The following is a 52,193-nucleotide window of genomic DNA, read 5'->3' as shown; positions in this document are numbered from 1 at the left end:
CGGGCGGCCGCACCGGCGCCCGGCGCCGTCCCGGCCGCGGTTCCCGCACCTGCCGAGGGCACCGCTCCGGCGCCTGCCGAGGCCGGCAGCCAGGGCACCCCGCTCCCGGCCGGCGCCGCGCCGACCACGACCCCGGTGATGGCACCTCCCGCCTGATAGGCACGTCCTGCAACGCCGGCGCCCCGGGTCCGAAAGGACCCGGGGCGCCGGTGCTTCTGTCGCAGAACAGAACTCAGGAGTGGGTGCTCCACCAGGCATAGAGGTTGTCCAGGGTCGGGCCCGCCGGGCGACCCTGCACCACCGCGAACATCTGGTCGTCGAAATTGGTCCACGCCAGCATCGGGTTGTCGTTCTGGATACCGCACATCAGTGTGCCGCTGACCTCGTGCAGCGACGCATTGTGTCGCCATGGCCCCGGCGACTGGATCCGGCCCGGGCAGTCGACCACGGTCGAGGTGGTTTCCAGGTTGTCGATCGCAGCCTTGAGCGCCGCACTATCCACCAGCAGCGAGTACGTGGCGGACATGGGCCCGCCGGGATCCTTGTTGACGGTGCAGGCGATGGTCGCCAGGGCGCCGTCGAGACGGGCCACCGGCTTGCACGCCCCGTCTGGATAACCGCGCGGCAGCACCTTCATCAGACGGTCGTTGTCGCCCTCGTCCTGCTCGGTCGTCGCACCCTCCGACGCCCCGGACTGCGCCGACACCGAAGTCTGTTGCCCGACAGGCTCATCCGGATCGGACGGGCTGAGCACGAAATAGGCGACACCGCCTCCGATGGCCAGCACCGCCGCGGCGACACCGGCGATCAGCGCCACGTTCGGACCACCGCGCGACGGCGGACGCGGGACGATCGGCGGCGGCCCTCCGCCCGAATTCCACGTGCTCACGCCTCTCCCTCCTTCAGCCTCACCGGTACACGCTAGGCGATGGACAGCGCAATACCGTCCAGGATGTCGTGCTCGCTGACCACCAGTTTGTCGATACCGGCTCGGTCAGCCATCACCCGGGCCAGCTCCTGCACCACGATCGCACCGCCGGCGATCACATCGGCGCGGCCCTCGTGCATGGGGCCCAGCGCAAGCCGCTCCTGCGCGGTCATCGCCAGCAGGTCGGCGCACACGGTCGACAGATCACCGAAACCGGTCCGGGACAGATGGATCGCGGCCGGATCGTAGACGGGTAAGCGGTGCGCCAGCGCCGCAAGGGTCGTGAACGTGCCGGCCACCCCCACCCAGGTGCGCGCGCGTTCCACCGGGACGGCCCGCAGCGCCTCGTCAAGGGCGGCGCGCACCACGGTCCGGGCGGCCTCGATCTCCTCGGCCGGCGGCGGGTCCGAGGGCAGGCAACGCTCCTTGATCCGCACACAGCCGATGTTGGCCGAGAACGACGCGCTCACCCCGGCACCGTCGCCGAGGACCAGTTCGGTGGAACCGCCACCGAGATCGACGACGATGAACGGTGCCCCGGTCGAATCGAGCTCGCCGACCGCGCCGCGGAAGGACAGCTCGGCCTCTTCCGTCCCGCTGATCACCTCGGCGACCGCCCCGTCGCTGACGGTCCCGAGCAATCGGGCTGTCATGGCGAAGAATTCGTCACGGTTACCGGCGTCGCGGGCGGCCGATGTCGCGACCATCCGGACCCGGGCCACATCGTGCTCGCGCATGAGCGCGACATAATCGGCCAGCGCGGTCTCGGTGCGCGCCAGCGCTTCCGGCGCGAACTCTCCGGTGGCGTCGACCCCCTGGCCCAGCCGGACGATGCGCATCTCGCGGTGCACGTCGACCAGCCCGGGGGAACCGCCCTCGGCGATCAGCAGTCGGATGGAGTTGGTACCGCAGTCGATCGCGCCGACCTTCACGCCCACACCTTCCGGTCCAGGATGCCTGCCATCCCCGGCTCGACGGCCAGCACCGCCAGTGCCTCGTCCCCGAACGGGTTGAGCCCAGGGCCTTTCGCCAACGAGTGTGCGATGACCACGTGCAGACACTTCACCCGGTCCGGCATGCCACCACCGGTGAAGTCGGTGCCCAGCGACTCGATGGCGTCGCGCTCGGCCAGATAGGACTCGTGTGCGCGCCGGTAGGCCGCCGCCACCTCCGGATCCTCGGCGAGCCGTTCGGTCATCTCGCGCATCAGACCCGAGGACTCCAACCTGCTCGCCGCGGCGGTCAGTGCCGGGTGGGTCAGGTAATACAGCGTGGGGAACGGGGTGCCGTCGGGCAGCTTCGGCGCGGTCTTGACCACCGCGGGTTCGCCGTTGGGACAACGGTATGCGATCTCCAGGACACCGCGCGGTTCGCGTCCGAGCTGGCGGGCGACGGCGTCCAGGTCGGCCTGTTCAACCACCGGCGGGCACCGGGGTGGGAGTGCCGCCGGGCGCGGGTGGCGCCGGTGGCACGGCCGGGGTGATGCCGTGCGGCTGATCGGCGATGGTGTGCCACAGCGAGGTGTACCAGGGATCGGTGTTGATCGCCGTCGGCGCCTCGGGACCGGTATCGGGTTCCACCGCGGCGGTTGGTGGCAACTGCACCTGATAGGGAATGTCGCCGGGCATCACGAAGCCCAGCCGTTCGCGTGCCTGCGCGGCGATGAACACCGGGTCGGCCAGCTTGATCTTTTGTTGTTCGAGATCGGCGATCTGTGAACGCAATTGTGCCTCAACCATTTTCAGTTGGTTCATCTCGGTGCGCTGAGCGAAGTAGGTGCGGACCGGTCCGGCGATCGTCAGCGTCAACACGCAGACGACAGCGGCCAGGATGGCCGCTCGCCGGGCCGCCGACCCGAAGCGCTGCTCCGAGTGGGTGTCGGCGGTCTCGGCGACGGAGCGCCTGATGGCCTCCGCCACCGTGTCGGGACCCCCGGTGTCATCGGCGAAGCCGGCGGCACCATCGGCCTGGCGGGACTTGCTGCTCTCGATCGCCTTGGGCTCGCGGGCCTTGGGGTCGCGCCGCACCGACGACGCACGCGGACGGCCCGCCCCGCCCGCCTTGCCCGGCCTGGGGGCAGGGCCGCGGCGGCGCGGATCGGGCCGTTTCGCGTCGGGCATGAACCGAAGTTACTGGCTCGCGGGCGCGAACCGAGGGAAGGCCAGGTCACCGGCATAGCGGGCGGCATCCCCGAGCGCCTCTTCGATGCGCAGCAGCTGGTTGTACTTGGCCACCCGCTCGCTGCGGGCCGGGGCACCGGTCTTGATCTGGCCGCTGCCCACGGCGACGGCGAGGTCGGCGATGGTGGTGTCCTCGGTCTCCCCGGACCGGTGGCTCATCATGGTGCGGTATCCGCTGTTGTGCGCCAGCGCGACGGCATCGAGGGTCTCGGTGAGCGTCCCGATCTGGTTGACCTTCACCAGCAGTGCGTTGGCCGCACCCTTGTCGATGCCCTCCTCCAACCGTTCGGGGTTGGTGACGAACAGGTCGTCGCCGACGAGCTGCACCCGGTCACCGATGGCGGTGGTCAGCTCCACCCACCCATCCCAGTCGTCCTCGGACAGCGGGTCTTCGATCGAGACCAGCGGGTAGGTGTCCAGCAGTCCGGCGTAGAACTCGGCCATCTGCGCCGCCGTGCGGGTCTCCTTCTCGAAGGCGTAACCCTTGCCCTCGGTGTGGAATTCGGTGGCGGCGACGTCCAGCGCCAACGCGACATCGGTGCCGAGCTTGAACCCGGCGCCCTCGATGGCGGTGCCGATCAGGTCCAGCGCGGCCTTGGTACCGGGCAGATCGGGGGCGAAACCACCCTCGTCACCCAGCCCGGTGGACAGGCCCTGCTTCTTGAGCACCGACTTCAACGAGTGGTACACCTCGGCACCCCAGCGCAGGGATTCCTTGAAGGTCGGGGCGCCGATCGGGGCGATCATGAACTCCTGCACGTCCACCCCGGTATCGGCATGCGCGCCACCGTTGATGATGTTCATCATCGGTACCGGCAGGATGTGGGCGTTCGGGCCGCCGACATAGCGGAACAGCGGCAGCCCGGCCGACTCGGCGGCCGCGCGGGCGACCGCCAGCGACAGACCGAGGATCGCGTTGGCGCCGAGGCGGGACTTGTCCGGGGTGCCGTCGAGGTCCAGCAGCGCCTGATCCACCAGCCGCTGGTCGTCGGCCGACAGGCCGATCACGGCGGGGGCGATCTCGTCGAGGACGGCCTCCACGGCCTTTTCGACACCCTTGCCGAGGTAGCGCGGGCCACCGTCGCGCAGCTCGACCGCCTCGTGCTCACCGGTGGATGCGCCGGAGGGCACCGCCGCACGGGCGACGGTTCCGTCGATCAGGGCCACCTCGACCTCAACGGTCGGGTTTCCGCGCGAATCGAGGATCTCGCGGGCTCCGACCTGTTCGATGATGGGCACGGGTTCCTCCTGGAAATCGGTCATGGGCTGGCATGCGAACGCCTAAGAGCCTAGAGGTTGCACCGCGCTGGTGTGTTCCAGGTCGCCGCAGTTGGCGAAGTCGGTTGCCTGTCGGGACGACATCTAGGAGATCGACGCGTCGGCGTAGGTGGTCGCCCAGTCCCGCACATTGCGCGCGTACTGGTTGGACAGGTTGTAGGCCCGCAGCGCCTCCATCCAGCCCCGCGGCGTGGACAGGTCCTTACCCCGCCAGCACAGGTAGCCGGCCGCCGACAGGGCCGCATCGTCGAAGTTGTCGGGGCTGATCACCCCGTCGTTGTTCGCGTCGACTCCGTAGAGCCGCCAGGTCTCGGGGATGAACTGCATGGGGCCCATCGCCCTGTCCATCGTCGGGTCACCGTCGAGCAGGCCCTGATCGGTGTCCAGGATCTCCATGTTGCCCATGGTGCCGTCGAGCTGGACACCCCGAATGGGCGGCCGCACATCACCGTTGGGTGCGATATCCGCGCCCTTGTAGGTGCCGTGATGGCTTTCGACCATGCCGATGCCTGCCAGGGTGGGCCAGGCCAGGTTGCATTTGGGATTGACCACCTCGGCCACCCTGGCCGCGTAGGCGTAGGCCTGCAGGGCCTGCTCCGGGATGCCGGTCTTGGGTGCCAGCTCGGCGGCCCAGTCCCGCAGCTGATCCGCGGGGCGGCCTGCGGCGTTGGTGTCGATGGCGGGAACGGCGGCACCGCGCGGCGGCGGCACCCCGTCGGGAATGTGTTCCCCGCGATGCCAGGAACAACTGGAGGCGAGCAACAGCAGTGCCGCCACGAGGACCAACGCGGCCCGCACCCAACGGGCGCGCCAGAATGCCGTGATCGAGTGGCCGGGGGCCGGGGGCTCCGGGTCGAGGGTCGGTGCCGGGGAGGACACTCTCCCAGCCCCACTCCGCACGTCCGACAAAGCACTCCCTCAAAACCACCCGCTGTGACAACGCAACGGAGTCTCACGCCCCCTGGTCAAGAGTAGCGGTGAGAACGCCAGGGGCTGTCCCGTGATGATCTCGACTCAGGTATGCCTACCCAATACTTCTCGAACATGTACTGTGCTCGATGTCCCACAAGGAGGCTCGATGAAACGGCATTTCGCCTGGCAGCTACCGATCGCCGCGATCGCACTCGTGCTCAGCGCATGTTCGAACGGTGATTCGAACAGCGCAACCGACACGTCGAGCGGCGGTGCGACCTCGGGCGCGTCGACCAGTAGTTCGGCGGCGGCTGCCCCGAATCCGCTGACCGAGAAGGCCGCCGTCGAGTACAAGGCCTACGCCACCGCACAGATCGACGAGCTCGTCGGCGCGGTCAAGGTGTTCACCGACGCGGTCCGCGCCGGTGACCTCAAGGCAGCCCAGGAGGCCTACGCCCCCTCGCGCGCGCCGTGGGAGCGCATCGAACCCATCGCCGGACTGGTCGAGAAGATCGACGGCAAGATCGACGCCCGCGTCGACGACTTCGCCGGTGTCGACGATCCCGGGTTCACCGGCTGGCACCGGCTGGAGTACCTGCTGTTCGAGAAGAACACCACCGAGGGCGGCGCGCCCTTCGCCGACCAACTCGACGCCGATATCGCCGAGCTCAAGGCCCAGTTCCCAGCGGTCGAGGTGAAGCCGGTCGATGTCGCCACCGGGGCGGCCGAACTGATCGAAGAGGTGTCCGAGGGCAAGATCACCGGCGAAGAGGATCGGTACGCCAAGACCGACCTGTGGGACTTCGACGCCAACGTGCAGGGTGCCCGCGATGCCATCGGCAAGCTCAATCCCGCTCTCGTGCAGGCCGACCCGGCGCTGCTCGGCAAGATCGAGGCCGGTATCAACTCGGTGTTCGACACCCTCGGCCCGCTGCGCCGCGGGGACGGCTGGGTGCTGTTCTGCACCGAGAACGACCCCTATCCCTCGGCGCGCTGCCCGGAGGTCACGGTGACCCCCGACGTCATCGACACGCTCAAATCTGAACTCGCGGGCCTCTCGGAGAACCTCTCCCAGGTCTCGGGAGTGCTCAAACTGCAGTGAACCGCCCCCGAGGCATCTCTCGGCGCGGGTTCGTGGCCGGCGCGCTCGGCGCCGGGGCGGCTGTCGGCGCGGCCGGCCTGGCAGGTTGTGGCCAGGAACCGGCGGCACCGCCCGACGCGGCCCGGTTCGTCGAGTTCGAAGGTGCGCACCAGGCCGGTATCACCGCGCTGCCGATTCCCGAGCAGGGGCTGATCGCGTCGTTCAACGTGCACGCCAAGAATCGTGCGCAGCTGAAATCGACGCTGCAGGAACTGACCGACGAGATCCGCGGTCTGATGGCCGGCCGCCCGCCCGAGCAGCGCGACCCGGCCTACCCGCCGGTGGATTCCGGGATTCTCGGTGAACACCCGCCCCCGGACAACCTGTCGATCGTGGTCGGCGTGGGCGCCTCGCTGTTCGACGGCCGGTTCGGCCTCGCCGACCGCAAGCCGCGCGAGCTGGAGACCATGCCGTTCCTGGCCAACGATCGGCTGGATCCCAAGCTGTCACACGGGGACATCTCGATCATCTTCGAGTCCGGCCACAACGACACCATGCAGTTCGCGTTGCGGCAGTTGATGCGGCGTACCCGTAGCGATCTGGTGCTCAAGTGGATGATCGACGGATACGCCCGCGGTATCGGCGCGGGCAAGGCCGCCACCCAGGACGGCATCCAGGCCACCACCCCGCGCAATCTGCTGGGCTTCAAGGACGGCACCGCCAACCTCGATGTCAGCGATGCCGCCGTGATGGACCGCCACGTGTGGGTGGGTCCCGATGACGTCGGCCCCGGCCGCGAGCCGGAGTGGACGGTCGGGGGCAGCTATCAGGCGGTCCGCATCATCCGTAACTTCGTCGAGTTCTGGGACCGTACCCAACTCGTCGAGCAGGAGGCGCTGATCGGGCGGTCCAAGGTCAGCGGGGCGCCGCTGGGCATGGCCGGCGAATTCGACGACCCGGACTATGCCGACGACCCCGACGGTCTGCGCATCAAGCTCAACGCCCACATCCGGCTGGCCAACCCGCGCACACCGCAGACCGACGAGAACCTGATCCTGCGCCGCGGGTTCAACTACTCGCGCGGGTTCGACGGTGCCGGGCGCCTGGACCAGGGATTGGCCTTCGTGGCCTACCAGCGCAGTCTGCAGAAGGGCTTCCTGACGGTGCAGGAGCGCCTCAAGGGCGAACCGCTGGAGGAATACATCATGCCGGTCGGCGGCGGCTTCTTCTTCGTCCTTCCCGGCGTGACCGGCGGTGACCGGTTCCTCGGCGACACGCTCGTCGACTGAGCACCTACTAGGCGTCGTAGTAGAGTCCCGCTGGTGAGCACGCCGACCACACACGCGCACGGGGTGCGCGCCGTGCTGGTCGGGATCAGTGCCGCCGCCACCACCGTCGGTGCGCACGCTGCGGCTGCGGGCACCGTCCCGCACGGTGCGGCCCTGATCGCCGCCCTGCTGGTGTGCGCCACCTCCGGTGCGGCCGCGGGCAGCCTCACCGTCTCCGGTCGATACGCCGGGGTGATCGTGCCGGCGCTGGCGCTGGGTGCCGCCCAGCTGCTGAGCCACCTGGTGTTGACCGTCGCCGGCGGGCATCACGGCGACATGGGTCTGACACCGTCGATGATCGCCGCACACGCGGTCGCCGCGGTGCTACTGGGCTTCGCGATCGCCGCCGTCGAACATCTGTACCGGGTGTGCGCCTCGGTGCTGTGCTGGCTGCGGCTGTTCGCCACCGCGCACGCGCCCGCGCCCGCACACCGGGCGCGCCGACGCACCGACAACGTTGTCGCGCAGTCTGTTCTGCTAGCTCCTGGCCTCGGCATGCGGGCCCCGCCGAGGGGTGCTGTCGCGACCGTCTGACGGTCGACGACTCCACGACGAATCGAAACGCCCGTGACCGGTCCCCCGGTCACGGCGCGCTGCGTGCGTCTGCACACCCCTCTGTCGTTTCCAGCCGAAGGCATGTCATGACCATTCCCGACGACACCGTCGATATCGACCCGACCGACACCACACCTCCGTCCACCCTCGCCCACCGAAGAAGTTGGCGCCCCTTCGTGGTTCGCCTGCACTTCTACGCAGGCATCCTGATCGCGCCGTTCATCCTGATCGCCGCGACGACCGGCGGCCTCTACGCCATGGCGCCGACGATCGAACGCATCATCTACGCCGACATCCTGACCGTCACCCCGGCCGGGCAGGCACTGCCGCTGGCCGAACAGGTCGCCGCCGCACAGCAGGCATTCCCGGCGTTGACCGTGACCGGCATGCGGCCACCGGCCGCCGCGGACGCATCCACCCGGGTGGAGTTCGCCGACCCCGCACTGGACCCCGAGTTGCTGCGGTCGGTGTTCGTGGACCCCTACACCGGTCGTGTCCTCGGCGACGAGGCCACCTGGCTGGGCTACCTGCCGGTGAGCACCTGGCTCGACGGTTTCCACCGGCACCTCCAGCTCGGCGAACCCGGCCGCGTGTACAGCGAGCTGGCCGCCTCCTGGCTGTGGGTGGTGGCCCTCGGTGGGCTCGCGCTGTGGCTGACCAAGGCCGCCGCGCAGCGACGCCGGGGACGGCCGGGCCGCATCCTGCGAGTGGACCGCAGCAGCAGCGGCCGCGCCCGCACCATGAATTGGCATGGTGCCACCGGTGTCTGGTTGCTGGCCGGACTGCTGTTCCTGTCCGCCACCGGCATCACCTGGTCCACCTACGCCGGAGAGCATGTCACCGAGCTGCGCTCGGCCATGGACTGGAAACGACCGGTACTGGACACCACGCTGCATCCCGCCGCGGCGGTCGCCGATGGGCACGGCGACCACGGGGGCCACGGTGAACACCAGGGCCACGGTCAGCACGGGGCCGATGCCCCCGGTGCCCCGGCCGGTGCGATCGACTACGAGGCCGTGCTGCAGGCGGCAGCCACCGCCGGTGTCCACCAGCCCGTCGAACTGGCCCTGCCCACCGAGGCGGGCAACGGGGTGCGGGTCGCCGAGCTCGACAAGCCCTACCGGCTCACCACCAACGTGGCCGCGGTCGATCCGGCCACCAACACGGTCAGCAGCGAGATCGACTACTGGCGCGACTATTCGGTGGTCGCCATGTTGGCCGACTGGGGTATCCGCGGCCATATGGGTCTGCTGTTCGGGCTGGCCAACCAGCTGATCCTGCTCGGTGTCGCGGTCGCCCTCGTCGCCGTGATCATCGGCGGCTACCGGATGTGGTGGCAGCGCCGACCGACCCGCGGATCCGGTTGGGCAGTGGGCAGACCACCATTGCGTGGGACGTGGAAACGACTGCCGCCGTGGGCAATCGGCACCATCGTCGTCACCGCGGTGGCCATCGGATGGTTCCTGCCGCTGCTCGGGCTCTCGCTGGCCGGCTTCGTTTTGGTCGACGCACTCGTGGGAGCGGCCAAGGCCCGGAAGGAGAACGCCGATGCCTAAGGTGCTCATCCTCGCCGTGACCCTGCTGCTGGCGGCGTGCGGCTCCCCCGCCGCACAGGAATCTCCGATGGCCGAGCGCGTGACGGTCACCGACCAGTGGGCCGCCGGGACCGACGGCGGGATGGCCGCGCTGTTCGGGACGTTGTCCAATACCGGCAGCAACGAGGTGCGGATCACCTCGGGCAGCTCGCCTGCGGCAGGCATGGTGGAGCTGCACGAGGTCACCGGCGCGGCGGGCAGTAAGACCATGCGCCCCAAGGCCGGTGGATTCGTGATCGCCCCGGGTGGCAGCCATGAGCTGGCACCCGGTGGCGACCACGTGATGCTGATGGATCTGACCGGGCCGTTGTCACCGGGCAGCGATGTCACCGTCACCCTCGAGTTCGAGGACGGCTCGACTCTGCCGGTCACCGCTCAGGTGCGTGATTTCGCCGGCGCCAACGAGCAATACCAACCCGGCCACGGCAGCCATGGTTGACGTCAACCGGCGGCGCCTCCTCACCGGAGGCGCCGCCGCCCTGGCCGCCGGAGCCGCCCTGACCCAGTGCAGTGCCGCACATTCGGCGACGGTCGACGGTTTCGGCGGCACGGTCGAGCCCTTCCACGGTGCGCATCAGGCCGGGATCGACACACCGCCGCAGGCACACGCCCTGTTCGTCGCGCTGGATCTGCGTGACGACCCGCACCGCAATCCGCGCGACACGCTGACCGCCATCCTGCGATTGTGGACCGCCGACGCCGCACGGTTGACCCAGGGCAGGCCGGCGTTGGCCGACACCGAACCCGAACTTGCCCTTCGTCCGGCCCGCCTCACCGTCAGCGTGGGACTCGGCCCGGCGGTGTTCGACCGAATCGGTATGGCGCACAAGCGGCCCCCGACCGCGGTCGACATGCCCCCGTTCCGGACCGACCGGCTGGAGCCACGGTTCGTCGGCGGCGACATCGTGTTGCAGATCTGCGCCGACGACCCGATGGTGGTCGCGCACACCAGCCGGGTGCTGCTCAAGAACGTCCGCGCCATGACGGTGCAGCGCTGGCGGCAGCGCGGCTTCCGCAACGCCCATGGCGCCGACGTGTCCGGGGCCACGATGCGCAATGTCATGGGGCAGGTCGACGGTACCGCGAACCTGCGGACCCCGGCCGAGTTCGACCGCTACGTATGGGACGACGGAGCGGCCCGACCATGGTTCGCCGGCGGCACCATCCTGGTGCTGCGCAGGGTGCGGGCCGAAATGGACACCTGGGACGAACTCGACCGCGCCAGCAAGGAATTCGCGGTGGGCCGCCGGCTGGACACCGGGGCGCCGCTGACCGGCACCCGGGAGAGCGATGTGCCCGACCTGGATGCCCGGGTCAACGGGATTCCGGTGATCCCACCGAATTCGCATATTGCGCTGGCACATCACCGCACCGATGATGAGCGGTTCCTGCGCAGGCCGTACAACTACGACGATCCGCCACCGGTGGGGGCGACCACCGACAGCGGGCTGGTGTTCGCCACCTACCTCGCCGATCCGGTGCGCCAGTTCATTCCCGTGCAGGCGCGGTTGGCCGAGTCCGACGCGATGAACCAGTGGATCACCACGGTGGGCTCGGCGACCTTCGCCATGCTCCCCGGGGTGGCCGAGGGCGACTGGCTGGGCTCGGGATTGCTGGCCTGACCCGATCGCCGAGAAGTGAGCGGGATCGGTCGATGCGTGCGTTCACCGAAGGTCATCGGCGGTGAAACCGCGCTCCAGCCGGCGCTTGACGGCCGTCAGATAGCGGGCGGCGTCGGCACCGTCGACGGTGCGGTGGTCATAGGACAGTGACAGGTAGGCCATGGAGCGGACACCGATCTCGAGTGCGGGGACCGCACGCCGAATCGGCACCACCCGATCGACCACTGCGCCCACGCCGAGGATGGCCGACTGGGGTTGGTTGATGATCGGGGTGTCGAACAGTGCCCCTCGACTGCCGGTGTTGGTGATGGTGAAGGTGCCGCCGGCCAGGTCATCGGGTCGTATCGTGCCGAGCCGGACTCGCTCCGCGACCGCGGCAATGCCCTGTGCCAGTTGCACGAGGCTCAAGCCCGCGGCATCGCGGAGCACCGGAACCATCAGTCCTTTGTCGCTGTCGACTGCCATCCCCAGGTGCACGTCGGCGTGGTAGGTGATCTCGGTGCAGTCGGCGTCCAGCGAGGAGTTGAGCACGGGATGCTCGGCGAGCGTTTCCACCGCGGCGGCGACGAAGAACGGCAGAAAGGACAGTTTCACTCCGGTGCGCCGGTGGAAGTCTTCCTTCTCCTGCGCGCGCAACCCTGCGATGCTGGTGACATCGACCTCGACCACCGTCGTCAACTGTGCCGACGTCTGCAGTGATTCGAGCATTCGCCGCGCGATCGTCTGACGAACCCGGGACAGCCTCTGCACCGTGGGGGTTGTGGCCGGTTCCACCGCGACCGACGGCGGTGGATCGGCCATCACCGGTGCCGCAGCGGGCATCGCCCGGGTCTGCGCGGGAACGGGATCCGCGACCTCGGAGCCGCTCAGAACCGCCAGCGCCGCCCCGATCGGGACAACCTCGTTCTCGGGCGTCAGGATCTCCAGGAGCGTTCCGGCACCCGTCGCGGGGATCTCGGTCTCGACTTTGTCCGTGGACACTTCGAGCAATGGCTCGTCGTGCTCGAAGCGCTCACCGGCGTTCTTGAGCCACCGGGTGATGGTGACCTCGTCGACATGATCGCCGAGTGCCGGCAACACCAGCGTCGTGGTGGTTTCTGGATTGGGCATGCCTGTGATCCCTTGTTGGTCAGTCGACGAGGTCGAGAGCGGCGCGAACGATGCTGTCGGTGTCGATACCGTGATAGCGGTAGACGTCGTCGAGGGATCCGACCTGCCCAAACCGTGTGACGCCGAGTGCGGCGGCCGGGACCCGATTGATCCCCGCCAAGAACGCCAGGGTGTGCGGGTGCCCGTCCAGTACCGTCACCATGGGTGCTGCCCGGTCGGCCGGGAACACCTGATCCAGGATCCACGACGGCCCGTCCCCCAGACCGCGGCGCGCCTGCACCGCCTCGAACAACAACCCGGCGCTGGTCACACACACGACGTCGGCATCGAGCCCCAACTCTGCCAACCGATCGGCGGCAGTGAGAGTCTCGGTGATCACTGCTCCCACCCCGACCAACATGACCGCGGGCCGCTCGGCCCGGCGCAGCGGGTAGGCGCCGGCGACAACCTGGCGTCGTCGCCGTTCTCGCGCCGCAGGATCGGTCGGGACGCCGGCCAACGTCTGGTCGACGGGGCGGGTCGACAGGCGCAGATACGACGAAGATCCGTCCGGACGGCCCAACCGGGAAATGCTGTCGAGCAGCGTCCATTCGACATCGACCGCGAAGGCCGGCTCATAGCTGACACAGCCGGGCTGCTCGATTCCGATCGAGGGGGTCTTGATCGATTGGTGCGCACCGCCCTCGGCAGCGAGGGTGACCCCCGACGGCGTCCCGACCAGAATCGACTGCCCGCCCGCGTAGATGCCGTAGGACCACGGTTCGAGGGCACGCTCGACGAAAGGGTCGTACATCACGCCGATCGGGAACAGCGGCTGCCCCCACCGGCTCCAGGTGGCCCCGAGTTCGCCCATCAATCCGACCAGATTCGTCTCGGCGATACCGAGTTCCATGTGTTGTCCGGTGGGCTTCTCCCGCCAGTGCATGATCGTTTCGGCATCATCGTCGAACCAGTTTCGCCGTTCGTTCGGCGACCACACGCCCACCTTGTTCAGCCAACCCGCCAGGTTGGTGGTGGAAGACACGTCCGGACTGACGGTGACCACACGTTTCGCCGCTTCCGGAGCCAGCCGGGACAGGTCGAGCAGTGCTCGCCCCAGAGCGGCCTGCGTGGTCGACACCCCGGACGGGGTGCGGCCGATGTCCGCGGGAATGACCGGCGCGGTGACCAACTCGACGGACTCTCGGCGCAACCGCTGCGCAGCGGCAGCACAGACCCGACCCGGGATGCTGTCCGGATCGAAGCGCACCCACGGGTGTGCAGGATCCATGCCCAGTTCGGCCGCCAACTGTTCATACTGCTCGATCGTCAACAATGACGAATGGTTCTGCGGGTGGCCCTGGGTGGGCAGCCGGTGTCCCTTGATGGTGTAGGCGATGATCACGGTGGGTCGGGTGTCGTCGATCTGTTCGTACGCGCCACGCAGCGTGTCGAGATCATGGCCACCGAGATTCCGGATCGCCCGCAGAAGCGTGTCGTCATCGAGGTCATCCAACAGCGACGCGATCTCGGCCGCATCAGAACCATTGCCGGGCAGACGAACCCGCAGTGCAGCGGCATCACAGCGCAACAGACGCTGGTATTCCGGGTTGGGCATGGTGAGAATTCGGGAGCGCAACGCCTGGCCACCGGCCCGCGTGAACAGATCCTCCAGGAGCCTGCCGAACATCACGGTGATCACCTGCCACCCGGCGGCGGAGAACATCGCCTCCAGACGGCCTGCCGCGATGTTCGGCACCACCCGGTCCAGAGACTGTCGGTTCAGATCGACGATCCAGACGATCTCGCCGAGTTCGGCCACCGACGTGTCGAGGATCGCCTCCCACACCGCACCCTCATCGAGCTCGGCGTCGCCGACCAGCGAGTACTGCCGACCTGTGCCGGCATCACCGAACACGGTGTCCACATAGCGTCGCGCGATGGCACCCCAGATCGGCGCCGTCGCGCCGATACCGACCGATCCTGTCGAATAGTCGACCGGATCAGGGTCTTTCGCCCTGCTCGGATACGACTGCAAGCCGCCGAACTCCCGGAGCGTCGTGAGGTATTTCTCCGCCAACTCACCGAGCAGATAGTTGATGCCGTGCAACACGGGCGACGCGTGGGGCTTCACCGAGACCCGGTCGCCCGGCCGGAGCTGTTCGAACCACAACGAGGTCATGATCGACACCATCGAGGCACACGATGCCTGGTGACCGCCGACCTTCAGTCCCGTGGGATTGGGACGGACGCGGTTGGCATGATGGACCATCGCCGTCGACAACCAGAGGACGCGTTTCTCGATCTCCACCAGAGCTTCTCGATCCACAGCGCCCGACGCCTGCAGCGACGCGGGTGGGTCGATCGTGCGAACACCGTTCATCATTGTGGTCCTTGCCTGTGTGTATTGAGATCAGACCCACCCCAGACATCGTGGTGAGCGGGACCGATCGGACGTGACAGGTACGCGGTCCCCCCCGGCGGGCCACGTCGCAGTGGCTGTTCTCCATTGCGGACAATCTCGAGATCCGTTGCGAGAAATCGATGTTCAGTTGACCACGGGATCGCACTCCGGGCAATACCGACTGCGTACTTTGAGCATTCTGCGCACCATCCGGGCCCGCCACCCGGACAGCGTTGTCACAATGCCAAGGCAGTCCGCCATCGACCCACCTGGTCGAGCGTCGGGTAACGGGCCGACACACGGCAGCCACCCCGATCGAAAGTTAACGCGTATTAACATCAAGGGAACGCGCCCGACGCGATACGCATGTTCCATATACAGACGTGGCAACCAGCCCATGGGGGCGAAACAAGCTGTTCAATAGCGCATTTCCGTCGAGAGATACCGCCTTTCGATGCCGGGATCGACCTCAGTGTTGACAACATCACACTACGACCCTAGGTTAGCGATACATCACATTCGAGGGATGCCCTTTCAGCCAGCATTGCCGGCCGCGCCGGTACGGCGAGAAGCGTTCCCGGACAAGCCGTCCCGATGCTCTCGTCGGACTTCGGCAGATCGTTGTGGTCGGTGACCGCCAGAACATCACGACGGTGGACGCGTCACTGCCGGTTGACGGCGCAGCACGCCGCGGCGCAACGATTCCGGCGTCGACCGCCCGACACATTCGCCCCGAAACTCAATGACCATGACTGACGAGGACAAGCTTCATGCATCTACGTGAACTGCGCACTGCGGACCACAAGAACGGAGCACGGGCAAGCGCAATCATCGCGACGGCGGTTTCGTGCGTCGCGGCGTTCAAGGGCCTCAACGAATCGGTGACGCCACCGGCACTGCCCATCTTGCAGAACGAATTCCACGTGCCCAGTTCGACGATCTCCTGGGTCCTCACCGGCGTGCTGTTGACCGGCACCATCGCGACACCGATCGTGAGCCGGCTCGGCGAAGTATGGGACAAACGCAGAGCACTGCTGGGCGTACTGGCGATCGTCGCCGCGGGAACGCTGATATCGGCGCTTTCGATATCCATCGAGATGTTGATCGCGGGCCAGCTTCTACAGGGCATCGGGCTGAGCACTGCCCCACTGGCCATCGGCATCATCCGTGACACGCAAGGTGAAGCCAGAACCAAACATGCCAACGGGTTGATGGTCGGCGCCATTTTCGGCAGCACCGCGGCCGGAACCATGATTGCCGGTCCGATCGCCGACCATCTCTCCTATCGCTGGTTGTTCTGGGTGCCGTTCCTTGCCTTGTTGGGGTGTATGACCGCCGTCTGGCTCCTCGTCCCCCCGACGCCAAGGACCAGCGACGGGCGGGCGCGCGTGGACCTGGCCGGTGGCGCGCTGCTGGCCCTGGGCCTTGCGGCGGTCTTGCTCGCGCTGACGTTCGCGCCCGCGTGGGGCTGGTCGTCACCCGGCTTCTTCCTCTTGCTCGGCGCCGGGGTCGGCACCCTCCTTCTCTTTGTCCTTGTCGAACTGGCGGTTGACGAGCCCCTCGTCGATATCCGGCTGATGCGCAGTTTCACCGTGGTGGCCGCATCCGGGCTGATGTTCTTGGCCGGCTACTGCATCAACGCAATTCTCTTCTGCGTCCCCATGCAGATGCAGTTGCCCGCGTCGACCGGCTACGGCCTTGGCGCCTCGGCGACGGTGACCGCCCTGCTGCTGGTGTCGGCGATGCTGATAGGCCTCACCGCCCCGTTGATTTCCGCCCTGGACAGAGCCATCGGTTCCCGAATCCCGTCGTCGATCGGTCCGATCGCGATCATCGCGGGCGCGCTGGTGATGCTGACCATGGGACAACGCGGCAGCATCGCCGTCATCTTCGTCGCCACCTTGGCCGTGAACTTCGGCCTGAGCGTCGCGATGACCCAATCCCTGAACCTTGTCATCAATGGCGTCCCAGCCGACAAGGTCACGCAATTCAACGGATTGAACTTCGCCATTCAAGCCGTTGCGGGAACCGTCGGCGCCCAGGTATCCGGCGCTGTGCTCACCGTGGACCCGGATGCGGTGCCCAGCTGGAATGCATTCGCCATATCGTGGGCCGCCTCAGGCACACTGGCGATCGCGACCCTTGTCCTTGTCCTGGCGGTCCGCGCGCCCAAGACTTTCGACCGCCTTCCCGACCTGCAATAGCGCCGTTCTACGGAATCGCGGTGAGCGCCTGGATCGCCGCGTAGGACATCGTCGACACGATGGCCCCGTGGTCGAGACCCTTGTTCAGGGTGGACACCGCATTGAGCATGGAGAACACGGACTGGGTGAGCAGGCGAACCTGCGGTTCGGACAGGTCCGGCCGCAGTGGCGACACCGTCGAGATCCACTCTTCGGCATACAAATTCATTTCACGGCGGATCCGTCGACGATCCGCCTCGGGAAACGCGTGTTCGTTCTTGTGGAAGATCAACGGGGTCGGCGGCGCGTCGATGACGGACAAGATGTGGTGCTCTACCATGATCGCCAGGGCTGTCGCCGGATCCGGCTGGGACTCCACCGTCTCGCGCGCAAACCGATGAAGCGATTTCAGGTCTTTCTCCACCACCGCGATGAGCAGCGCCTGCTTGTTCTGAAAATGCCGGTAGAGCGCTGGGCCGGAAATACCGGCCTTCGCGCAGATCATGTCCACGGTGACCGAGTCGTAACCGTTGTGCAGAAACAATTCTGCGGCAACCGCGAGCAGCTTCTCCCGCCGCGGCGAATCGGTCGCGGTGGCCTCGGCTGCCCCCTTCTCAGATCTCATAGCTCCACACGGTAACCCCGGGAACACCGATGCTCCGCATCGTGGCCGACCCGAAACCCGCTCGGCTCCCTCGCTGCGTGGTGGACGCGTTCTTCGGCGATCTGAACATGACCCGTAAGTTAACACACATTAACATTGCTCGATGCCGACTGCGGCGCGAAGGGACACCCCTCACGCACGCTCAGGGAAGTGCGAACTACGCCGATAAAGTGGCTTCGAACTGGTTAAATACGGCTCATCGGCACGTGACACCACCCGGTTTCGGACTTCGGCGTTGACAGCGCCGATTTCTGGCCTTAGGTTAATGGTCACTCACACGCGGAAGGATCTAACGATGCGGTTCATCTTCATGAGCGAAGCCGAGACGGCGCCGGGTCACACCCACGAGCATCGGTACCGGGAATTGATAGACGAGGTACTACTGGCCGAGGAAGTAGGTTTCGATGCGTTCGGCACATCGGAGCAGCACGTGGCGATCGGCACTGCCACCACGTCCGCACCCGAGGTCATCTACCCCTATCTGATGGCGCTGACCAGCAGGATCAGATTCGTCCACCTGGTCACACTGTTGCCGACGCGCATCAACCACGCCCTCCGGGTCGCTGAGCGACTGGCAACCGAGGACATCCTGTCCAACGGCAGGGTCGAGCTCGGTGTCGGTCGGGGCAACACCACCCTTGCCCTGCGCGCGTTCGAAGTGTCGCCGGCCGAGAACAAGGCGCAGCAGCTCGAAGGCCTCGAGGTGATCCGTCGCGCGTTACACAACGACATCTTCTCCTTCGTGGGCGAGCACTACAAGATTCCGCCGCGCGGGCTGGTCCCCAGGGGAATCCAAACGCCCTATCCGCCGATTCACATGGCGACCGGCAGCCCCGAATCTGTCAGAGCTGCCGCGGAACTCGGCGTCGGCGCCATCGTCGGTGGCTTCTACCTGGGATTCGATTTCCTGGAGAACATGCTCGGCATCTACGACGAGGCCCTTTCCTCCGCCACCCACACCTATCCCCTCCAGGCCGAAAAGCTGGTGGCCGTTGCCGGCGGCATGCACTGCGCACAGACGCGCGAGGAGGCCCAGCAATGGGCGCGCCACCTGACCGAGACGGTCGCACTCTCGACAGACGCCTATGAGCGCTTGTCGAAGCTCTCGGCCGACTACCAGTACATGGGCGCGGTCAAGAACATCGATTTCAGCGATGAGCGCTACATGTTCGAGGACTCGGCCGGTTTCATCGTCGGGGACCCCGACGACTGCATCGCGCAGGTCCAGCGGTATGTGGATCTGGGTGCCGATGCACTGGTCATGCGTATCGACGGCCTGCCGCACGCCGAATTGATGAAGTCGATCGAGCTTTTCGGCAAGTACGTCATCCCGAGGTTCAAGAACCCGCGCGCCGTGGTTCGTCCCGCCGAGGAGATTCTGGACGACATCCGCGGCCTGCGGCCCGCTCACTACGCCGAACTCGAAGCGTTCACATCTGCACATGCCATGAACGGCAACACCATCCAGGTTGGAGAAAGCCGATGACCACGACAGCAGCCGATGACATCTACCGTCGCTACCCCGATGAGATCCTGATCGAGCGAAAGCCCAACGGGGTGTTGCTGATCACCCTGAATCGCCCAGACCAGTTGAACTCCCTGACGATGCCCATGTTCGAATACATGGCCGATATCTGGGTCGATATCGACCGTGACCCCCTGACCAAGGTGGCCGTCATCACCGGTGCCGGCCGCGGATTCTGCACGGGGATGGACGTTTCGCAGCCGGACCCGAGTCTGGACGACGCCATCGCACTGATGGAGGTGGAACGGCGCCGCCTTTCCGCGCTGCTCAACATGGACAAGCCGCTCATCTCCGCGATCAACGGTCCCGCCGTGGGCTGGGGCCTGTCCATGGGGCTGCTTGCCGATATCAGCGTCGCGGCCGAAGATGCCATCCTGATGGACGGCCATACTCGGGTCGGCGTCGTCGCCGGTGACCACTCCTCGCTGATCTGGCCGCTCTTGGTCGGGATGGCCAAAGCGAAGTTCTACCAGCTGACCTCGGCACGCCTCACCGGGCGAGAAGCCGAGCGCATCGGGCTGGTCAGCATCACCGAACGCCCCGAGGCCGTGCTGGATCGCGCGCTGGCGATCGCCGACGACCTGGCACGCGGATCCCAACAGGCCATCCGCTGGACAAAGCGCTCATTGAACACCGGCTGGCTCACCAATGCGCTTCCCCAACAGGAGCTTTCAGCTGCCCTGGAGACCCTCGGGTTCGCCGGAGCCGATTACCTCGAAGCTCGGCAAGCCTTCCGCGAGGGGCGCACGCCGGTGTTTCCCTCCGCCGGTGGCCACGACGCGCAACCCACCGCAGCCGACCACGCAACCGTCGGCTGAGCACACGATGACCAGTCCCGAGGACATGCCGCCGACCGGGCTCACACTCGCCGATCACGACGGGGTGCTCGTGGTCACGCTGAACCGCCCGCCGGCCAATGCACTGAACCGCTCCGTCATCGGTGAACTGACGCACCTTTTCGCCGGGCTCACCGCGTCTGCCGACGCCCCCGCGGTGGTCCTCACCGGCCACGGTGATCGGTTCTTCAGCGCCGGCGGTGACATCAAAGAACTCGACGGGGTCGCTGCCGATCAGATCGACGGAAGAATGCGGGATTTCCACTCGTTGCTGGTGGTGCTGGACCGGTATCCTCGTCCGGTGATCGGTGCCATCAACGGGTACTGCGTCGGTGGCGGCATGGAGATCGCACTCTTCAGCGACACCGTGTTGGCGGTCGAGCATGCACAGTTCGGCTTTCCGGAGATCAAGCACGGGCTCCTCCCCGCCGACAAGGGCATCCAGCGTGCCATCCGGATTCTCGGGGCCCGCGCCACCCGCGCGATGCTGTTGTCCGGAGAGCTCTTCGGTGTGCAGCGCGCCGCGGCACTCGGTCTGGTCGACACGATCGTCGAACCCGCCCAACTGCTGGCGTCCGCCATCGCCGTCGCCGAGCACGCATCAGCCGAGGCGCCCGTGCTCTACCGCGCGCTCAAGCGCAGCGTGAACGGCCCGGACGACGCTGCGGACGAGAAATCACTGCGCAATACCTTGGCCGACGCCGCCGCCTACTTCGACGATCCCGTCGCCCGCGCGCTGCGCGGGGGCTGGAGCGTCCAGCGCAATCGAGCACGTACGCACGCAGCCACACCACAGCCGCATCATGAGCGGCCCGCAGAGGAATCACGTTGATGGCACCAGATACGCCCGCTTCATCGGACCCGGCCGAGGGCAACGGCACCCACTCGGTACCGGTACTCCAAGACGCGTCGCGGTTCCAGGCGGTGCCACGAACCTTTGCCCAGCTGCTGCACGACCGAGCCCGACACGAGCCCGACAAGGTCGCCTTCTACACCTGGGACTCGGGTGCCCAACACCCCACCACCTGGGGCGAGTACGCCGAATCCGTACGTCGGGCCGCGCTCGAACTGGACAACCTCGGTGTCGGCGCGGGTGACCGGGTAGCCATCATGTCGTCGGCCCGCGCGGAGTGGGTGGTGGCAGCGTTGGCCATCCTCAGCGTGAACGCCGTGCTGGTCGGGGTGTACCCGACAAGCTCGCAACAGGAGCTCGCGCAGGTGCTCGAAACGTGCGGTGTATCCGCGGTTTTCGCCGACAGTCAACCGGCGCTCGAGAAGGTGGCCGCGATAGCGCCCCGGCTGGACACCCTGCGCGCGGTGATCGGGTTCGATGCACAGCCCGCAGGCATGCCCGACAACGTCTCGGTCAGCGGGTGGCATTCGCTCCTTGCTGCCGGCGGGGCGCTGGCAGCCGCCGACCCGACCCGGTTCGCCGATCTCGTGGCGGAAGGCGATATCGACCAACCGGCCGCCCTGTTCTCCACGTCGGGCTCCACCGGAATCCCCAAGGGAGTCGTGCACACCCATCGCACACTGCAGTTCTCGGTGCTGGGTGTGGCGATGACCTACCCCGATATCGGTCGTACCCGCCATGACCTCGTCGGGTTTCTCGGTCTGTCGCACGTGGCCCCCGCCCTCATCGGGGTTTTCGCGCCGATCATGACCAAGCTCGTGATCACCTACTGCACGATGGAACAGCGTCTGCCGGCCCTCATCGGGGTGCGGCCGACCGCCGTGGTCTGGCCGCCGCGCATGCACGAGAAGCTGGCCAGCGAGGTTCTGCAGACGGTCACACAGTCTGGACGGCTCTTCGGCATCAAGTATGCGGCAGCAATGCGGATCGCGCGACGCATCGGTGCAGACAGATGGGCGGATCGCCGGCCGCCCAGATACCTCGATGTGCTCTACGGCATCTGCTTGAAGACCGTGTTCCTGCCGCTGCGCGCGCGGGTCGGCATGGACAGGATCAACGTCAGCTGGACCGCTTCGGGCAGCATGCCCCCCGATGTGGCCGCGCTGTGGCACATGTGGGGCCTCGATCTGCGCGAGCTCTACGGCACGACGGAGACCTGCGGCGCGGTTCTGGCCCAGTGGGACCGGCCCTTTCCCCGGCCCGGCACCATCGGCAAGAGCATGCCGGATCCGCGCTGGGCGGCGCGGGTATCCGCCGACGGTGAGCTGCAGGTGCGCACGCCGAGTCTGTTCACCGGTTACTGGAATGACCCACAGGCGACATCGGAAGCGGTGCACGACGGGTGGTACAGCACAGGGGATCTGGTTGAACTGGGCGCAGATGCCGAGGTGAAGATCATCGGCCGGTCCAAGGACCTGATCAAGACCAGCGGCGGAAAATCGGTCAGCCCACAACCGATCGAGGTGAAGCTGAAATCCAGCCCGCTGCTGGAAGAAGCCATCGTGGTGGGTGAGGGACGGAAGTACCTCACTGCGCTGTTGGCCGTCAGCGCGAAAACACAGTCGATGAGCACCGACGAGCGCGATATCCTGCTGCGCCGATGGATCGAGGGAGTCAACGCCGAACTCTCGCGACCCTTGCAGATCAAGGACTTCCGGGTACTTCCCCGAGAATTGTCGCCCGAAGCGGGTGAACTCACGCTCAAGGGCACCATCCGCCGCGCGAATGTGGTCGCCTCGTTCGCCCACCTCGTCGACGAGATGTACGACGGGAGCGAACAAGACGTCATCGCCGGGCAGGCCCGCCTCATCAGGGGCGACCGTGTCTAGCATCGACACCCTCCCGTCCGGGGAAGTGCGCATCGAGTACCTCACGAGCCCGGAGATCGGCAGGGCTGTGACGGCGGGATACCGCACGGCGATCCTGCCCTTGGCCGCGATCGAACAGCACGGTAGCCACCTTCCGCTGTCCATGGATGCCGATCATGCAGACGAGCTCGCCATTCTGATCGCCCGTCGGCTCGGCGACGCGCTGGTGCTTCCGACCGTCAGGGTCGGATACTCACCGCACCATCTGGAATTCGCCGGGACGCTGTCCCTTCGAGCATCCACGCTGGAGTCGATCTGTGTCGATTACACGGCGCATCTGGCCGAGCACGGGTTCGAGCGGGTGATCCTGTTCTCCGGGCACATCGGAAACTACTCTGTGATGCGGGATTTCGAGTCCCGCCTGCAGCAGCAACTGGCCCCATTGGCTGTCATCGTGTTCACCGACGCCGCGGCGATACTGGACACGTGGCGGCTCTGTGCGGCCAGGGTCGCCGGTTTGGGCGAGAATGTCGGCGGCCACGCAGATATCGCCGAAACCTCGGTGATGCTGGTGCTGGATCCGGAGAAGGTGCGCAGCGAGCGGTTCATGCCCGGACACCCCGTCGGCGCCGACCGCACCATCGTGGACGCGGCGATGCGGGACGGAATCCACTCGGTCTCGCCCAACGGCATACTCGGTGATCCGACCGGATCCTGTGCAGCCATCGGGACCGCCTGCCTGGAGACGGTCTCGGCGTTGATCGCCGATTATGCGCGCGAACGTGGCGCCTGACCTCCACCGGCAGCCATCCCACCGGAAAACACTTGGCCCGAAAAGTAAAGGTGCCGTGCCGTGAACAATCTCGAACCCGTCCGAACGGGAGATCTTGCACTGGACAGCTCCCGACTGCGCAGACTCTACGGTCGTTACCCCACCGGTGTCGCCGCGTTGTGTGCATTGCGGGAAGGCGAACCTGTCGGCATCGTCGCGACGTCGTTCGTGCCGGTCTCGATGGATCCCGCGCTCGTCTCGGTCTGTGTCCAACACACGTCCACCACCTGGCCGGTGCTCGCCAGCGGGGATCACCTAGGCGTCTCGGTGCTGTCCTCGAAACATCAGGCGGCCTCTCGCCAGCTCGCGGCGAAGAACGCCGACCGGTTCGGCGGCCTGTCCTGGTTCAGCTCGGATTCGCAGGCCATCTTTCTCCACGACGCGGCGGCCTGGTTCGACTGCAGCATCTCGACCGCCATCGCGGCCGGTGACCACGATGTGGTCATCCTGCAGGTGAACTCCGCGGGCATCAACGAGTCGAGCACTCCCCTGGTATTTCACGACAGCCGCTATCACAGCCTCATCGGGGCCGACGCGTCATGAGAACGACGAGCCAGTCGGTCGTCTCCGCCGCCGGTGACCTCGCGCTGGGTCGCCCCGTCCTGCTCAGCCACGGTCGGCCGGGTGAGGAACTGACCGATGTGGTGCTGGCGGGGGCCCTGGCAACACCCGCCTGGACCGCATGGGCCATCCGGCACACCTCGGGATTTCTCTGCGCCGCAATGCGATCGAGCCACGCGGATGCGCTGGGCCTACCGCCCATGGTGCCGACGACGAGCCAGAGTCCAAAGGTGCCCAGATTCGCTGTCGGGGTGGATGCGGCGGTGGGCATCGGCACGGGCATCAGCGCCGCCGATCGCGCACACACCGGTCGGGTGCTGGCCGACCCCGAGACGCGAGCCGAGGACCTGGTCCGGCCCGGGCACGTGATGCCGATCCGGGCCGCCGAACACGGTGTGTTGCAGCGGCGTGCCGCGGCCGAAGCCGCGATCGATCTGTGCGGCAGTTCGGGACTGGTGCCGCTGGCGCTGACGGCCACACTGCTCGACGAACACAGTGGACGTCCATTACGGGGCGACGAATCGGTCGCTTTCGCCCGCGAGCACGGCATCACGCTGGTCACCGTCGAGGACATCGTCGTCCACCTCATCCATCACGGCAGGGGAACCTCGGGGCGCGTTCACCGCATCACCCCGTCCGGCCGGCAGATCCGGAGCAGATCCACCCGTGTCATCGACTTCGACGATGAACTCACCGGTGCACGACACACGGTCATGGTGGGGCCTTTGCCGGCTCGACGGGTGCCTTCGGTGTACGTGGTCGGCGAATGTACGCACCGCGATCCGTTCGGACCGCGGTGCGACTGTCAACCAGTGTTCGACGGCTACCGCGAGCGAGTAGAAAGCACCGGCGGGATGCTGGTCCATCTGCGCACGGGCCAATCCGACAGGACCGCTGCGGTGGCCGATGACGAGATGGCGCAGGGGTGTATCACCGCGGCCATGCGGCATTTCGGACTCGAGAAAGCTCATATCGTGGGATGGCCGGGCGATGGTGTGACCGGTGCATGCCGGCTGTTGCAGCTGCCGGCCGGCACGGGTTCGGCCCCCGAGTTGCCAGCGGCGATCACGAAGAGCCTTCTCGAACAGGCCTATTGATCCATCACTCATCTTGTCGCGACACCACCGACAGCGTCTTCATCTGGAGGAGAACACCATGGCAGGACTTGACGTCACCCTCACCCCGGTCCGTTTCCTGCAACGCGCAAGCGATGTCATGCCGGACAAGATGGCGATCGTCGACGGTGAGCGCCGCTGGACCTACCGCCAATTCGCCGCCGCGGTGCAACAACTGGCCAAGGCGTTGCACGCGTCCGGGATCGTCGACGGCCAGCGCGTCGCCGTCCTCGCCGCCAACTCCGCCGAGATGTTGATAGCCCACTACGCGGTCCCGCTGGCACGGGGAGTGTTGGTCGCCATCAACACCAGGCTCGCACCGGAGGAAATCGGCTACATCTGCCGGCATTCCGGTGCTCGGATCATGTTCGGCGACCGTGATCTCCTGGGCGGCCTCGACACCGCCCACCCCGACTTCACGGGCGTCGAGGAATGGGTGGAACTACCGGCGGCCGACGGCACGACATCGGCCGCCGCTCCAGCGGTCGGCTACCCGCAGTTTCTGACGCGGGCAGCCGGCGCCGATCTGCCCTGGGACATCGATGCAGAGACCCGCACCATATCGATCAACTACACCTCGGGTACCACCGGCCGACCGAAGGGAGTCATGTACTCCCACCGCGGCGCCTACCTCTCTGCGCTCGGCGGCATCCACCATTCCGGGTTCACCCAATCGACAAAGTACCTGTGGACGCTGCCCATGTTCCACTGCAACGGATGGTGCGCGACATGGGGTGTCACCGCCGCCATGGGCACCCATTTCTGTCTGCGGGCAGTCCGCGCCGAGACGGTGTGGGCGGCAATCGACGAGCATCACATCACTCACCTCAGCGGAGCGCCAACGGTTCTCACGATTCTCGCGCATGCCGAGCAATCGCACCCGCTGCGCACCCCATTGACGATCTCCAACGGTGGGGCCCCGCCGAGCCCGACCATCATCGCCGCGATCCGGAAACTGGGCGCGACCATCGTGCACGTCTACGGCCTCACCGAGACCTACGGCCCGTACACCGTCTGCGAACCGCAACCCGAATGGGCAGGCTACGACGATGACCGTCAGGCCCAACTGATGGCGCGACAGGGAGTCGGGCTCATCACCGGTGAGCGGGTCCGCGTGGTTCGTGAAGAACTCTCTCCGACAGGAGAATTGGTCGACGTCATCGCCGACGGCACGGAGATGGGCGAGATCGTCATGCGCGGCAACGGAGTGATGAAGGGCTACTACGACGACGAGGAAGGCACCCGTGACGCCACCGTGGGTGGCTGGTTTCATTCGGGCGACCTCGGTGTCATGCACACCGACGGATACGTCCAACTCCGGGACCGCGCCAAGGACATCGTGATCTCCGGCGGTGAGAACATCTCGACCATCGAGGTGGAACACGCGATCCTGTCGCACCCCGCGGTCCTCGAAGCCGCCGTGGTGGGCACACCCGACGACAAGTGGGGCGAGCGACCCAAGGCGTTCGTGGTGACCAAGAACGCGAAGCTCCTGGAAGAGGCCGATCTCATCGCCCATGTCAGGTCGCATATTGCCGCGTACAAGGCACCGAGCGCGGTCGAGTTCGTCGCCGCCCTGCCCAAGACATCGACGGGCAAAGTTCGCAAGAACGAGCTTCGCGACGCCGAGTGGCAAGGGCATTCGACTCGCATCAACGGATAGTCCCGATCGGCGCCGGCCACCACAGACAGAGAAGAGAAGATGAGCGCGTCAGGCAAATCGTCATTCGATCTATTCCAGCTACCGGACGAGCTCCGGGAACTCCGGGCCGCGATCCGAGGGCTGGCCGAAAGAGAGATCGCCCCTTACGCCGCCGAGTGCGATCGGGATTCCCGGTTTCCGCACGAAGCATCGAGGGCATTGGCGGCTTCGGGGTTCAATGCCGTGCATGTGCCCGAGGGGTTCGGCGGCCAAGGCGCGGACTCGGTGGCGGTCTGCATCGTGATCGAAGAGGTGGCCCGCGTCGATGCCTCCGCGTCGTTGATTCCCGCAGTCAACAAGCTGGGAACCATGGGGTTGATCTTGCGGGGAAGTGAGGAACTGAAGAAGACGGTCCTGCCCGACCTGGTCGGCGGGGCGCTGGCCTCCTACGCCCTGTCCGAACGAGAGGCCGGTTCCGATGCCGCAGGCATGAAGACCCGCGCCACACCCGCCGGCGACGACTGGATCATCAACGGGACCAAGGCCTGGATCACCAACGGTGGTGAGTCGACCTGGTACACGGTGATGGCGGTGACCGACCCCGACAAGGGCGCCAACGGCATCTCGGCGTTCATGGTGCATCGCGACGACGAGGGCTTCACCGTGGGCCCCAAGGAGCGCAAACTGGGGATCAAGGGTTCACCGACTGTGGAGTTGCACTTCCAGAACTGCCGAATTCCCGGTGACCGGATCATCGGCGAACCCGGCACCGGTTTCAAGACTGCGTTGGCCACGCTGGACCACACGCGTCCGACAATCGGTGCCCAGGCGGTCGGAATCGCCCAGGGCGCCCTCGAGGCAGCGATCAACTACACCCGGGACCGTCGGCAGTTCGGAAAATCGGTCAGCGAGTTCCAGGGGGTGCAGTTCATGCTCGCCGATATGGCGATGAAAGTGGAGGCCGCCCGACTCATGGTCTACAGCGCGGCCGCTCGGGCCGAGCGCGGCGAGCCCGACCTGAACTTCATCTCGGCCGCGTCGAAGTGCTTCGCCTCCGATATCGCGATGGCCGTCACCACCGATGCGGTGCAGCTGTTCGGCGGCGCCGGTTACACCGTGGATTTCCCCGTCGAGCGGTTCATGCGCGATGCCAAGATCACACAGATCTATGAGGGCACCAACCAGATCCAGCGCGTCGTGATGAGCCGCGCCCTGCTCTCCTGACCCGACCGCCGAATCTGAAGTCCATGGCGTCTTTGTGCGCAGATCTCGCGGTCTACTTCAGATTCGGCGTCATGACTACGTGGGCCAGTGCGCACGCCATTCGTCTGCGCCGATCGGCTCCGGCGGCGTATCCCCGATCGGCGCGCCACCGCGGGCGGCCACCGCACTTCTCTCGGCGGCGCGCACGGAATCCATGAACTCCAATACCGTGGTGCGCAGGGAGTTCTCGGCGTCGGTATCCGGACCGATGTGCACCTGCCGCAGCCCCGCGGGCACCAGATCCTCGGGCAGGCCGGCACCGGCGACCCGCTCGAGGACCTTCTGGGTCAACGCCAGCGCGGGCTGACCTGTCGGCACATCGTCCATGCAGGAGGCGCGCACCTTCTCGGTGCGTTTGCGTTCCTCCCACTGAGCCAGTTGCTGTTCCAGGGAGACCGACTCGCCGGCGAGCACTCCGGCCGCACGGTGGCCGAGCTTGCGCACCAGTGCGTCGGCCACGTCGTCGATGTCGAAGGCACCCGCGGGGGCATCCTGGGCGATGCGGGCGTGAAAAAGCACCTGCAGCAACACGTCTCCCAGTTCGGTGCGCAGCTCGTCGAGATCCCCACTGCGGACCGCGTCGAACAACTCGTAGGTCTCCTCCAACAGGTATCTGCGCAACGAGTCGTGGGTCTGCTCACTCTCCCAGGGGCCATCGGTGCGCAGCCGGTCCATGACGGCCACGGCGTCGACCAGCCGCTCCCCGACCTGCGGGCCGGGCGCCGCGATCAGGGTGGCCCCGGCGGCCAGACTGGCCTTCACCGCGGGATGCTCGGGATCCGAGGACAACAGCACCGGGGCCTCACCGGACGCGCTGGGCAGGTACGGTCGGGCCGAGGGCAGCGACCACGGCACCTTGATCGGCATCTCCTCGGTGTAGGCCACCTCCCCGACCAGCAGTGCTACGGCTTCCACCGGCACCAGTGACGGCCGGCGCGGATCGACCAGGACGACCGTCGTCACCGGTCCGCCCCTGGCTCGGATGTTGCTGTGCCGCCGGTGATGTCGACCTCATCGGCTGGTCGGCCGTCGAGGGCCAACAGCATTCCCGCCACTGCTTGCAGCAGGTCCAGATCGCGGATGCGCGGCGCACCTACCCCACTGCCCGCCCGTGGGATCGGGATCTGGACCGTCGATGTCGTGGCACGGTAGGCCGAGCCCGGGTAGATGCGCTTGAGCCGCAACTGACCCGAATCCTGCAGCGTCAACGGCGACACCTTCAGGGTGGAGTCCGAGACGGTGGACACCTCGGTGACCCCGTACTCGCGGCACAGCAGACGCAACCTGGCGACCGCGACGAGACGTTGCGCGGGCTCCGGCAGCGGTCCGTACCGGTCGACGAGTTCGTCGATGACGCGGGCCACCGCGGCGTTGTCCGAGGCTGCGGCCAACCGGCGGTACGCCTCCAGCCGTAGCCGGTCGCTGCCGATGTAGTCGGGCGGCAGGTGCGCATCGACCGGCAGGTCGATGCGGACGTCCTTCTGTTCCTCCTGCGAGACAACGGTTTTCCCGTCGACGGCGGCACGGTAGGCCTCGACGGCCTCACCGACCAGCCGCACGTACAGGTCGAACCCGACACCGGCGACGTGCCCGGACTGTTCGACGCCCAGCACGTTGCCCGCTCCGCGGATCTCCAGATCCTTCATGGCCACCGCCATCCCGGCACCCAGATCGTTGTTCTGGGCGATGGTCGCCAACCGGTCGTGGGCGGTCTCGGTGAGCGGCACCTCGGGCGGATAGAGGAAGTAGGCGTACCCGCGTTCCCGGCTGCGCCCCACCCTGCCGCGCAGCTGGTGCAGCTGGGAAAGCCCGAAGGTGTCCGCCCGTTCCACGATCAGGGTGTTGGCGTTGGAGATGTCCAAACCCGTCTCGACGATGGTGGTGCACACCAGGATGTCGAACTCGCGATTCCAGAACCCCTCGACGGTCTTCTCCAGGGTCTCCTCGGCCATCTGACCGTGCGCCACCACGACCCGGGCCTCGGGCACCATCGCCTGCACCCGGGCGGCCGCTTGGTCGATCGACTTGACCCGGTTGTGGATGTAGAAGGCCTGCCCGTCGCGCAGCAGTTCGCGACGCAGTGCGGCGGCGACCTGCTTGTCATCGTGCGGGCCGACGTAGGTCAGCACCGGGAAGCGCTCCTCGGGCGGGGTGAGGATGGTCGACATCTCGCGGATACCGGCCAGGCTCATCTCCAGGGTGCGCGGGATCGGCGTCGCGCTCATGGTCAGCACGTCGACGTGGGTGCGCAGGCTCTTGATGTGTTCCTTGTGCTCGACGCCGAAACGCTGCTCCTCGTCGACGATGACCAGGCCGAGGTCCTTCCAGCGCACCGCGGTCTGCAGCAGCCGGTGCGTGCCGATCACGACATCGACCGAGCCGTCGACCATTCCGTCCAGCACTGCCTTGGATTCGGTCGGGTCGGTGAACCGCGACAGTCCCTTGACGGTCACCGGGAAACCGGCCATCCGCGCGGTGAAGGTCTGCAGATGCTGGTCGGCGAGCAGCGTCGTGGGCACCAGGACCGCGACCTGCTTACCGTCCTGCACCGCCTTGAACGCCGCGCGCACCGCGATCTCGGTCTTGCCGTAGCCGACGTCACCGCAGATGACCCGGTCCATCGGAACCGGTTTCTCCATATCGGATTTGACCTCGGCGATGGCGGTCATCTGGTCCATGGTCTCGGTGAACCCGAACGCATCCTCCATCTCGGCCTGCCACGGGGTGTCCGGGCCGAAGGCGTGACCCGGTGCGGCCTGCCGCTTGGCGTACAGCGACACCAACTCACCGGCGATCTCACGGACGGCCTTGCGCGCCTTGGTCTTGGTGTTGGTCCAGTCGCTGCCGCCGAGCCGGCTCAGCGTCGGGGCCTGCCCGCCGACGTAGCGCGACAGCTGATCCAGTGAGTCCATCGGGACGTAGAGCTTGTCGGTGCCGCCGCCGCGCTTGGCCGATGCGTATTCGAGCACCAGGTACTCGCGCCGTGCGCCGCCGATGACGCGTTCGGTCATCTCGACGAACTTGCCGATGCCGTGCTGATCGTGGACCACCAGGTCACCGGCCGTCAGCGCCAACGGGTCGACGACGTTACGGCGCTTGGCGGCAAGGCGTTTGCCGTCGGTGGCGGCGACGCGGTTACCGGTCAGATCGGTTTCGGTGATGATCACCAGGTTGGCGCCGGGGATGACGACACCGTCGTGCAGCGGGCCCTTGAGCACCCCGACCACACCGGCTGCCGGCTGCGCGCCGGCCTCCAACAACGTTGCGGGCGTGTCGGCTTCGGCGAGCTGCTCGACGACGCGGTGCGCGGTGCCGGTGCCCGGTGTGACCACGACGCCGTAACCGCCCGTGGCGACGTGGGCGCGCAGCATCGCGAAGATCTCCTCGACGACATGCTGGCTTCGTGCAGATGGCGCCGGTCGCACGTCGAGTTCGACCGCCGACTCGTCGTTGAGCTGGCTCAGCGTCCACCAGTGCGCCGCACCGGCACGCACCTCGTCGAGCTCGCGGAAGCCCGACCCGCCGAGCGCTTCGACGTCCACCGGGGCGGCGCCACCGATGGCCGCCACCGACCAGGACGCCTCCAGGAATTCGCGGCCGGTACGGATCAGGTCCGCGGAGCGCGAGCGCACCTTCTCGGGATCGCACACCAGCACCGGGGTGCCCTCGGGCAGATGGCTGGTCAGCAGCGTCAGCTCGGTGGGCTCCAGCACCGGCAGCAGCGCCTCCATCCCGTCGACCGGGATACCCTCGGAAAGCTTGGCCAGCATGTCGCCGATGGATCCGGCGATGGTGTTGTCGGTCTGGGGCTGGGCGTCGACGAGCTGGGCGGCGCGTTGCTTGACCTGTTCGGTGATCAGGATCTCGCGGCAGGCCACGGCATCGACGCGGTGGATCTCGATCTCGGTGATGGAGCGCTGGTCGGCGACCGAGAACATCCGCATCTCGGACACCTCGTCGCCCCAGAACTCCACGCGCACCGGATGTTCGGCGGTCGGCGGGAAGATGTCCAGGATGCCGCCGCGGACCGCGAACTCACCGCGCTTGGCCACCATGTCCACCCGGGTGTAGGCCAGCTCGACCAGCCGCGCGATCGTCTCGTCGAAATCCGAATCGGCGCCGACAGCCAATGTCACCGGCTCGATCTCACCGAGGCCGGCCAGCATCGGCTGCAGCAGCGACCGAGCCGTGGTGACCACCACCTGCAACGGCGGACCGAGGTGCTCGTCGTCGGGGCGCGCGAGCCGGCGCAGCACCAGCATCCTGGCGCCGACCGTCTCGACCCCGGGTGAGAGCCGCTCGTGCGGCAGCGTCTCCCAGGACGGGAACAGCGCGACGGCGTCCCCGAACACGGCCTTGAGTTCGGCGGTCAGGTCATCGGCCTCGCGGCCCGTCGCGGTGACGACGAGCAGCGGGCCGGTACGAGCCAGCGCGGCCGCGGTGAACAGCCGCGCGCTGGCCGGACCGACCATCGCCAGTGTGTCCGGCCGGCCTTGGGCGCGGTCGATCAGATCGAGGAAGGTGGGCGAGGTGAGCGCCAGGTCGACGAGCCCCGCGATCGGGATTTGGACATGAGTGTGCCCCGGTGCGGTCATGATGACTCCATCGTAGGCGGCGTGCGTCCGGTCCGAAATTCGGTGCGGAATCGCCGGGTCGGCCGGTGTTAGCGTGTTCGGTGAGGTTCCTGGGGCGGGGGTGAGACGGTGACGCTGACGATCCCGGCCGTGGCCGCCAGCAGACCCGCCGCGTTGTCCGGTGCGGCCGCGCAGCTGAAAACCAAGATCGGCCAAGTCGATTCCCTCATCGCCGGCCAGCGCAGCGCCCTCGGCGATCTGTCCGGCGGCTGGCAGGGCGCCGCGTCGCGGGCGGCTCAAGCCCGTGGCGAACAGAACACCGCCCGGTTGACCGAGTTGCGAGACCGACTGCAGACCATCGCGACCACGCTCGAGGGCGGCGGCACCAACATGACACCGCTTCGCCAGGCGATCGTCGACCTCACCAACCAGGCCGCCGCGCTGGGTGCGATCGTCGGCTCCGATGGCACCGTCGCTCCGTCCGGCAGCGGCCCGATGACCCCGGAGGTCGCCGCCGCGTACAGCACGGCGCTCAAGACGATGCTGACGCAATTCGGGGCTGTCGACCAGGCCACCTCCGCGGGCATCCACGGTGCCACTCCCCTGAGCACGCCCGGCGAGCTGCCCACCGAGACACCGACCCAACCCGATATCGAGGAGCTGAAGCCCCCCGAGGGGGCAACCGATACCGAGGTCAACCAGTGGTGGGACGGTCTCAGCCCGCACGACCAGACACGCATCATCGCCGAGAAACCCGAATGGATCGGCAATCTGGACGGGGTGCCCGGCACCGCGCGCGACCAGGCGAACCGGAATCGGCTGGCACAGCTGCGCAAGGATCCGAACCTCACCGCCGAGGAACGCGGCACCATCGATGCCATCGACGATGCCATGTCCAAGCCGGACCGCCAGCTGCTGGTGCTGGACTTCGACGGTGAGCACCCGAAGGTGGCGGTGGCCTCCGGCAATGTCGACACCGCCGACCATGTCAGCGTCTACGTCCCCGGCACCGGATCGGTGCCCTACGACAAACCGAATGCCGGCAACGACCTGCCCACCTATATCGAACAATCCGAATGGCTGCGCACCGAGACCGAGCGGGTGCTGGACACCGCGGGCAAGAGCGACGAGACCGTCGCGACCGTCGCTTGGCTCGGCTATGAACCGCCTGCCAACCTCGCTCAGGCCGGCAGCGCACACTATGCCGACGACAACGCACCCGAACTGGCGTCGTTCATCAACGGCCTGGACAGTTCGCGCGACACCGACCCGCACCTGACCGTGCTCGGCCACTCCTACGGATCGACGCTGGCCAGCGAGGCACTGCAGCGCGGCACCGCCGCTGACGATGTCGTCTTCATGGGGTCCCCGGGACTGGAGACCAATCCGTGGCAGTTCTTCGACAATGTGACGCCCGCGGACCTGCACCTGGCCGAGGGCAACGTCTTCGTCCAGCACGCCGAGAACGATGTGGTGGCCAACCTGGGTCGATACGGCGGTGCCATCCCGTCCTCGCTGCCGGGATTCATCGACCTGTCCACCAACGCCGAGGCCACCCCGCTGGGTCAGCGAAACCAGTCCACCGGGCACAGCGAGTACTCGTTCGTCGATACCACCGCGCTGTACAACCAGGCCGTGGTGGTGGCCGGACTGGGACAGGACGACCGATACGTGAAGGTGGAGGATTGATGTGGCGCCCGCTGATCGCATTCCTACTGGCGGTACTGCTGACGGGGTGCGGGCCGATGTTTGAGTCCGAGTACCAGGGCCCCGCCGACGGAGACAACGGCCACGGCAGCCCCACCGAACTCGGCGTCCTGCTCGAGCGCCGCGATGCCGAGGAGGTGCTGGCCGACCGGGACCGGATGATCGGTGAGATGACCACCGAGCTCAGCCGGATCGTGCCGGGATCGCGCTGGCTGCCCACCCGCGACGAACGCAGCACCCACTGCGGCGATTTCGGTTCCACCGACGGCAACATCTACTTCAGCCGCAACTACGTCTCGGAGGTGCCGGTCTCGGCCGCCCTGTGGCCGCGGGCCGCCCAGACCGTCATCGATATCGCGGCGCGGTACGGGTTCACCGATGTCACGGGCCGCACCGAAAACCCGACCGACGACGAGGCCAAGGACCTGACCATCAGCGATGCCTACAGCGGCCGGGTGGCCTTCGGATCGATGGTGGCCGCGTCACTGCGGGTGACCACCGGCTGCTATCTGACGGCCGAGGCCAAGCGCGCGGCCCGCGCAGAATCACCCTGACCGGCTAGTCCGCGGTATCGGTCAACTGCGGATCGGCCTCCAGATGGGTGAGCCCGTTCCACACCACGTTGACCACGTGCGCGGCGACCACTTCCTTCGTGGGTTCGCGGACGTCGAGCCACCACTGGGCGGTCATCGACACCGACCCGACCAGCGCCTGGGCGTACAGCGGCGCCAGATCCGGGTCCAAACCGCGGCGCGAGAAATCCCCGGCCAGGATCGAGGCCACCTGGTTGACGGCGTCGTTGAGCAGCGTCGCGTAGGTGCCCGAGGTGATGGCCGCCGGTGAGTCCCGGATCAGGATGCGGAAGCCGTCGGTGTGCTCCTCGACGAAGGTCAGCAGGGCCAGCGCGACGCGCTCCACCCGTACCCGCGAGCGGTTGTTGGTCAGTGAGGAGGTGATGCCGTCCAGCAGGGCGGACATCTCGCGGTCGACGACGACGGCATACAGGCCCTCCTTGCCCCCGAAATGCTCGTACACCACGGGCTTGGAGACATTGGCCCGCTGGGCGACCTCCTCGATGGAGGTACCGTCGAATCCCCGCTCGGCGAACAGCGACTTGGCGATCTCGATGAGTTGCTGACGGCGTTCACTGCCGGTCATCCGGGCGCGCGGCGCACGGACGTCTTTCTCGGGTGCTGCCACGCCCATGACCTTAGTCGGCTTGCACTAGAGTCTCGGAGTGATCGGTCCGTCGTGGTGTAATCGGCAGCACCTCTGATTTTGGTTCAGATAGTTCAGGTTCGAGTCCTGGCGACGGAGCTCAACAGCCGCGAGCGACCCCAAACCACAGCGTCGACGGTGTGTCCGCGGGCAGGCACTCCTCGGTCGCGGAGGAGGAATACGTGTCCACCGAAACAGCCGTGATCATTCTCGCCGCGGGCGCGGGCACCCGGATGCGCTCGGCCATCCCGAAGGTTCTGCACCCGCTCGGTGGTCGCACCATGCTGGGCCACACCCTGCATGCCGTCACCGCCCTGAACCCGCAGCACGTCACCGTCGTCATCGGCCACGGACGGGAACAGGTCGGCGCCGAGATCGACCGGTTCGCCGGTGGCGCGGTCACCGTCACCACCGTCGTCCAGGACGAGCAGCTGGGCACCGGCCACGCTGTCAGCGTCGGGTTGACCGGGCTGCCCGACGATTTCGCCGGAACCGTCATCGTCACCACCGCCGATGTGCCCCTGCTCGACGGTGGAACACTGTCGGGCCTGGCCGCAGCGCACGCCGACGCCGGTGTGACGATCCTGACCACCACGCTCGACGACCCGACCGGTTACGGCCGGATCATCCGCGATGACGAGGGCGGTGTCACCGCGATCGTCGAACATGCCGATGCCGACGCCGCCCAACGCGCCGTCGCGGAGATCAACTCCGGGGTATACGCCTTCGACGCCGCGGCACTGCGCTCGGCGCTGACCCAGCTGCGCACCGACAACGCCCAGGGCGAGCTGTATCTCACCGACGCGATCGCGCTGATCCGCCACCAGGGTCTGCCCGTCCAGGCCGAGCACGTCGACGACACCGCACTGGTCTCCGGCGTCAACGACCGGGTTCAGCTGGCGGCGCTGGCCGCCGAGTTGAACCGGCGCACCATCATCGGACACCAGCGGGCCGGGGTCACCGTCACCGATCCGGCGACCACCTGGATCGACGTCGATGTCGAGATCGGCCCCGACACGGTCATCGCGCCCGGCACCCAGCTGCTGGGCGTCACCACCATCGGCGCCGATTGCACCATCGGACCGGACACCACCCTTACCTCGATGGAGGTCGGCGACGGCGCCACCGTGATCCGCACCCACGGTGAGCTGTCGGTGATCGGTCCGGGTGCCACCGTCGGTCCGTTCACCTACCTACGGCCCGGGACCACGCTGGGTGCCGGCGGCAAGCTGGGTGCATTCGTCGAGACCAAGAACTCGACCATCGGGGCGGGTACCAAGGTGCCGCACCTGACCTACGTCGGTGACGCCGATATCGGCGAGCACAGCAACATCGGCGCATCCAGCGTCTTCGTCAACTACGACGGTGAGACCAAACAGCGCACGACCATCGGATCGCACGTCAGGACCGGCTCGGACACCATGTTCGTGGCACCGGTGAGCGTCGGCGACGGCGCCTACACCGGGGCGGGCACGGTGCTGCGCGACGACGTCCCCCCGGGTGCGCTCGCGGTCTCGGACAACACCCAGCGGACCATCGAGGGATGGGTGCTGCGCAAGCGCCCGGCGAGCGCGTCCGCCGAGGCGGCGCGCAAGGCCGGGGCGGGCGAACCCGACGCCTGATGTTGGCAATCTGGTAACCCGTGCACGACCGCCAGGAAAAGCTACGTACGATTGGCGCGTAATCGACCCCCGACTGGCAGGGCACAACAGATGAGCCACGACTGGACCGACAATCGTAAGAACCTGATGCTCTTCGCCGGCCGGGCGCACCCAGAGCTGGCCGAGCAGGTGGCCAAGGAACTCGATGTCCCGGTGACCGCGCAGACCGCGCGCGATTTCGCCAACGGTGAGATCTTCGTCCGCTTCGACGAGTCCGTGCGCGGTTGCGACGCGTTCGTCCTGCAGTCCCACCCGGCCCCGCTGAACCAGTGGCTGATGGAACAGCTGATCATGATCGACGCCTTGAAGCGCGGCAGCGCCAAGCGCATCACCGCGATCCTGCCGTTCTACCCCTACGCCCGACAGGACAAGAAGCACCGCGGCCGCGAGCCGATCTCGGCCCGCTTGGTCGCCGATCTGCTCAAGACCGCCGGTGCCGACCGCATCGTCACCGTCGATCTGCACACCGATCAGATCCAGGGCTTCTTCGACGGCCCGGTGGACCACATGCGCGCCCAGAAGCTGCTCACCGGCTATATCGCCGAGAACTACGCCGATGACGACAAGGTCGTCGTCTCTCCTGACTCCGGCCGCGTCCGCGTCGCCGAGAAGTGGGCCGACTCGCTCGGCGGCGTCCCGCTGGCCTTCATCCACAAGACCCGCGATCCGCTGGTCCCCAACCAGGTCAAGTCCAACCGTGTCGTCGGCGATGTCAAGGGCAAGACCTGCATCCTGACCGACGACATGATCGACACCGGCGGCACCATCGCGGGCGCGGTCAACCTGCTGCGTCAGGACGGCGCCAAGGATGTGATCATCGCCGCGACGCACGGCGTGCTGTCCGACCCGGCCGCCCAGCGGCTCGCCGACTGCGGTGCTCGCGAGGTCATCGTCACCAACACGCTGCCGATCGGCGAGGAGAAGCGTTTCCCGGCGCTGACGGTGCTGTCCATCGCGCCGTTGCTGGCGAACACGATCCGTGCGGTCTTCGACAACGGTTCGGTGACCGGCCTGTTCGACGGGTCGGCCTAGCGTCGAGCGTTTGTGCGAGGAGTGATTCAGTTATGACGGCCCGCATCTTCCACAATCCGAAGTGCTCGACCTCACGCAAAACACTGGATCTGTTGCGTGAGAACGGGATCGAACCGGAGATCGTGCTGTACCTGAAGACACCGCCCACCCGGGCGGAGTTGGCCGCGATGATCGCCGATGCCGGTATCGAGGTGCGCGATGCGGTGCGCAAACGCGAATCCCTCTACAAGGAACTGAATCTGGCGCAGGCGGGCGACGACGAACTGCTCGACGCGCTTGTCGAGCACCCCATCCTGATCGAGCGTCCGTTCGTGGTCACCGACAAGGGCACCCGGCTGGCCCGCCCGATCGAGAACATCCGCGAACTGTTGTGAGGAAGTTCGCCGCGGGTCTGTTGGCGTGCCTGGTGCTGGCCGGATGCGGTGACGCCACGCCCGACTACCAGTCGCTGTTGGCCACCACCCCCACCCGCCCGACGTCACAGCCCACCTCCGACGAGACGGTCCCACTGTCGGCGTATCTGGAGAGCGTCGGCGTGGAGGGCAAGCCGGTCGCCCCGGAAAAGCTGACCGACCTTGCCGTGACGGTGCCGCGCCCCGAAGGGTGGCAGGACTACACCAACACCAACCTCGCGGCGGGCACCCGGGTGATCGCCGACGGCGAGACCTATCCCACCGCGATGCTCATGGTCTTCACGCTCAACGGCGATTTCGACACGGCCGAGGCACTCAAGCATGCCGACGTCGATGCCGAGGTGTCACCTAACTTCAAGAAGCTCAACGGTTCCCGCGATGACTTCAAGGGCTTCCCGTCCTCGATGATCGAGGGCACCTACGAGCTGAGCGGACAGCTGATGCAGAGCTACAACCGCATCGTGTTCGCCACCGGGACCATGCCTGACAAGCCCGCACCGGGCAAGCTGGAGCCGGAGGCCCAGAAGTACCTGGTGCAACTGACCATCACCAGTTTCGCCGATGACGCCGAGCAGCACGGTCCGGACATCGAGAAGATCATCTCCGGGTTCGACGTCACGGCCAAGTAGCTACTCTGGCTGCCATGAGCTCATGGACCGCCGCCGATCTGCCCTCCTTCGCCGGTCGTCGCGTCATCGTCACCGGCGCCAACAGCGGCCTGGGACTGGTGACCGCGCGCGAGTTGGCCCGTGCCGGCGCGGCCGTCACCCTGGCGGTGCGCAACACCGACAAGGGCGCCGAGGCCGCCGCCCAGATGACCGGCGACGTCGACGTTCGTCCCCTCGACCTGCAGAGCCTGGCCTCGGTGCGTGAGTTCGCGGACGGCACCGAGGCCGTCGACGTATTGATCAACAACGCCGGAATCATGGCCGTGCCCTACGCCAGGACCGAAGACGGTTTCGAGAGCCAGATCGGCACCAACCACCTCGGCCATTTCGCACTGACCAACCTGCTGCTGTCCAAGATCACCGACCGGGTGGTGACGGTGTCCTCGGTGATGCACCTGCTCGGCGTCATCAGCCTCAAGGATCTGAACTGGCGGGCTCGACCCTATTCGGCGTGGCTGGCCTACGGCCAGTCCAAGCTGGCCAATCTGCTGTTCACCACCGAGCTGCAGCGGCTGCTGAGCGCTGCGGGCTCCCCGGTACGCGCGGTGGCGGCCCACCCCGGCTACTCGGCGACCAACCTGCAGGGCAAGACCGGCAACGCGACCGGCGACAAGATCTTCAAAGCGGCCAACAAACTGGCCACCGACGCCGACTTCGGGGCCCGCCAGACGCTGTACGCGGCGGCCGCCGACATTCCCGGCGACAGCTTCATCGGTCCGCGCTTCGGCATGCGCGGTGCCACCGGCCCGAGCCCGCGCAGCCCGCTGGCCCGCAACACCGCTACGGCGTCGGCGTTGTGGGCGTTGTCCACGCAGCTCACGGATACCGAATTTAGGATCTGAGGCATCCGTGGGCTACCCTTGGCGACGTCACGGCGAGGGTGGTTACCAAAACACCGTTATCGACGGGAAACCATTTCGTTGGACCCTGGCCGTGTGTGAACCGGCTACAGGAGAGACAACATGGCTGCCAAGAACTCGGTCCCCAACAAGCTGACCGCCACCGTGCGCACCCGCACCGGCAAGGGCGCCTCGCGCCAGGCGCGTCGCGACGGCAAGATCCCCACCGTGCTCTACGGCCACGGCACCGACCCGCAGCATCTGGAGCTCAACGCGCGTGACTTCGCCGCCGTGATGCGCCACTCGGGCACCAACGCCATCCTGACCCTGGACATCGACGGCACCGAGCAGCTCGCGCTGACCAAGGCTCTCGACATCCACCCGGTGCGCCGCAACATCCAGCACGTCGACCTGCTCGTCGTGAAGCGCGGCGAAAAGGTCGAGGTCGACGTGAACATCGTCGTCGAGGGTGACGCCGCGCCCGGCAGCCTGGTGACCCAGGAAGCCAACACCATCGCCGTCGAGGCCGACGTGCTGTCCATCCCCGAGCAGCTGGTGGTTTCGGTGGAGGGTGTCGAGATCGGCACCCAGATCACCGCAGCCGATGTGGAGCTGCCCGAGGGCGTCAGCCTGATCGTCGACCCGGAGACCCTGGTGGTCAACGTCGTCGCCGCCCCGACCGAGGCGGACCTCGAGGCCGAGGGCGTGGGCGAGTCCGCCGAGGGCGAGCCTGCCGCCGAAGCCGCCGGCGACGAGGCCGCGGCTGCCGAAGCCGAAGCCGCCGAGTAACCGGCGCTGCTGCCGTCATGGCCGAGCCGCTGCTGGTGGTCGGCCTGGGAAATCCCGGGCCCAACTACGCCAAGACCAGACACAATCTCGGTTTCATGGTGGCCGACATCCTGGCCGCACGCATCGGGTCAGGGTTCAAGGTGCACAAGAAGTCCGGTGCCGAGGTGACCACGGGTCGCCTCGGCCACCGGCCTGTTGTGCTTGCCAAACCACGCGTCTACATGAACGAGTCGGGTCGCCAGGTCGGCCCGCTGGCCGCGTTCTATTCGATCGCCCCCGCCGATGTGGTGATCCTGCACGACGAACTCGATATCGACTTCGGCCGCATCAGGCTCAAGCTCGGCGGTGGCGAGGGCGGCCACAATGGGTTGAAGTCGGTGGCGGCGGCGTTGGGTACCAAGAACTTTCAGCGCGTGCGTATCGGCGTCGGCCGCCCACCCGGGCGCAAGGACCCGGCCGCCTATGTGCTGGAGCCGTTCAGCTCCGTCGAGCGGCCCGAGGTTCCGATCATCTGCGAGCAGGCCGCCGACGCGACCGAGCTGCTACTCGAGCAGGGCCTGGAGCCCGCACAGAACATCGTGCACGCCTGGTAGGTGTGTTCCCGGCGAGCGTGCGTGTCTGCTGCCCGACACGCCATTTTCAGCCCGGAGTCAGCGCACGCTCGTCGCGAAACTGCCCGCGGATCAACCAGACTCCCAACGCGATGATGGCCGCGACCTCGAAGGCGACGATCCCCCGCTCGACGATGCCCAGCGGGATGATGCGGTACCACCGCAGATCGGTGACAATGCTCACCGCGATCGCCCCGAACAACACGGTCAGCCACCCGATCGATCCGTAGGCCAGCCAGGTCGCGTGCCGGGCACTGCGTCGCCGGCGGGTGATGGCCAGCACCGCCGCGGGTAGCGAGACGAAGGCCAGCAGGGTGGCCATCCGATGGATGGAACCGCTTGTGCTGGGCCCGATCTCCCAGTTGTGCTTGGGAAACGCGGCGATCCCGACAAGACCGATCACCCACAGCGACATCAAGATCGAGCCGGGTGACAGTGCAGCGACCAACCCGGCGTGGATCAGTCCGACGAGCAGCAGAATCGAACCGAGCGCGAGCGCCAGCACGCCGGTCAGGAAGGCCCAGTCACCACTGGTGTAGATGTACTCCGAGATGGTCGCCATGCGCAGCGTGCGGCCGGGCCGGTGCGACTGCCCGCCGATGATCGCGTCCAGGGACAGGATGGCGGCCACCGCGATGGCGGCACCGAGCACACCGAACCAGCCGAGCAGGACGTGGGTGGACCGCTGCATCACACCAGGATACGGACGGCCCGAGCCTGCCGAGCGTGCGAGAACTCTGCGTGCGGAGCGGATCTAGCCGGTGACCAGGGCGACCGAGTTGGCCCGGCGCAGCTTGCCCGACGGCGTCTTCGGGATGGTGCCCGGTCCGAGCACGACGACATTGCGCGGGCGCACGTCGACCTCGGTCACCACCTCGTGGGCGACCTGGTGCTCGATGCGACGCACCGCTGCGGGATCCTGGTAGGCGTTGGATTCCACTGCGACGGCGAAGGTTTCGCGTGAATGACCGGCGTCGAGGCGCACCGCGACGGCGCAGCCGGGGCGCACACCCTCGACGCGGCCCGCGGCCCGCTCGATATCGGTCGGATAGATGTTGCGCCCGGCCATGATGATGACGTCCTTGACGCGACCGCACACCACGACGTTGCCCTCTTCGGTGATGTACCCGAGGTCGCCGGTGTCATACCAGCCGTTCTCGTCCTGGGTCGGCAGGAAGCCGGCCATCGTGATGTAGCCCGGGGTGACCGATTCACCGCGCAGCTGGATGACACCCACGCCGCGGGTCGGCAGCACGGCACCGTCCTCGTCGACGACACGGGCGTCCAGGTCGCGCAGCAGCGGGCCCAGCGAGGCCAGTCGGCGGGTGTTGCCCTTGCTCGACGGCACCGCGCGGCGCAGCGCGGCCAGCAGGTCCGCGTCGACCTCGTCGACGACCAGGCCGGCGTTGCACGGCGAGAAGGACACGGCGAGGCAAGTCTCGGCCATACCGTAGGCGGGCAGGATCGCCGAGGCCTTCAGGCCGAACGGCTTGCCCGCGTCGATCAGGTCCTCGACGTCGGCGGGCTCGACGGGCTCGGCGCCCGAGAGCGCGAAGCGCAACGTGGACAGGTCGAACTCGCCCGGCTTGGCCTGGCGGCGCAGGCGCTTGGCGAACAGCGCGTAGGCGAAGTTCGGGGCGGCCGTCATGGTGCCCTTGTATTTGTCGATGAGGCGCGCCCACAGCAGGGTGTCGCGCAGGAAGTCCATCGGGGTGACCTTGACCAGCTCGGCACCGAAGTACATCGGGATGGTCAGGAAGCCGACCATGCCCATGTCGTGGAAGCAGGGCAGCCAGCTGACCATGACATCGGTGTCGACGTCGTACTCGGCGCCGATGAACATAGCCTCGGCGTTGGAGTGGATGTTGCGGTGGGTGATCTGCACAGCCTTCGGCGAGCCCGTCGACCCGGAGGTCAGCTGCATCAGGGCCAGATCGTCCTCACCGGTCTCGACGGGGTCGATCGGCTCGGCGGCCAACAGATCGGCCACCTTGAGGACCTTGATGCCCTTGTCCTCGAGTACCGGGATGGCGGCGATGAAGGGTTCGGAGACGATGACGGCCTTGAGCTCGATCATGCCGATGACGGTCATGGTGTCCTCGGCCCAGACGGCGAGGTCGGTGCGCGGGGTCGGCTGGTGCAGCATGGTGAGGCTGCCACCGCGCATCCACACGCCCTGCGCGGTCGGGGCGATCTCCACCGGGAAACCGGCCAGCACGCCGACGGAGTCGCCGTGGCCGATGCCGGCGGCGGCCAGGCCACCGGCCACCCGGCGGGCGCGCTCGTGCACCTCGGCCCAGGTGTGCCGGACCGGCTCGTAGGGTTCGCCGGTAACCATGCCCCGCGTGCTTTCCTTGGCGCTGCGGTACATCTTGTCGGTAAAGCGGCTCACGGCAACCTCCTGGGGTGTCTGGGGCCGAAGCGACGTCGTCGTCGGCTCCAGGTTCCTCGCGCGTTTCCCTATATTCCGCCTGCAGGTGCACTCTTCAGGAGAGGCGCGCACACACAATTGGGACGCAGTTGTGTCTCATTCCGGTGGTCACCGGCCTTTTGCGAACAGGCCAGTTTCCACCGCACCCATCTTAAAGAACCCTTAAGTAACTGCCAAACGGATGAGCCGATTGAGGCATGTGTCACACCGCGCGCGGGTTTGATCTCCCGCGGATCGGTCTCATCGGACGGGTTCGGAGACCACCCGGGCTCCGTGCACCGGCCCGCTGGCCACGCGGACGGTCCGGCACACACCGGCCCCCGACAATGCGGTACCGACATCGACCGCGTGTGCCGCGGAGGCGCACAGGAATGCGCAGGTCGGACCGGATCCCGAGACGATACCGGCCAGGGCGCCGGCCTCCTGGCCCGCCCGCAGGGTGCGGCGCAGATCGGAGCGCAGGTTCAGCGCCGCCGGTTGCAGGTCGTTGCCGAGCAGCGGAGCAAGGGCCTGCGGATCGCCGGTCGCCAGGGCAGCGAGCAACGGTTCGGCATCGGTGAGCCGGGGCGGACCGCTCCACTGCGTATCGGCGCGCAGCCGGTCGATCTCGGCGAACACCGCGGGTGTGGACAGGCCGTCATGGGCGAACGCGAAAACCCAGTGGAAGGTGCTGCGGGCCAGGACCGTGGCGAGTTCCTCGCCGCGGCCGGTGCCCAGGGCGGTGCCGCCGTGTAGGGCGAACGGCACATCACTGCCCAACTGCGCGGCCATCGCGTGCAGATCACGGCGCGGCACACCCAGATCCCAGAGCGCGTTCATGGCGACCAGGACAGCCGCGGCATTCCCGCTGCCGCCGGCCATCCCGCCGGCCACCGGAATCGTCTTGGTGATCGAGATGGACACGTCAGGGGCGCGGCCGACGTGTTCAGCCATCAGTTCGGCGGCGCGCCAGGCCAGGTTGCGGTCATCGACCGGCAACGCCTCGGCCCCCTCGCCGAACATCGTCAGTTCCAGGACGTCGGCGTCGCGGACCGTCACCTCGTCGAAGAGAGAGACGGCATGGAAAACGGTGGTCAGCTCGTGGTAGCCGTCGGCACGCGCATCGCCGACGGCCAGGTACAGGTTGACCTTGCCGGGAACCCGAACGGTGACCGAACCCAGCGACTCGGTGCCCGTCCACTCGGTGGCGGCATCCCCTGAAGAAGCAGACACCGCACGAACCTACCGCTGCGCCGGTGAAATCGACACCGGCCGCTCACGTGGTGAGATACCCCTCGTCGATCCCGCCGCTGACGCAGACACTAACGTTTGCCGACGCAATGTGTCAAGGATCACAGCGAGACCGGGGGTGCAGTCGTCAACGGCACTTTGCGGGCCGTCGAGGAGGCGAGTTGTCAGCTCAGCAAGTTAGCCGCGGACGGCGCGTCGAGCCGCGATTCGGCAGGCGCCGGGGCCGGGGCCGGGGTGAACTCGCCCGAACGCTGCAGCAGCCGGACGAAGTCCGCGATGCTCAGCGTCTCGCCACGACGGGCCGGATCGATGCTGGCCGCCAGCAGGCGCTCGGCGGACTCGTTTCCGGAACCAGCCCACTCGGCGAAGGCGTTGCGGGAGGTCTTGCGGCGCTGCGCGAAACCGATGTCGATCAGCTCGAACACCTGCTCACGGAAGGCGGCGTCGGTGGGCCACGGCGAATTCTCGTAGCGGTCGATACGCACCAGACCGGAGTACACCCGCGGGATCGGCCAGAACACCGTCGGCGAGACCATCCCGTAGCGGCGCACCTCGCCGTAGAAACGGACCTTCGCGCTCGGCACGCCGTAGTCCTTGCCACCGGGCTCGGCGGCGAGCCGCTCGGCGACCTCGGCCTGCACCATCACCATGACGGTCTTGATGGACGGGAACTCGGCCATCAGATGCAGCAGCGCGGGGACCGCGATGTTGTAGGGCAGGTTGGCGACCAGCGCGGTCGGCTGCTCTTCGAGATCACTCGACTTCAGCGTGAGGATGTCGCGGTTGAGCACGGTCAGCCGGCCGATCTCGCTGTGCGAGTGGTTGGCGATCGTCTTGGGCAGCTGGCGGGCCAGTACCGGATCGATCTCGACCGCGGTCACGCGGGCACCGCGGTCCAACAGACCGAGCGTCAGCGAACCGAGGCCCGGACCGACCTCGACGACACAGTCCTGCCGGTGAATCCCGGATGCGGACACGATTCGGCGTACGGTGTTGGCATCGTGCACGAAGTTCTGCCCGAATGCCTTCCTGGGACGGAAGTCGATCTCCCGTGCCAGATGCCTGATCTCGGTACGCCCGAGGAGCCGGATGGTCATCTTGACCCCAATCTCGCGCTACATGTCGGCCAGGCACCCCAACCCTGGCGCGCCCTCGTTACTTCAGCTATCGCGATCTGCTCTTCTCGAGTTGCCAGATCCGCGCGCTGAGCATAGCGCAAACCACCCTGTCGCTCCCAGGTGTTTTGATCAAATTGGACGCCACCGTAAAATCCGTTACCCGTGTTGATGGCCCAATTACCTCCGGATTCGCATCCGGCGAGGGCATCCCAGACGTGACCGTTGGACACCGGCGGCACCTCGGTACCCGGTTTCGTCCCGACTCTCAGCACCGCTTCGCGCGCGGGATTGACGACGACATTGGCTACTGGCAGCCTGCCGGTCTCCTGACCGTTGACGCGCGCGACAGCAAAGGTGACATCCTGCAGGCCCGGGGTACCCGGATCCTCGACGATCTGGCGGCTCTGATTCAGCGTCGGATCCTCGATCCGTTCGCTGGCCGGCGGCAGCGGGATCTGCTCGGTGACCTTCTCGATCCGCATCCTGGTCACCGCGATCTGCATGCCGTCGACCACCGGTGACATCGCCGCCGGCACCACGGTGTCGCGCTGCTGCAGCGGCGCGCCCGCGGCCTCCAGCAGGCCCGCGACGGTGGGCGCGGCCAGCCGCACGGTCCTGATGTTGCCGCCATCGTTGATCTGGACCGTCTTGGCACTCACCACCGGCAAAGACATGCCCGCCAACGGAACACGGCTGCCGCGCGAGGCCGCTGCGGGCGCGGTATCGGTCATCGACAGCTGGGCCAGCGCCTCCTGAACGGTCGCCGCGGTGGTCCAGACCTCGGTGCTGCCCTGCCCGTCCATCGAGATCTGCAGGGGCCGACTGCGCCGCAGCACGATGGTGTCGGCATCGTGCACCCGAGCGTCGGCCACCGGGAACAGATCGTCGCGGTCACCGACGGTGAAACCGTTCTCCTCCACGACGTCGATGACCCGGTTCTTCATGGTGGCCACGGTGATCGGCGCACCGTCCACACTCAGGGTCACGGTCTTGTGGGAGGCCACCGCCACACCTCCGGCAAACACCAGGGTGAGCAGCAGCGCACCGACCAGAAGATGCAGCGCCGGCGAGCGCGTTTCATGCAGTTTGTTCAAGACATTCAATGCTGTGTTTCCCGACTAGTTGAGCGCGGCATCTGCGTCAGCCCAACCGGCCCGCCGCGTTCGATAACAGGACGGTAACGAAGTTACGTCAACCGCGCCAACTCGTGAGGGTACCGAAGCCGTAGGTCCGAACCGCATTCTCGAAGGTCGTGCGGGCCACCTCGGTGGCCGGCCGGTCCAGGATGTCCGCCAGCGCACGCACCGTGTACGGCAGGCAGTAGGACTCGTTGGGCGCCCCCCGATACGGGTGCGGGGTCAGGAACGGGGCGTCGGTCTCCACCAGGAGCAGCTCGTCGGGGATGACCGTGGCGGCCTCCCGCAGGGCGTGGGCATTGCGGAAGCTCACCGTCCCCGACAGGCTCATCAGCCAGCCGTTGTCGGCACAGGTGCGGGCCATCGCTGCGTCGGAGGAGAAACAGTGGAAGATGACCGTCTCGGGGGCGCCCTCGGCCGCCAGCACGTCCAGCACCTCGGCGTCACCGTCGCGGTTATGGATCATCAGGGGCTTACCGGTGCGCTTGGCCAGGTCGATATGCCAGGCGAAGGCCTCGCGCTGCTGATCCGGCGCGGCGCAGCCGTCGAGGCGGCCCGGCCAGTACATGTCGATACCGGTCTCTCCCACCGCCACCACCCGCGGGTGCGCGGCCAACGCCGCCAACTCCGCCCTGGCGGCCTCGTCGAGGGTGTGCGCCCGGGTCGGGTGCAACGCCACGGCGGCATAGACCCGCGGATCCCAGTCGGCGGCCGCGGCCGCCCAGCGGGCCGCGTCGAGGTCGTCGGCGATGGTGACGACGGCCTGGACACCGACCGCACCGGCACGGTCAAGGATGGCGGTCACGTCCTCGGCGGTCTGCGCACCGCAGGCATCGAGATGGGTGTGCGCGTCGATCAGCGGGGTCAGCGGCTCCGGGGCGGGCGGCTTCTCTCTCTTGGCGCTCACCACAGACACCTTAAGGTGAGAGCCAAATGACTACGTCTCTCCCCGGCGCGGGGACGCGCACCCCAGGCGCCCCTTTCTACATCACCACTGCCATCGCCTACCCCAACGGCGACCCGCACATCGGGCACGCCTACGAGTACATCGCCACCGACGCCATCGCCCGGTTCAAGCGTCTCGACGGGTATGACGTGCGCTACCTCACCGGCACCGATGTGCACGGCCTGAAGATGGCCGAGACGGCGGCCAAGCTCGGCATCACCGCCGCCGAGCTGGCCACGCGCAACTCCGATGTCTTCGAGCGCATGCAGGAACGCCTCGGCGCCTCCTACGACCGGTTCATCCGGACCTCCGACGCCGATCATTACGAGGCCTCCCGGGAGATCTGGCGCCGGATGAATGAGGCAGGCGATATCTACCTCGGCAGTTACCAGGGCTGGTACTCGGTGCGCGACGAACGCTTCTTCGCCGAGGACGAGACCCAGGTGGGCGAGAACGGGACGCGCACGGCCATCGAGACCGGCACCGAGGTCACCTGGACCGAGGAGCAAACCTACTTTTTCCGGCTGTCCGCCTACACCGACCGACTGCTGGCGCTCTACGCCGAACACCCCGAGTTCATCGGGCCCGACGTGCGCCGCAACGAGATCGTCAGCTTCGTTTCCGGCGGACTGCGCGACCTGTCGATCTCGCGCACCACCTTCGACTGGGGCGTCCCGGTGCCCGATCACCCCGATCACGTCATGTACGTCTGGGTGGACGCGCTGACCAACTACCTCACCGGTGTCGGCTTCCCGGACACCACGTCCGAGGCGTTCGAGAAGTATTGGCCCGCCGATCTGCACATGATCGGCAAGGACATCATCCGGTTCCACACCGTCTACTGGCCCGCTTTCCTGATGTCGGCCGGACTGGCGCTGCCGAAGCGGATATTCGCCCACGGGTTCATCAACGTCAAGGGCGAGAAGATGAGCAAGTCGCTGGGCAATGTGGTCGATCCTCTGGTGCTCGTCGACGAGTTCGGGGTGGACGCGGTGCGCTACTTCTTCCTGCGCGAGGTGCCCTTCGGACAGGACGGCAGCTATAGCGAAGAGGCAATCATCGGGCGGATCAACGCCGATCTGGCCAACGAATTGGGCAACCTGGCGCAGCGATCGTTGTCGATGGTGAACAAGAACCTCGACGGGGTGGTCCCCGTACCGGGTGCTTTCACGCCCGAGGACAACGAGCTGCTGGCCGCCGCGGATGCCCTGCTGGATCGGGTGCGCGAGTGCTACGACCAGCAGGCCATGCATCTTGCGCTCGACGCCGTCTGGTCGGTCCTGGGCGCGGCCAATCGCTACTTCTCGGCACAGGAACCGTGGGTGCTGCGCAAAACCGAAACACCGGAGGCACAACAGCGTTTCGGCACGGTGCTCTATACGACGCTGGAGACCGTGCGCATCGCCACCCTGCTGACCCAGCCGGTGATGCCGACCGCGACCGCCAAACTGCTCGACCTGCTCGGCCAGCCGGCCGAGGCACGCGATTTCGGTGCGATCGGCACCCGGCTCACGCCGGGTGTCACATTGCCCAAACCCGAAGGCGTGTTCCCCCGCTATCAGACGGATGTGTGATGACCAGCCTGCACGAGAAGCTCCATGACATCTACGACGAAGTGGCCCAGCGCAATCCGGGCGAGACCGAATTCCATCAGGCCGTCTACGAGGTGCTCACCAGCCTCGGACCGGTGGTCGCCAAGCATCCGGAGTACGCCGACAACGCGGTGATCCATCGGCTCTGCGAACCGGAGCGCCAGATCATCTTCCGGGTGCCCTGGGTCGACGATTCCGGTGCCGTGCAGATCAATCGGGGGTTCCGGGTCGAGTTCAACTCCGCCCTCGGTCCCTACAAGGGTGGATTGCGCTTCCACCCGTCGGTGTACCTGGGCATCGTGAAATTCCTCGGCTTCGAACAGATCTTCAAGAACTCGTTGACCGGTCTGCCGATCGGCGGCGGCAAGGGTGGATCCGATTTCGACCCGAAGGGTCGCTCACCCCAGGAGGTCATGCGGTTCTGCCAATCGTTCATGACCGAGCTCTACCGCCATATCGGTGAATACACCGATGTGCCCGCCGGAGATATCGGCGTCGGCACCCGCGAGATCGGTTATCTGTTCGGCCAATACAAGCGGATCACCAACCGGTGGGAGGCCGGCGTGTTCACCGGCAAGGGTCTGACGTGGGGCGGCTCCCAGGTCCGCACCGAGGCCACCGGATACGGGACGGTGTTCTTCGTCGACGAGATCCTGCGGGCCGCCGGCGACTCGTTCGACGGCAAGCGGGTCGTGGTGTCGGGGTCGGGCAATGTGGCCGTCTACGCCATCGAGAAGGTGCAGGCCCTCGGCGGAATCGTGGTGGCCTGTTCGGACTCCGGCGGCTACATCGTCGACGACAAGGGCATCGACCTCGATCTGGTCAAGGAGATCAAAGAGGTGCGCCGCGGCAGGATCGACGAGTACGCCGATGCCCGCGGCAACGGCGCGCGCTTCGTCGCGAAGCAGAGTGTGTGGGAGGTGCCCTGCGATATCGCCCTGCCGTGCGCCACCCAGAACGAGTTGACCGGCTCCGACGCCGGCGCGCTCATCGAATCGGGGTGCCGCATCGTCGCCGAGGGCGCCAACATGCCGTGCACGCCCGACGCCGTCAAGTACTTCAGCGAGGCGGGTGTGACGTTCGCGCCGGGTAAGGCCGCCAACGCCGGCGGGGTGGCGACCAGCGCGCTGGAGATGCAGCAGAACGCCTCCCGGGATTCCTGGACGTTCGAGGAGACCGAGGCGCGATTGGCCGAGATCATGGGCCGCATTCACCACACCTGCCTCAGCACTGCCGACGAGTACGGTCAGCCCGGCAATTACGCGGCCGGCGCCAATATCGCCGGTTTCATCAGGGTGGCCGACGCGATGCTGGCGCTGGGCCTGGTCTAGCCGCGCGGCCGGTCGAGTAGTGGGCCGATCCGATAATCCACCAGCCGCCGCATGACCAACCCGGTGGTGGTCTTCTCGACGCCGTCGATGTCGAGGATCTGCCCGGCCAGCCGATACAGGTCGTCGGCGTCGCGCGCGACGATCTGCACCAGCAGGTCGGTGACGCCACTGAGGCCATGCACCTCAAGCACTTCGGGGATGCCGGCCAATGCGTCGCCGATGGCGCGCAGCCGGCGCTGGGTGACCGTGACCATGATGAAGGCCGTCAACGGGTAGCCCAGTGCCGCCGGATCGATCCGCCGCTCGAACGATTGCAGCACACCGTCGGTATCGAGTCTCGCCAGCCGCGAGTGCACAGTGTTCCTGGCCAGTCCGGTGGCCTCCGCCAAGGCGACCGTGGTGGCCCGCGGTTCGTGGACCAGTGCCCGCAGAATCCGCATATCGACATCGTCGACGACCCGGTCGGGATTCGTTGTCATGCGCGCTCCACTCGTCGAAGTCGGTCCCATAGAAGCACTATGGTCAATTCGACGTCATCGTATTGCACGAAAAGATCGCAAAATTGTGCAGTGTATGAACTATC

At 67.0% G+C, this 52,193-nt stretch carries 46 protein-coding genes and 1 tRNA gene; 28 read left to right on the top strand and 19 right to left on the bottom strand.

Features of this window, described 5'->3' with window-relative positions:
* Positions 1 to 232: 232 nt before the first annotated feature.
* The 6 genes from G154_RS13275 to G154_RS13250 all read right to left on the bottom strand — a co-directional run bounded on the left by G154_RS13275 (position 233) and on the right by G154_RS13250 (position 5,211).
* Positions 233 to 889 carry a hypothetical protein gene (locus tag G154_RS13275; RefSeq protein WP_131701285.1) on the bottom strand — a complete coding sequence of 219 codons (657 nt, stop codon included), beginning with the start codon at positions 887 to 889 and terminating at the stop codon, positions 233 to 235.
* Positions 890 to 921: 32 nt separating this feature from the next.
* A complete protein-coding gene (locus G154_RS13270; protein ID WP_019511881.1) occupies positions 922 to 1,866 on the bottom strand; it encodes a Ppx/GppA phosphatase family protein in 945 nt (314 codons plus the stop codon).
* Positions 1,857 to 2,348 carry a DUF501 domain-containing protein gene (locus G154_RS13265; RefSeq protein WP_019511882.1) on the bottom strand — a complete coding sequence of 164 codons (492 nt, stop codon included), beginning with the start codon at positions 2,346 to 2,348 and terminating at the stop codon, positions 1,857 to 1,859. Before G154_RS13265 ends, G154_RS13270 begins: the two co-directional genes overlap by 10 nt.
* Positions 2,341 to 3,048, bottom strand: a complete 708-nt coding sequence (locus G154_RS13260; protein ID WP_023986188.1) for a septum formation initiator family protein — start codon at positions 3,046 to 3,048, stop codon at positions 2,341 to 2,343. The genes G154_RS13265 and G154_RS13260 overlap by 8 nt, the downstream gene beginning before the upstream one ends.
* Before the next feature lie 9 nt (positions 3,049 to 3,057).
* Entirely contained in the window at positions 3,058 to 4,347 is a 1,290-nt protein-coding gene (eno, locus tag G154_RS13255; RefSeq protein ID WP_023986189.1) for a phosphopyruvate hydratase, read from the bottom strand.
* Between the two features lie 123 nt (positions 4,348 to 4,470).
* Positions 4,471 to 5,211 carry a lytic transglycosylase domain-containing protein gene (locus G154_RS13250; protein ID WP_031601662.1) on the bottom strand — a complete coding sequence of 247 codons (741 nt, stop codon included), beginning with the start codon at positions 5,209 to 5,211 and terminating at the stop codon, positions 4,471 to 4,473.
* Positions 5,212 to 5,464: 253 nt separating this feature from the next.
* Between G154_RS13250 and G154_RS13245 the strand changes: the two genes are divergently transcribed.
* From G154_RS13245 to G154_RS13220, 6 genes are all read left to right on the top strand, one after another.
* Positions 5,465 to 6,400 carry an EfeM/EfeO family lipoprotein gene (locus G154_RS13245; RefSeq protein ID WP_019511886.1) on the top strand — a complete coding sequence of 312 codons (936 nt, stop codon included), beginning with the start codon at positions 5,465 to 5,467 and terminating at the stop codon, positions 6,398 to 6,400.
* Positions 6,397 to 7,668 (top strand): Dyp-type peroxidase, encoded by a 1,272-nt coding sequence (locus G154_RS13240; protein ID WP_023986190.1) that lies wholly within the window; start codon positions 6,397 to 6,399, stop codon positions 7,666 to 7,668. The genes G154_RS13245 and G154_RS13240 overlap by 4 nt, the downstream gene beginning before the upstream one ends.
* A 33-nt stretch (positions 7,669 to 7,701) precedes the next feature.
* Entirely contained in the window at positions 7,702 to 8,241 is a 540-nt protein-coding gene (locus tag G154_RS13235) for a hypothetical protein (RefSeq protein ID WP_019511888.1), read from the top strand.
* A 107-nt stretch (positions 8,242 to 8,348) separates the two neighbouring features.
* Positions 8,349 to 9,818 carry a PepSY domain-containing protein gene (locus G154_RS13230; protein ID WP_019511889.1) on the top strand — a complete coding sequence of 490 codons (1,470 nt, stop codon included), beginning with the start codon at positions 8,349 to 8,351 and terminating at the stop codon, positions 9,816 to 9,818.
* Positions 9,811 to 10,296, top strand: a complete 486-nt coding sequence (locus G154_RS13225; protein ID WP_023986191.1) for a copper chaperone PCu(A)C — start codon at positions 9,811 to 9,813, stop codon at positions 10,294 to 10,296. Before G154_RS13230 ends, G154_RS13225 begins: the two co-directional genes overlap by 8 nt.
* Positions 10,289 to 11,479 carry a Dyp-type peroxidase gene (locus G154_RS13220; protein ID WP_019511891.1) on the top strand — a complete coding sequence of 397 codons (1,191 nt, stop codon included), beginning with the start codon at positions 10,289 to 10,291 and terminating at the stop codon, positions 11,477 to 11,479. The genes G154_RS13225 and G154_RS13220 overlap by 8 nt, the downstream gene beginning before the upstream one ends.
* Positions 11,480 to 11,521: 42 nt before the next feature.
* On the opposite strand, the gene G154_RS13215 is transcribed toward G154_RS13220, so the two are convergent.
* Together G154_RS13215 and G154_RS13210 are read right to left on the bottom strand one after the other, a co-directional pair.
* Positions 11,522 to 12,589, bottom strand: coding sequence for a 2-oxo acid dehydrogenase subunit E2 (locus tag G154_RS13215; RefSeq protein ID WP_019511892.1), 1,068 nt, complete (start codon positions 12,587 to 12,589; stop codon positions 11,522 to 11,524).
* 19 nt (positions 12,590 to 12,608) lie between these two features.
* Positions 12,609 to 14,951: a pyruvate dehydrogenase E1 gene (locus G154_RS13210; protein ID WP_023986192.1), complete on the bottom strand. Its 2,343-nt coding sequence runs from the start codon at positions 14,949 to 14,951 to the stop codon at positions 12,609 to 12,611.
* 791 nt (positions 14,952 to 15,742) lie between these two features.
* Here G154_RS13210 and G154_RS13205 point away from each other — a divergent pair.
* On the top strand, positions 15,743 to 17,176 hold the full coding sequence (locus tag G154_RS13205) for an MFS transporter (RefSeq protein WP_019511894.1): 1,434 nt from the start codon (positions 15,743 to 15,745) through the stop codon (positions 17,174 to 17,176).
* Positions 17,177 to 17,183: 7 nt separating this feature from the next.
* On the opposite strand, the gene G154_RS13200 is transcribed toward G154_RS13205, so the two are convergent.
* The gene (locus G154_RS13200; protein WP_019511895.1) at positions 17,184 to 17,780 is read right to left on the bottom strand and encodes a TetR/AcrR family transcriptional regulator; all 597 of its coding nucleotides are present in this window, start codon (positions 17,778 to 17,780) and stop codon (positions 17,184 to 17,186) included.
* A gap of 274 nt (positions 17,781 to 18,054) precedes the next feature.
* Between G154_RS13200 and G154_RS13195 the strand changes: the two genes are divergently transcribed.
* From G154_RS13195 to G154_RS13155, 9 genes are read left to right on the top strand one after another with little or no spacing between them, the layout of a single operon-like run.
* Positions 18,055 to 19,305 (top strand): LLM class flavin-dependent oxidoreductase, encoded by a 1,251-nt coding sequence (locus tag G154_RS13195; protein ID WP_234713025.1) that lies wholly within the window; start codon positions 18,055 to 18,057, stop codon positions 19,303 to 19,305.
* Positions 19,302 to 20,162, top strand: a complete 861-nt coding sequence (locus tag G154_RS13190; protein WP_019511897.1) for an enoyl-CoA hydratase-related protein — start codon at positions 19,302 to 19,304, stop codon at positions 20,160 to 20,162. The genes G154_RS13195 and G154_RS13190 overlap by 4 nt, the downstream gene beginning before the upstream one ends.
* Before the next feature lie 7 nt (positions 20,163 to 20,169).
* Positions 20,170 to 21,012 (top strand): enoyl-CoA hydratase/isomerase family protein, encoded by an 843-nt coding sequence (locus G154_RS13185; RefSeq protein ID WP_110807056.1) that lies wholly within the window; start codon positions 20,170 to 20,172, stop codon positions 21,010 to 21,012.
* A complete protein-coding gene (locus tag G154_RS13180; protein WP_019511899.1) occupies positions 21,012 to 22,922 on the top strand; it encodes a long-chain fatty acid--CoA ligase in 1,911 nt (636 codons plus the stop codon). The genes G154_RS13185 and G154_RS13180 overlap by 1 nt, the downstream gene beginning before the upstream one ends.
* Positions 22,915 to 23,694 (top strand): creatininase family protein, encoded by a 780-nt coding sequence (locus G154_RS13175; RefSeq protein WP_031601665.1) that lies wholly within the window; start codon positions 22,915 to 22,917, stop codon positions 23,692 to 23,694. The genes G154_RS13180 and G154_RS13175 overlap by 8 nt, the downstream gene beginning before the upstream one ends.
* Before the next feature lie 60 nt (positions 23,695 to 23,754).
* Positions 23,755 to 24,276, top strand: a complete 522-nt coding sequence (locus tag G154_RS13170) for a flavin reductase family protein (RefSeq protein ID WP_019511901.1) — start codon at positions 23,755 to 23,757, stop codon at positions 24,274 to 24,276.
* Positions 24,273 to 25,391 carry a 3,4-dihydroxy-2-butanone-4-phosphate synthase gene (locus G154_RS13165; RefSeq protein ID WP_019511902.1) on the top strand — a complete coding sequence of 373 codons (1,119 nt, stop codon included), beginning with the start codon at positions 24,273 to 24,275 and terminating at the stop codon, positions 25,389 to 25,391. The genes G154_RS13170 and G154_RS13165 overlap by 4 nt, the downstream gene beginning before the upstream one ends.
* A 58-nt stretch (positions 25,392 to 25,449) precedes the next feature.
* Complete coding sequence (locus tag G154_RS13160) at positions 25,450 to 27,072, top strand: AMP-binding protein (RefSeq protein WP_019511903.1); 1,623 nt, start codon at positions 25,450 to 25,452, stop codon at positions 27,070 to 27,072.
* 39 nt (positions 27,073 to 27,111) lie between these two features.
* Entirely contained in the window at positions 27,112 to 28,275 is a 1,164-nt protein-coding gene (locus G154_RS13155) for an acyl-CoA dehydrogenase (protein WP_019511904.1), read from the top strand.
* A 75-nt stretch (positions 28,276 to 28,350) separates the two neighbouring features.
* On the opposite strand, the gene G154_RS13150 is transcribed toward G154_RS13155, so the two are convergent.
* Both G154_RS13150 and mfd read right to left on the bottom strand, forming a co-directional pair.
* Positions 28,351 to 29,277, bottom strand: a complete 927-nt coding sequence (locus tag G154_RS13150; protein ID WP_019511905.1) for a nucleoside triphosphate pyrophosphohydrolase — start codon at positions 29,275 to 29,277, stop codon at positions 28,351 to 28,353.
* The gene (gene mfd, locus G154_RS13145; protein WP_019511906.1) at positions 29,274 to 32,909 is read right to left on the bottom strand and encodes a transcription-repair coupling factor; all 3,636 of its coding nucleotides are present in this window, start codon (positions 32,907 to 32,909) and stop codon (positions 29,274 to 29,276) included. The genes G154_RS13150 and mfd overlap by 4 nt, the downstream gene beginning before the upstream one ends.
* Positions 32,910 to 33,017: 108 nt before the next feature.
* On the opposite strand from mfd, the gene G154_RS13140 reads away from it, so the two are divergent.
* Positions 33,018 to 34,577: an alpha/beta hydrolase gene (locus tag G154_RS13140; RefSeq protein WP_019511907.1), complete on the top strand. Its 1,560-nt coding sequence runs from the start codon at positions 33,018 to 33,020 to the stop codon at positions 34,575 to 34,577.
* Complete coding sequence (locus tag G154_RS13135) at positions 34,577 to 35,149, top strand: LppA family lipoprotein (protein ID WP_019511908.1); 573 nt, start codon at positions 34,577 to 34,579, stop codon at positions 35,147 to 35,149. Before G154_RS13140 ends, G154_RS13135 begins: the two co-directional genes overlap by 1 nt.
* Before the next feature lie 4 nt (positions 35,150 to 35,153).
* Here the strand turns inward: G154_RS13135 and G154_RS13130 are convergent, their stop codons facing one another.
* Positions 35,154 to 35,753: a TetR/AcrR family transcriptional regulator gene (locus G154_RS13130; RefSeq protein ID WP_023986196.1), complete on the bottom strand. Its 600-nt coding sequence runs from the start codon at positions 35,751 to 35,753 to the stop codon at positions 35,154 to 35,156.
* An 87-nt stretch (positions 35,754 to 35,840) separates the two neighbouring features.
* Between G154_RS13130 and G154_RS13125 the strand changes: the two genes are divergently transcribed.
* The 8 genes from G154_RS13125 to pth all read left to right on the top strand — a co-directional run bounded on the left by G154_RS13125 (position 35,841) and on the right by pth (position 41,808).
* A tRNA-Gln gene (locus G154_RS13125) sits at positions 35,841 to 35,912 on the top strand.
* Between the two features lie 83 nt (positions 35,913 to 35,995).
* Positions 35,996 to 37,435, top strand: a complete 1,440-nt coding sequence (gene glmU / locus G154_RS13120) for a bifunctional UDP-N-acetylglucosamine diphosphorylase/glucosamine-1-phosphate N-acetyltransferase GlmU (RefSeq protein WP_023986197.1) — start codon at positions 35,996 to 35,998, stop codon at positions 37,433 to 37,435.
* Positions 37,436 to 37,525: 90 nt separating this feature from the next.
* Positions 37,526 to 38,506 carry a ribose-phosphate diphosphokinase gene (locus G154_RS13115; protein WP_019511911.1) on the top strand — a complete coding sequence of 327 codons (981 nt, stop codon included), beginning with the start codon at positions 37,526 to 37,528 and terminating at the stop codon, positions 38,504 to 38,506.
* Positions 38,507 to 38,538: 32 nt separating this feature from the next.
* On the top strand, positions 38,539 to 38,880 hold the full coding sequence (arsC, locus tag G154_RS13110) for an arsenate reductase (glutaredoxin) (RefSeq protein WP_019511912.1): 342 nt from the start codon (positions 38,539 to 38,541) through the stop codon (positions 38,878 to 38,880).
* Complete coding sequence (locus tag G154_RS13105; RefSeq protein WP_019511913.1) at positions 38,877 to 39,548, top strand: LpqN/LpqT family lipoprotein; 672 nt, start codon at positions 38,877 to 38,879, stop codon at positions 39,546 to 39,548. Before arsC ends, G154_RS13105 begins: the two co-directional genes overlap by 4 nt.
* Positions 39,549 to 39,562: 14 nt before the next feature.
* Positions 39,563 to 40,429, top strand: a complete 867-nt coding sequence (locus tag G154_RS13100; protein ID WP_019511914.1) for an oxidoreductase — start codon at positions 39,563 to 39,565, stop codon at positions 40,427 to 40,429.
* Positions 40,430 to 40,549: 120 nt separating this feature from the next.
* The gene (locus G154_RS13095) at positions 40,550 to 41,215 is read left to right on the top strand and encodes a 50S ribosomal protein L25/general stress protein Ctc (RefSeq protein WP_019511915.1); all 666 of its coding nucleotides are present in this window, start codon (positions 40,550 to 40,552) and stop codon (positions 41,213 to 41,215) included.
* A 17-nt stretch (positions 41,216 to 41,232) separates the two neighbouring features.
* The gene (gene pth, locus G154_RS13090; protein WP_019511916.1) at positions 41,233 to 41,808 is read left to right on the top strand and encodes an aminoacyl-tRNA hydrolase; all 576 of its coding nucleotides are present in this window, start codon (positions 41,233 to 41,235) and stop codon (positions 41,806 to 41,808) included.
* 46 nt (positions 41,809 to 41,854) lie between these two features.
* On the opposite strand, the gene G154_RS13085 is transcribed toward pth, so the two are convergent.
* The 6 genes from G154_RS13085 to G154_RS13060 all read right to left on the bottom strand — a co-directional run bounded on the left by G154_RS13085 (position 41,855) and on the right by G154_RS13060 (position 48,648).
* A complete protein-coding gene (locus G154_RS13085; RefSeq protein ID WP_019511917.1) occupies positions 41,855 to 42,517 on the bottom strand; it encodes a DUF998 domain-containing protein in 663 nt (220 codons plus the stop codon).
* 63 nt (positions 42,518 to 42,580) lie between these two features.
* The gene (locus G154_RS13080; RefSeq protein WP_023986198.1) at positions 42,581 to 44,218 is read right to left on the bottom strand and encodes a fatty acyl-AMP ligase; all 1,638 of its coding nucleotides are present in this window, start codon (positions 44,216 to 44,218) and stop codon (positions 42,581 to 42,583) included.
* Positions 44,219 to 44,497: 279 nt separating this feature from the next.
* Positions 44,498 to 45,469: a 4-(cytidine 5'-diphospho)-2-C-methyl-D-erythritol kinase gene (locus G154_RS13075; RefSeq protein ID WP_019511919.1), complete on the bottom strand. Its 972-nt coding sequence runs from the start codon at positions 45,467 to 45,469 to the stop codon at positions 44,498 to 44,500.
* Between the two features lie 182 nt (positions 45,470 to 45,651).
* Entirely contained in the window at positions 45,652 to 46,584 is a 933-nt protein-coding gene (gene rsmA, locus G154_RS13070) for a 16S rRNA (adenine(1518)-N(6)/adenine(1519)-N(6))-dimethyltransferase RsmA (RefSeq protein WP_036479681.1), read from the bottom strand.
* The gene (locus G154_RS13065) at positions 46,581 to 47,708 is read right to left on the bottom strand and encodes a resuscitation-promoting factor (protein ID WP_023986199.1); all 1,128 of its coding nucleotides are present in this window, start codon (positions 47,706 to 47,708) and stop codon (positions 46,581 to 46,583) included. Before G154_RS13065 ends, rsmA begins: the two co-directional genes overlap by 4 nt.
* Before the next feature lie 88 nt (positions 47,709 to 47,796).
* The gene (locus tag G154_RS13060; RefSeq protein ID WP_045546384.1) at positions 47,797 to 48,648 is read right to left on the bottom strand and encodes a TatD family hydrolase; all 852 of its coding nucleotides are present in this window, start codon (positions 48,646 to 48,648) and stop codon (positions 47,797 to 47,799) included.
* Between the two features lie 26 nt (positions 48,649 to 48,674).
* Between G154_RS13060 and metG the strand changes: the two genes are divergently transcribed.
* Entirely contained in the window at positions 48,675 to 50,261 is a 1,587-nt protein-coding gene (gene metG, locus G154_RS13055) for a methionine--tRNA ligase (RefSeq protein WP_019511924.1), read from the top strand.
* Complete coding sequence (gene gdhA / locus G154_RS13050) at positions 50,261 to 51,610, top strand: NADP-specific glutamate dehydrogenase (protein ID WP_019511925.1); 1,350 nt, start codon at positions 50,261 to 50,263, stop codon at positions 51,608 to 51,610. Before metG ends, gdhA begins: the two co-directional genes overlap by 1 nt.
* Here gdhA and G154_RS13045 read toward each other — a convergent pair.
* On the bottom strand, positions 51,607 to 52,089 hold the full coding sequence (locus G154_RS13045; RefSeq protein WP_019511926.1) for an Lrp/AsnC family transcriptional regulator: 483 nt from the start codon (positions 52,087 to 52,089) through the stop codon (positions 51,607 to 51,609). The two genes, gdhA and G154_RS13045, sit on opposite strands and share 4 nt — an antisense overlap.
* Positions 52,090 to 52,193: the final 104 nt, after the last annotated feature.

The organism is Mycobacterium sp. VKM Ac-1816D, assembly GCF_000416385.1.
Classification (GTDB): Bacteria; Actinomycetota; Actinomycetes; order Mycobacteriales; family Mycobacteriaceae; genus Mycobacterium; species Mycobacterium neoaurum_A.
This window is presented reverse-complemented; position numbering and strand designations above follow the sequence as displayed.

Coding starts and splice junctions, on each gene's coding strand:
- metG (WP_019511924.1), top strand. CDS start 48,675: ATGACTACGTCTCTCCCCGGCGCGGGGACGCGCACCCCAGGCGCCCCT.
- G154_RS13225 (WP_023986191.1), top strand. CDS start 9,811: ATGCCTAAGGTGCTCATCCTCGCCGTGACCCTGCTGCTGGCGGCGTGC.
- mfd (WP_019511906.1), bottom strand. CDS start 32,909: ATGACCGCACCGGGGCACACTCATGTCCAAATCCCGATCGCGGGGCTC.
- G154_RS13220 (WP_019511891.1), top strand. CDS start 10,289: ATGGTTGACGTCAACCGGCGGCGCCTCCTCACCGGAGGCGCCGCCGCC.
- G154_RS13205 (WP_019511894.1), top strand. CDS start 15,743: ATGCATCTACGTGAACTGCGCACTGCGGACCACAAGAACGGAGCACGG.
- G154_RS13115 (WP_019511911.1), top strand. CDS start 37,526: ATGAGCCACGACTGGACCGACAATCGTAAGAACCTGATGCTCTTCGCC.
- G154_RS13160 (WP_019511903.1), top strand. CDS start 25,450: ATGGCAGGACTTGACGTCACCCTCACCCCGGTCCGTTTCCTGCAACGC.
- G154_RS13245 (WP_019511886.1), top strand. CDS start 5,465: ATGAAACGGCATTTCGCCTGGCAGCTACCGATCGCCGCGATCGCACTC.
- G154_RS13210 (WP_023986192.1), bottom strand. CDS start 14,951: ATGAACGGTGTTCGCACGATCGACCCACCCGCGTCGCTGCAGGCGTCG.
- G154_RS13155 (WP_019511904.1), top strand. CDS start 27,112: ATGAGCGCGTCAGGCAAATCGTCATTCGATCTATTCCAGCTACCGGAC.
- G154_RS13095 (WP_019511915.1), top strand. CDS start 40,550: ATGGCTGCCAAGAACTCGGTCCCCAACAAGCTGACCGCCACCGTGCGC.
- G154_RS13260 (WP_023986188.1), bottom strand. CDS start 3,048: ATGCCCGACGCGAAACGGCCCGATCCGCGCCGCCGCGGCCCTGCCCCC.
- pth (WP_019511916.1), top strand. CDS start 41,233: ATGGCCGAGCCGCTGCTGGTGGTCGGCCTGGGAAATCCCGGGCCCAAC.
- G154_RS13045 (WP_019511926.1), bottom strand. CDS start 52,089: ATGACAACGAATCCCGACCGGGTCGTCGACGATGTCGATATGCGGATT.
- arsC (WP_019511912.1), top strand. CDS start 38,539: ATGACGGCCCGCATCTTCCACAATCCGAAGTGCTCGACCTCACGCAAA.
- G154_RS13190 (WP_019511897.1), top strand. CDS start 19,302: ATGACCACGACAGCAGCCGATGACATCTACCGTCGCTACCCCGATGAG.
- G154_RS13100 (WP_019511914.1), top strand. CDS start 39,563: ATGAGCTCATGGACCGCCGCCGATCTGCCCTCCTTCGCCGGTCGTCGC.
- rsmA (WP_036479681.1), bottom strand. CDS start 46,584: ATGACCATCCGGCTCCTCGGGCGTACCGAGATCAGGCATCTGGCACGG.
- G154_RS13165 (WP_019511902.1), top strand. CDS start 24,273: ATGAGAACGACGAGCCAGTCGGTCGTCTCCGCCGCCGGTGACCTCGCG.
- G154_RS13200 (WP_019511895.1), bottom strand. CDS start 17,780: ATGAGATCTGAGAAGGGGGCAGCCGAGGCCACCGCGACCGATTCGCCG.
- G154_RS13230 (WP_019511889.1), top strand. CDS start 8,349: ATGACCATTCCCGACGACACCGTCGATATCGACCCGACCGACACCACA.
- G154_RS13180 (WP_019511899.1), top strand. CDS start 21,012: ATGGCACCAGATACGCCCGCTTCATCGGACCCGGCCGAGGGCAACGGC.
- gdhA (WP_019511925.1), top strand. CDS start 50,261: ATGACCAGCCTGCACGAGAAGCTCCATGACATCTACGACGAAGTGGCC.
- G154_RS13135 (WP_019511908.1), top strand. CDS start 34,577: ATGTGGCGCCCGCTGATCGCATTCCTACTGGCGGTACTGCTGACGGGG.
- G154_RS13215 (WP_019511892.1), bottom strand. CDS start 12,589: ATGCCCAATCCAGAAACCACCACGACGCTGGTGTTGCCGGCACTCGGC.
- G154_RS13185 (WP_110807056.1), top strand. CDS start 20,170: ATGACCAGTCCCGAGGACATGCCGCCGACCGGGCTCACACTCGCCGAT.
- G154_RS13085 (WP_019511917.1), bottom strand. CDS start 42,517: ATGCAGCGGTCCACCCACGTCCTGCTCGGCTGGTTCGGTGTGCTCGGT.
- G154_RS13130 (WP_023986196.1), bottom strand. CDS start 35,753: ATGACCGGCAGTGAACGCCGTCAGCAACTCATCGAGATCGCCAAGTCG.